The organism is Micromonospora sp. NPDC093277, from assembly GCF_044765245.1.
GTDB lineage: Bacteria > Actinomycetota > Actinomycetes > Mycobacteriales > Micromonosporaceae > Micromonospora.
In genome coordinates this window covers 1-55,276 of record NZ_JBIWJO010000013.1, presented here as the reverse complement: position 1 = coordinate 55,276, position 55,276 = coordinate 1, and the positions used below count along the sequence as shown (strand labels likewise).

At 71.4% G+C, this 55,276-nt stretch carries 52 protein-coding genes, 3 tRNA genes, 1 other RNA gene and 1 pseudogene (1 of these 57 cut by a window edge); 25 read left to right on the top strand and 32 right to left on the bottom strand.

The window, feature by feature from the left end; translation table 11 throughout:
* On the top strand, positions 1–1,393 hold the 3' portion of the coding sequence (locus ACIRG9_RS25495; protein ID WP_402860759.1) for a carboxypeptidase regulatory-like domain-containing protein. It extends 653 nt beyond the left edge of the window; the window shows 1,393 of its 2,046 coding nt (coding positions 654–2,046); its start codon lies beyond the left edge, outside the window; its stop codon occupies positions 1,391–1,393.
* A gap of 65 nt (positions 1,394–1,458) precedes the next feature.
* Here ACIRG9_RS25495 and ACIRG9_RS25490 read toward each other — a convergent pair whose 3' ends face one another.
* Positions 1,459–1,641 (bottom strand): hypothetical protein, encoded by a 183-nt coding sequence (locus tag ACIRG9_RS25490; protein ID WP_402860756.1) that lies wholly within the window; start codon positions 1,639–1,641, stop codon positions 1,459–1,461.
* Positions 1,642–1,763: 122 nt separating this feature from the next.
* Here ACIRG9_RS25490 and ACIRG9_RS25485 point away from each other — a divergent pair, with 122 nt between their 5' ends.
* Complete coding sequence (locus tag ACIRG9_RS25485; protein ID WP_402860753.1) at positions 1,764–2,876, top strand: calcium:proton antiporter; 1,113 nt, start codon at positions 1,764–1,766, stop codon at positions 2,874–2,876.
* Positions 2,877–2,948: 72 nt separating this feature from the next.
* Here ACIRG9_RS25485 and ACIRG9_RS25480 read toward each other — a convergent pair whose 3' ends face one another.
* On the bottom strand, positions 2,949–3,422 hold the full coding sequence (locus ACIRG9_RS25480; RefSeq protein ID WP_402860750.1) for a hypothetical protein: 474 nt from the start codon (positions 3,420–3,422) through the stop codon (positions 2,949–2,951).
* Positions 3,423–3,532: 110 nt separating this feature from the next.
* Here ACIRG9_RS25480 and ACIRG9_RS25475 point away from each other — a divergent pair, with 110 nt between their 5' ends.
* Entirely contained in the window at positions 3,533–4,813 is a 1,281-nt protein-coding gene (locus ACIRG9_RS25475) for an MFS transporter (protein ID WP_402860747.1), read from the top strand.
* Positions 4,814–4,895: 82 nt separating this feature from the next.
* Here ACIRG9_RS25475 and ACIRG9_RS25470 read toward each other — a convergent pair whose 3' ends face one another.
* Positions 4,896–6,638 carry a bifunctional metallophosphatase/5'-nucleotidase gene (locus ACIRG9_RS25470; protein WP_402860744.1) on the bottom strand — a complete coding sequence of 581 codons (1,743 nt, stop codon included), beginning with the start codon at positions 6,636–6,638 and terminating at the stop codon, positions 4,896–4,898.
* Between the two features lie 286 nt (positions 6,639–6,924).
* Between ACIRG9_RS25470 and ACIRG9_RS25465 the strand changes: the two genes are divergently transcribed.
* A complete protein-coding gene (locus ACIRG9_RS25465) occupies positions 6,925–7,728 on the top strand; it encodes an alpha/beta fold hydrolase (RefSeq protein WP_402860741.1) in 804 nt (267 codons plus the stop codon).
* A 58-nt stretch (positions 7,729–7,786) separates the two neighbouring features.
* On the opposite strand, the gene ACIRG9_RS25460 is transcribed toward ACIRG9_RS25465, so the two are convergent.
* Positions 7,787–8,242 carry a lamin tail domain-containing protein gene (locus ACIRG9_RS25460; RefSeq protein ID WP_402860738.1) on the bottom strand — a complete coding sequence of 152 codons (456 nt, stop codon included), beginning with the start codon at positions 8,240–8,242 and terminating at the stop codon, positions 7,787–7,789.
* 348 nt (positions 8,243–8,590) lie between these two features.
* Positions 8,591–9,370 carry a phosphodiesterase gene (locus ACIRG9_RS25455; RefSeq protein WP_402860735.1) on the bottom strand — a complete coding sequence of 260 codons (780 nt, stop codon included), beginning with the start codon at positions 9,368–9,370 and terminating at the stop codon, positions 8,591–8,593.
* Positions 9,371–9,587: 217 nt separating this feature from the next.
* On the opposite strand from ACIRG9_RS25455, the gene ACIRG9_RS25450 reads away from it, so the two are divergent.
* Positions 9,588–11,003, top strand: a complete 1,416-nt coding sequence (locus ACIRG9_RS25450; RefSeq protein ID WP_402861106.1) for a diguanylate cyclase — start codon at positions 9,588–9,590, stop codon at positions 11,001–11,003.
* 123 nt (positions 11,004–11,126) lie between these two features.
* On the opposite strand, the gene ACIRG9_RS25445 is transcribed toward ACIRG9_RS25450, so the two are convergent.
* Together ACIRG9_RS25445 and ACIRG9_RS25440 are read right to left on the bottom strand one after the other, a co-directional pair.
* Positions 11,127–12,185: an aspartate-semialdehyde dehydrogenase gene (locus tag ACIRG9_RS25445; RefSeq protein WP_402860732.1), complete on the bottom strand. Its 1,059-nt coding sequence runs from the start codon at positions 12,183–12,185 to the stop codon at positions 11,127–11,129.
* Positions 12,186–12,191: 6 nt separating this feature from the next.
* Positions 12,192–13,457, bottom strand: a complete 1,266-nt coding sequence (locus tag ACIRG9_RS25440; RefSeq protein ID WP_402860729.1) for an aspartate kinase — start codon at positions 13,455–13,457, stop codon at positions 12,192–12,194.
* Positions 13,458–13,705: 248 nt separating this feature from the next.
* On the opposite strand from ACIRG9_RS25440, the gene ACIRG9_RS25435 reads away from it, so the two are divergent.
* Entirely contained in the window at positions 13,706–14,488 is a 783-nt protein-coding gene (locus ACIRG9_RS25435) for a hypothetical protein (protein ID WP_402860726.1), read from the top strand.
* 83 nt (positions 14,489–14,571) lie between these two features.
* On the top strand, positions 14,572–15,102 hold the full coding sequence (locus ACIRG9_RS25430) for a nitroreductase family protein (RefSeq protein ID WP_402860723.1): 531 nt from the start codon (positions 14,572–14,574) through the stop codon (positions 15,100–15,102).
* A gap of 87 nt (positions 15,103–15,189) precedes the next feature.
* Here ACIRG9_RS25430 and ACIRG9_RS25425 read toward each other — a convergent pair whose 3' ends face one another.
* Entirely contained in the window at positions 15,190–15,327 is a 138-nt protein-coding gene (locus ACIRG9_RS25425; RefSeq protein ID WP_402860720.1) for a hypothetical protein, read from the bottom strand.
* 55 nt (positions 15,328–15,382) lie between these two features.
* On the opposite strand from ACIRG9_RS25425, the gene leuA reads away from it, so the two are divergent.
* Positions 15,383–17,143 carry a 2-isopropylmalate synthase gene (gene leuA / locus ACIRG9_RS25420; protein WP_402860717.1) on the top strand — a complete coding sequence of 587 codons (1,761 nt, stop codon included), beginning with the start codon at positions 15,383–15,385 and terminating at the stop codon, positions 17,141–17,143.
* Between the two features lie 67 nt (positions 17,144–17,210).
* On the opposite strand, the gene ACIRG9_RS25415 is transcribed toward leuA, so the two are convergent.
* Positions 17,211–18,647 (bottom strand): MFS transporter, encoded by a 1,437-nt coding sequence (locus ACIRG9_RS25415; protein ID WP_402860714.1) that lies wholly within the window; start codon positions 18,645–18,647, stop codon positions 17,211–17,213.
* A gap of 109 nt (positions 18,648–18,756) precedes the next feature.
* Here ACIRG9_RS25415 and ACIRG9_RS25410 point away from each other — a divergent pair, with 109 nt between their 5' ends.
* Both ACIRG9_RS25410 and ACIRG9_RS25405 read left to right on the top strand, forming a co-directional pair.
* Entirely contained in the window at positions 18,757–19,401 is a 645-nt protein-coding gene (locus ACIRG9_RS25410) for an HNH endonuclease family protein (protein ID WP_402860711.1), read from the top strand.
* A 157-nt stretch (positions 19,402–19,558) separates the two neighbouring features.
* On the top strand, positions 19,559–19,945 hold the full coding sequence (locus ACIRG9_RS25405; protein ID WP_402860708.1) for a hypothetical protein: 387 nt from the start codon (positions 19,559–19,561) through the stop codon (positions 19,943–19,945).
* A gap of 53 nt (positions 19,946–19,998) precedes the next feature.
* Here the strand turns inward: ACIRG9_RS25405 and ACIRG9_RS25400 are convergent, their stop codons facing one another.
* The 9 genes from ACIRG9_RS25400 to ffs form a co-directional block, all read right to left on the bottom strand.
* The gene (locus ACIRG9_RS25400) at positions 19,999–21,096 is read right to left on the bottom strand and encodes an ABC transporter ATP-binding protein (RefSeq protein ID WP_402860705.1); all 1,098 of its coding nucleotides are present in this window, start codon (positions 21,094–21,096) and stop codon (positions 19,999–20,001) included.
* Complete coding sequence (locus ACIRG9_RS25395; protein ID WP_402860702.1) at positions 21,093–22,079, bottom strand: ABC transporter ATP-binding protein; 987 nt, start codon at positions 22,077–22,079, stop codon at positions 21,093–21,095. The genes ACIRG9_RS25400 and ACIRG9_RS25395 overlap by 4 nt, the downstream gene beginning before the upstream one ends.
* Positions 22,080–22,245: 166 nt before the next feature.
* Complete coding sequence (locus tag ACIRG9_RS25390) at positions 22,246–23,286, bottom strand: ABC transporter permease (RefSeq protein ID WP_402860699.1); 1,041 nt, start codon at positions 23,284–23,286, stop codon at positions 22,246–22,248.
* Positions 23,283–24,290: an ABC transporter permease gene (locus ACIRG9_RS25385; protein WP_402860696.1), complete on the bottom strand. Its 1,008-nt coding sequence runs from the start codon at positions 24,288–24,290 to the stop codon at positions 23,283–23,285. Before ACIRG9_RS25385 ends, ACIRG9_RS25390 begins: the two co-directional genes overlap by 4 nt.
* 92 nt (positions 24,291–24,382) lie before the next feature.
* Entirely contained in the window at positions 24,383–26,050 is a 1,668-nt protein-coding gene (locus tag ACIRG9_RS25380; protein ID WP_402860693.1) for an ABC transporter substrate-binding protein, read from the bottom strand.
* 355 nt (positions 26,051–26,405) lie between these two features.
* Positions 26,406–26,999 (bottom strand): recombination mediator RecR, encoded by a 594-nt coding sequence (gene recR, locus ACIRG9_RS25375; RefSeq protein ID WP_402860690.1) that lies wholly within the window; start codon positions 26,997–26,999, stop codon positions 26,406–26,408.
* A gap of 8 nt (positions 27,000–27,007) precedes the next feature.
* The gene (locus ACIRG9_RS25370; RefSeq protein WP_402861103.1) at positions 27,008–27,316 is read right to left on the bottom strand and encodes a YbaB/EbfC family nucleoid-associated protein; all 309 of its coding nucleotides are present in this window, start codon (positions 27,314–27,316) and stop codon (positions 27,008–27,010) included.
* A 108-nt stretch (positions 27,317–27,424) separates the two neighbouring features.
* Positions 27,425–30,124 (bottom strand): DNA polymerase III subunit gamma and tau, encoded by a 2,700-nt coding sequence (locus tag ACIRG9_RS25365; RefSeq protein WP_402860687.1) that lies wholly within the window; start codon positions 30,122–30,124, stop codon positions 27,425–27,427.
* A 107-nt stretch (positions 30,125–30,231) separates the two neighbouring features.
* An RNA gene (gene ffs / locus ACIRG9_RS25360) (signal recognition particle sRNA small type) lies at positions 30,232–30,321 on the bottom strand.
* An 82-nt stretch (positions 30,322–30,403) separates the two neighbouring features.
* Here ffs and ACIRG9_RS25355 point away from each other — a divergent pair.
* Positions 30,404–30,488: transfer RNA gene (locus tag ACIRG9_RS25355), tRNA-Ser, on the top strand.
* Positions 30,489–30,577: 89 nt separating this feature from the next.
* On the opposite strand, the pseudogene ACIRG9_RS25350 reads toward ACIRG9_RS25355, so the two are convergent.
* Positions 30,578–30,946 (bottom strand): annotated as a pseudogene (locus tag ACIRG9_RS25350) (tyrosine-type recombinase/integrase); the annotation flags it as partial.
* A 237-nt stretch (positions 30,947–31,183) separates the two neighbouring features.
* Positions 31,184–31,260 (bottom strand) — tRNA-Met (locus ACIRG9_RS25345).
* Between the two features lie 332 nt (positions 31,261–31,592).
* Here ACIRG9_RS25345 and ACIRG9_RS25340 point away from each other — a divergent pair.
* The 6 genes from ACIRG9_RS25340 (at position 31,593) to ACIRG9_RS25315 (ending at position 36,901) form a co-directional block, all read left to right on the top strand.
* Positions 31,593–32,048, top strand: coding sequence for a hypothetical protein (locus tag ACIRG9_RS25340; RefSeq protein ID WP_402860684.1), 456 nt, complete (start codon positions 31,593–31,595; stop codon positions 32,046–32,048).
* Positions 32,049–32,899: 851 nt separating this feature from the next.
* A complete protein-coding gene (locus ACIRG9_RS25335; protein ID WP_402860681.1) occupies positions 32,900–33,514 on the top strand; it encodes a hypothetical protein in 615 nt (204 codons plus the stop codon).
* Between the two features lie 32 nt (positions 33,515–33,546).
* Positions 33,547–34,041, top strand: coding sequence for a hypothetical protein (locus ACIRG9_RS25330; protein ID WP_402861100.1), 495 nt, complete (start codon positions 33,547–33,549; stop codon positions 34,039–34,041).
* Positions 34,042–34,155: 114 nt separating this feature from the next.
* On the top strand, positions 34,156–34,941 hold the full coding sequence (locus ACIRG9_RS25325) for a hypothetical protein (protein ID WP_402860678.1): 786 nt from the start codon (positions 34,156–34,158) through the stop codon (positions 34,939–34,941).
* The gene (locus ACIRG9_RS25320; RefSeq protein ID WP_402860675.1) at positions 34,938–35,156 is read left to right on the top strand and encodes an ABC-three component system middle component 6; all 219 of its coding nucleotides are present in this window, start codon (positions 34,938–34,940) and stop codon (positions 35,154–35,156) included. Before ACIRG9_RS25325 ends, ACIRG9_RS25320 begins: the two co-directional genes overlap by 4 nt.
* Positions 35,153–36,901 carry a DUF2326 domain-containing protein gene (locus tag ACIRG9_RS25315; RefSeq protein WP_402860672.1) on the top strand — a complete coding sequence of 583 codons (1,749 nt, stop codon included), beginning with the start codon at positions 35,153–35,155 and terminating at the stop codon, positions 36,899–36,901. The genes ACIRG9_RS25320 and ACIRG9_RS25315 overlap by 4 nt, the downstream gene beginning before the upstream one ends.
* Before the next feature lie 383 nt (positions 36,902–37,284).
* Here the strand turns inward: ACIRG9_RS25315 and ACIRG9_RS25310 are convergent, their stop codons facing one another.
* Positions 37,285–37,845 carry a hypothetical protein gene (locus tag ACIRG9_RS25310; protein WP_402860670.1) on the bottom strand — a complete coding sequence of 187 codons (561 nt, stop codon included), beginning with the start codon at positions 37,843–37,845 and terminating at the stop codon, positions 37,285–37,287.
* Entirely contained in the window at positions 37,845–38,501 is a 657-nt protein-coding gene (locus ACIRG9_RS25305; RefSeq protein ID WP_402860667.1) for a dihydrofolate reductase family protein, read from the bottom strand. The genes ACIRG9_RS25310 and ACIRG9_RS25305 overlap by 1 nt, the downstream gene beginning before the upstream one ends.
* Before the next feature lie 131 nt (positions 38,502–38,632).
* On the opposite strand from ACIRG9_RS25305, the gene ACIRG9_RS25300 reads away from it, so the two are divergent.
* Positions 38,633–39,538: a LysR family transcriptional regulator gene (locus tag ACIRG9_RS25300; protein ID WP_402860664.1), complete on the top strand. Its 906-nt coding sequence runs from the start codon at positions 38,633–38,635 to the stop codon at positions 39,536–39,538.
* Positions 39,539–39,687: 149 nt separating this feature from the next.
* Here ACIRG9_RS25300 and ACIRG9_RS25295 read toward each other — a convergent pair.
* A tRNA-Ser gene (locus ACIRG9_RS25295) sits at positions 39,688–39,774 on the bottom strand.
* Between the two features lie 75 nt (positions 39,775–39,849).
* On the opposite strand from ACIRG9_RS25295, the gene deoD reads away from it, so the two are divergent.
* From deoD to ACIRG9_RS25280, 3 genes are all read left to right on the top strand, one after another.
* Positions 39,850–40,557, top strand: coding sequence for a purine-nucleoside phosphorylase (gene deoD / locus ACIRG9_RS25290; RefSeq protein ID WP_402860661.1), 708 nt, complete (start codon positions 39,850–39,852; stop codon positions 40,555–40,557).
* Positions 40,558–40,667: 110 nt separating this feature from the next.
* Complete coding sequence (locus ACIRG9_RS25285; RefSeq protein ID WP_402860658.1) at positions 40,668–41,306, top strand: TetR/AcrR family transcriptional regulator; 639 nt, start codon at positions 40,668–40,670, stop codon at positions 41,304–41,306.
* Complete coding sequence (locus tag ACIRG9_RS25280) at positions 41,303–41,770, top strand: acyl-CoA thioesterase (RefSeq protein ID WP_402860655.1); 468 nt, start codon at positions 41,303–41,305, stop codon at positions 41,768–41,770. Before ACIRG9_RS25285 ends, ACIRG9_RS25280 begins: the two co-directional genes overlap by 4 nt.
* Positions 41,771–41,835: 65 nt before the next feature.
* On the opposite strand, the gene ACIRG9_RS25275 is transcribed toward ACIRG9_RS25280, so the two are convergent.
* The 4 genes from ACIRG9_RS25275 to ACIRG9_RS25260 all read right to left on the bottom strand — a co-directional run bounded on the left by ACIRG9_RS25275 (position 41,836) and on the right by ACIRG9_RS25260 (position 43,740).
* Entirely contained in the window at positions 41,836–42,288 is a 453-nt protein-coding gene (locus ACIRG9_RS25275) for a nucleoside deaminase (RefSeq protein WP_402861097.1), read from the bottom strand.
* Between the two features lie 178 nt (positions 42,289–42,466).
* Positions 42,467–42,994, bottom strand: coding sequence for a tRNA adenosine deaminase-associated protein (locus tag ACIRG9_RS25270; protein WP_402860652.1), 528 nt, complete (start codon positions 42,992–42,994; stop codon positions 42,467–42,469).
* 118 nt (positions 42,995–43,112) lie between these two features.
* Positions 43,113–43,283 (bottom strand): hypothetical protein, encoded by a 171-nt coding sequence (locus tag ACIRG9_RS25265; RefSeq protein WP_167363597.1) that lies wholly within the window; start codon positions 43,281–43,283, stop codon positions 43,113–43,115.
* Between the two features lie 73 nt (positions 43,284–43,356).
* Positions 43,357–43,740, bottom strand: coding sequence for a hypothetical protein (locus ACIRG9_RS25260; protein WP_402860647.1), 384 nt, complete (start codon positions 43,738–43,740; stop codon positions 43,357–43,359).
* A 125-nt stretch (positions 43,741–43,865) separates the two neighbouring features.
* Here ACIRG9_RS25260 and ACIRG9_RS25255 point away from each other — a divergent pair, with 125 nt between their 5' ends.
* Positions 43,866–44,609, top strand: coding sequence for a M23 family metallopeptidase (locus ACIRG9_RS25255; RefSeq protein WP_402860645.1), 744 nt, complete (start codon positions 43,866–43,868; stop codon positions 44,607–44,609).
* 69 nt (positions 44,610–44,678) lie between these two features.
* Complete coding sequence (locus ACIRG9_RS25250; RefSeq protein WP_402860643.1) at positions 44,679–45,749, top strand: PHP domain-containing protein; 1,071 nt, start codon at positions 44,679–44,681, stop codon at positions 45,747–45,749.
* Between the two features lie 65 nt (positions 45,750–45,814).
* Here ACIRG9_RS25250 and ACIRG9_RS25245 read toward each other — a convergent pair whose 3' ends face one another.
* Positions 45,815–46,792: a DMT family transporter gene (locus tag ACIRG9_RS25245; RefSeq protein WP_402860640.1), complete on the bottom strand. Its 978-nt coding sequence runs from the start codon at positions 46,790–46,792 to the stop codon at positions 45,815–45,817.
* Between the two features lie 166 nt (positions 46,793–46,958).
* Here ACIRG9_RS25245 and ACIRG9_RS25240 point away from each other — a divergent pair, with 166 nt between their 5' ends.
* The gene (locus ACIRG9_RS25240) at positions 46,959–48,629 is read left to right on the top strand and encodes a DUF885 domain-containing protein (protein WP_402860637.1); all 1,671 of its coding nucleotides are present in this window, start codon (positions 46,959–46,961) and stop codon (positions 48,627–48,629) included.
* A 70-nt stretch (positions 48,630–48,699) separates the two neighbouring features.
* On the opposite strand, the gene ACIRG9_RS25235 is transcribed toward ACIRG9_RS25240, so the two are convergent.
* The 3 genes from ACIRG9_RS25235 to nudC all read right to left on the bottom strand — a co-directional run bounded on the left by ACIRG9_RS25235 (position 48,700) and on the right by nudC (position 52,303).
* Entirely contained in the window at positions 48,700–50,274 is a 1,575-nt protein-coding gene (locus ACIRG9_RS25235; RefSeq protein WP_402860634.1) for a DUF6114 domain-containing protein, read from the bottom strand.
* A 95-nt stretch (positions 50,275–50,369) separates the two neighbouring features.
* A complete protein-coding gene (locus tag ACIRG9_RS25230; RefSeq protein WP_402860631.1) occupies positions 50,370–51,128 on the bottom strand; it encodes a DUF6230 family protein in 759 nt (252 codons plus the stop codon).
* Between the two features lie 251 nt (positions 51,129–51,379).
* The gene (gene nudC, locus ACIRG9_RS25225; protein ID WP_402860628.1) at positions 51,380–52,303 is read right to left on the bottom strand and encodes an NAD(+) diphosphatase; all 924 of its coding nucleotides are present in this window, start codon (positions 52,301–52,303) and stop codon (positions 51,380–51,382) included.
* Between the two features lie 198 nt (positions 52,304–52,501).
* Here nudC and ACIRG9_RS25220 point away from each other — a divergent pair, with 198 nt between their 5' ends.
* Entirely contained in the window at positions 52,502–54,319 is a 1,818-nt protein-coding gene (locus tag ACIRG9_RS25220) for a VanW family protein (RefSeq protein ID WP_402860625.1), read from the top strand.
* 71 nt (positions 54,320–54,390) lie between these two features.
* On the opposite strand, the gene ACIRG9_RS25215 is transcribed toward ACIRG9_RS25220, so the two are convergent.
* Entirely contained in the window at positions 54,391–55,017 is a 627-nt protein-coding gene (locus ACIRG9_RS25215; RefSeq protein WP_402860622.1) for an NADPH-dependent F420 reductase, read from the bottom strand.
* Positions 55,018–55,276 lie beyond the last annotated feature (259 nt).

The window sequence follows — 55,276 nt, the reverse complement described above, 5'->3', positions numbered from 1 at the left end:
CGCCATGGCGGGCCGCTTCACCGACGCGTCCGGCGCGCCGATGCCCGGTGTGGACGTCTACGTCAGCAACGGCCAGTTCTTCGGCAGCGCCCAGACCGACCAGGACGGCCGCTACCGGCTCGACCAGGTCCCCGTGGGCACCGGCTACACGGTCCACTTCTACAGCTCGACGCTGCGCATGCAGCAGTACGCCTACGGCGCGGTGAACGAGTCGAAGGCGACCCGGTTCGCCGTCACCGAGGGCGGGACCACCACGGTCGACGACCAGAAGCTGCCGACGGGCAGGGTCCGCCTCACCGCCGTGGATTCGCGTACCGGCCAACCGATCCTGAACTTCAGCTCCAGCATCGGGCTCGACGAGCGCCAGGCCAGAAACGGCGAGGCCGTCTACCCCACCGTCCCCGTCGGCACCCACGAGATCTGGGCCTACGCCTCGGGCTATTCCTTCGACGGCGCGTCGGTGACGGTCGTGGCCGGCGAACAGACCGACGTCAGGCTGGTCATGGAGCCGCTGGCCCGCGTCACCGCCACCGTGGTGGACGCCGCGACCGGCGCTCCGCTGCCCGGCGTGTGCATCGTCCCGGTGCTCGTTGACGAGGTCCGGATGCCGGACGGCTGTGGCGAGGTCACCGACGCAAACGGCAAGATCACCCAGTGGTTCGGGAAGGGTGCGGGCACCTACCAGCTGCTGGCCTGGCCAGACCAGGCCGACGGCTACGGCGCCCAGTGGCTCGGTCCGCGCGGCGGCACGGGCGACCTGCGCCGCGCCACGCAGTTCACCGTGAAGTCCGGCGAGACGGTCACGCCGCCGGTCATCCGGATGGATCGCGCGGGTGTCATCACCGGTCAGGTCTTCGGGCCGGACGGAGCCGCGCTGTCCCGAGGGGGCACCGTGCGGATCGCCGGCGAGCACCCCGGCCTGGGCGGCGGATTCGGCGCCTTCGCCATCGGTGACGAGGGCCGTTACCGGATCGACAAGCTCGGCCCGTACGAGTGGCCGCTCCTGTTCGACGTGTACCAGCACGCCACGCAGTGGAGTGGCGGCGAGGCCAACCGCGACCGGGCCGACCGGATCAAGGTCGTCGCAGGCGGCACCACCACCTACGACTACCGGCTCGCGGCCGGGGTCGCCGTGACGGTGGCGAGCACCACCCCGTTCCAGGGGTACCTGGTCGCCCGCAACTCCGACACCGGCGACATCGTCGGCACGTGGTGGCTCGACAAACCGAACCTCGGCGTCGCCCGCCAGCTCATCGGCGGGCAGCACGTCCGGTTCGAGTACTACCCGAGCGAGAGCGGTCGCAGGTTCGTGGGCGGCGAGAGCTTCGCCACGGCGGCCAACTACAAGATCCACAAGCACAAGGGCGGGGCGTTCGAGCTCACGCTCGGTTGATCACGTCGAAGAAGGCCGGGCACGCTCGCCGTGCCCGGCCTTCGCCTTGCTTGGGCCGCCTCGACTCAGCGGCGGACGGCGCCTCGCTGAGCATCATGGCCCACCCGCCGACGGACCCAGCCGACGATCGCGGTCGCGACGAACAGGATCGCCCCGATCACGAAGAGCCAGAACAGGCCCTTGACCACGAGCCCGACGATCACCAGGACCAACCAGACCAGCAACAACGCGACGATCAGTGCGATCATGGGGCGCCGGGTACCCGGACGTGGGCCGGGCAAACCAGGCGGGCGGGGCTCGAGTCGCTCAGGGTGCGGACCAGCGCCGCCTCCCTTGGGCAGATGATCAAAATTCCTGGCATCGTTGACGAATGGCCGCGCAGATCCGATCCCGCCTGACCGACTGGACCACCCTCGTACCCCTGATCGCGATCTTGATGCTCGTGGCCTCCTGGGGACGCGCGTTGCCCGCCGTGGTGATCGTGGTGGTGGCCGCGCTGCTTGCCGGCGCGGTGCTGGCGGCCGTGCACCACGCCGAGGTGGTGGCCCACAAAGTAGGTGAGCCGCTCGGCTCGCTGCTGCTCGCGGTGGCGGTGACGGTGATCGAGGTCGGACTCATCGTCACGCTCATGATCAGCGGTGGGGACAAGACCCAGTCGCTGGCCCGGGACACCGTCTTCGCCGCCGTGATGATCACCTGCAACGGCATCTTAGGGTTGTCCCTGTTGATCGGCGCGCTACGGCGACGGGTGGCGGTCTTCAATCCGGAGGGCACCGGCGGGGCCCTGGCCACCGTGGCCACCCTCGCCACCCTCAGCCTGGTGGTGCCGAGTTTCACCATCGGCCGGCCCGGTCCGCAGTTCTCCCCCGCGCAGCTCACCTTCGCGGCGGTCGCCTCGCTCGCCCTCTACGTGCTCTTCGTGATGGTGCAGACCGGCCGGCACCGTGACTACTTCCTCCCGGTCACCCAGGAGGGCAGCGTACTGGCCGTCGACGCCGACGGCGACGGGCACGCCGACCCGCCGTCGGCCCGTACCGCGTTGACCAGCCTGGCGCTGCTGGTCGTGGCCCTGGTCGCGGTGGTCGGCAACGCCAAGCTGGTCTCCCCGGCGATCGAGCACGGCGTCTCGGCGGCGAACCTGCCACCGGCCTTCGTCGGGGTGATCATCGCCCTGCTGGTGCTGCTGCCGGAGACCCTCGCCGCCGCCCGGGCCGCCCGGCGGGACCGGGTGCAGATCAGCCTCAATCTGGCGCTCGGCTCGGCGATGGCCAGCATCGGCCTGACCATTCCGGCCATTGCGCTCGCCTCGATCTGGCTGCAGGGCCCGCTGGTCCTCGGCCTCGGCGGCACCCAGTTGACCCTGCTCGCGCTCACCGCGGTGACCGGCGTGCTCACCGTGGTGCCCGGACGGGCGACCGTGCTCCAGGGCGGGGTCCACCTGGTGCTGCTCGCCGCCTTCGTCTTCCTCGCCGCGAGCCCGTGAGCGGGCTCCTCGCCGCGAGCCCCTGAGCGGGCCGCGGACGAGAGCGGAGCGGGGGCCGGGACGCCCGATCCGTCAGTCGTGCAGCTCGGTGCGGGCCACCTCGGCGAAGGCGGCGGTCAGGTAGCCCTCCAGGGGCCGCCCGGCCGCCGCCAGCAGGTCGGCGACGAGCAGCGGGGCGTGCCGGGCGATCCCGGCCGGGTCGGGGGGCGCGTCGTCGTCGCCCGGGTCGTAGACGCCGAGCGCGCCGGCCAGCAGGACCAGCAGCACGTGCGGGTCGACCTCGGGCCGCCACTGCGCGGCCGACCGCACGCAGCGTTCCAGCACCTGGCGTACGTCGTCGCCGTCCAGCCCGTCGGGGTGGGTCTCCTCCAGCAGTAGCCGGACCACCCCGCCGAGCACCAGACCGGCCCGGTCGGCGGCGGTGAGTCGGTCGACCGCTGGCCCGTACGCTCCGGCGTCCCGGTCGCGGGCCGCGGCGACGGCCTCCGTGGCGGCCCCGGCGATCTCCCGGGCTGAGGCGGGTAGGTGGCGCCAGGTCGTGGTCACCGGGCCAGCATGGCAGACGACGTGTGCTTGCTCACGTACCGGCTCTGCTCAACGCAGAACCGGCGGTAATCGGCTCGCGGGTCGTCGTACCCGCCACACAGAATCCAGCCATGCTGCGCCGCGCCCTTCCCGCCCGTCCGGAAGCCCGTCGGATCCTGCTCGGCACCCTCCTGTCGGCCATCGGGCGCGGGTTGACCCTGCCGTTCCTCTTCATCTACCTCACCAACGTGCGCGGCCTGACCGACAACCAGGCCGGCCTGGTGATCGGTTGGTTCGGCGCGGTGACCCTCGCCCTGTCCCCGTTGGGCGGAACGCTGATCGACCGGTTCGGCGCCCGCCGGGTGGTGCTGCCCTGCCTGGTGATCGAGGCGGTCGGCACCGGTTCACTCGCGCTGGTCGACTCGCTCGGTAAGGCGTTCGCGGTCAGCACGCTGATCGCGGTGGGCGGTTCGGCCATCTGGTCCGGGCAGACCACCATCCTCGCCTCGCTCACCGGCGACGGCGAGCGGCAACGGGTCTTCGGCCTCCAGTTCGCCCTGCTCAACCTCGGCATCGGGGTCGGCGGCCTGATCTCCGGCGCGATCGTCGACATCGCCCGTCCGGTCACCTTCCAGGCCATCTACCTGCTGGACGCGCTGAGCTACCTGATGCCGGGCCTGATCCTGCTGACCCTGCCGCACGTCGGGCACCGACCGGCGCGGCCGCCGGCGGCGGCGGGCACCGGCCGGTCCAGTGGGGGCTATCTCACCGTGCTGCGGGACCGGCCGTTCCGGCGGCTGATCATCTTCGGGCTGGTGCTCACCACCTGCGGCTACGCCCAGATCGAGGTGGGTTTCGCCGCGTACTCGATCCGGGTGGTGGAGGTGACGCCGCGGGTCGTGGCCTGGGCGCTCGCCGCCAACACCGTGATGATCGTGCTCTCTCAGCTCCTGGTGATCCGCCGGATGGAGGGGCGCAGCCGGACCCGCGGGCTCGCCGCGGTGGGCGCGATCTTCGCGGTCGCCTGGCTGGTACTCGGCGCGGCCGGCCTGATCGGTACGGGCAACGCGCTGATCGCGGCGCTCGGCGTGGTGGCCTGCTCGGCCATCTTCGGGTTCGGCGAGACGATGCTCTCACCGGTGATGCCGGCGCTGACCAACGCGCTCGCCACCGACGAGCTACGCGGGCGGTACAACGCGATGGGCTCGATGATCTTCGGAATCAGCGGGATCATCGGCCCGGTCACCGCCGGGCCGCTGCTCGGCGTGGCGCACGGCCGGCTCTGGGTGGCGGTCGTGGTGGGCGGCTGCCTGGCCGCATCGGCGCTGGCCCTGTCGCTGCACCGGCTGCTCACCGCCGCCCAGGACGGCCGCTCCACCCCGACCCAGAACCTGGAACCCGTCACCGCCTGAGGCAACCCGTCCCCACGACGGGCGGACAGCGAACGGGGCCCCGGAGCATCAGCTCCGGGGCCCCGTTCGGCGCAGGTCCGCGTCAGGCGGCGGAAACCTCCGCGGTGGTCTGGATCCGGTCCAGCGCCGGCGGCGACACCGGCGACTTCTCGGTCAGGTACGCCACGAAGGCGTCCAGGTCGATCATGCCGGTGACCTGGTTCTTGCCGTCGACGAGGACGCCGAAGCCGTCACCACCGCCGGAGAGGAAGTTGTTCACCGTGACCCGGTAGGTCGCGGTGTCGGTGACCGGGGCACCGTTGATGGTGAGGCTGCCCCGGACCACCCGGGTGCCGCTGCACGGCGCGGTGACGGGCGCAGTGGTGCCGTTGGTGTCGACGACGTAGTGCACGGTCGAGGACGCGTACAGCACGCGGGCGACGGTGAACTGCTGCTCCAGCATGCAGTAGAGCTGCGCGCCGGTCAGGTCCAGCGTCACCAGGTTGTTGGCGAACGGCTGGACGGTGAACGCGTCGGAGTAGGTGACCTTGCCGGCGCCGATGTCGGCGCGGACACCGCCGGGGTTCATGAACGCGGCGACCGCGTTCTGCTCGTTGTCGGTGGCGGCGAGCTGGGCGTCGGCGATCAGGTTGCCGAGCGCCGACTCACCGGTCTGGTACGTCGGCTTGCCGTTGGCGTCGACCCCGGTCTGGAACAGGTTCTCCTGGTTCCGGGTGATCGCGCCGGTGGTCTCGCCGACCACCTTGTCGGCGACCGGGCCGAGGGCGGTCTTGTAGTGGTCGATCAGCTTGGTGCTGGCCGGGTCCTTCGGGACGTCCCGGGTGACCACGACGTTGTTCGCGCTGGCGCTGATCACGTCCTTGGTGCGCCGGTCGAGCTTCAGGTCGATCTGGGTGACCAGGCGGCCGAAGGAGCTGGCGCTGGTGACCAGCTTGCCGTTGATGTTGCAGTTGTACGCGTTGTGGGTGTGCCCGCTGACGATCACGTCGATGGACGGGTCCATCCGGTTGGCGATGTCGACGATCGGGCCGCTGAACCCGGTGCAGTCGTTGATGCCGCCGCCGTTCTGCATCCCGCCCTCGTGCAGCAGCACGACGATGGCCTCGACGTTCTGGGAACGCAGGATGCGGGCGTACTTGTTGGCGGTCTCCGCCTCGTCGGCGAAGGTCAGACCGGCCACGCCCTGCTGGCTGACGATCTGCGGGGTGCCCTCCAGGGTCATCCCGATGAAGCCGATCTTGACCCCGTCGATCGTCTTGGTGCCGTACGGCGGCAGCAGCGGCTGGCCGCTGGCGGTCTTGAAGGCGTTCGCGGAGAGGTACTGGAACTTGGCGCCCTTGAACTTGGTGCCGTCGGCGCAGCCGTCGACCGGGTGGCAGCCGCCGTTCTGGATGCGGAGCAGCTCGGCGGCGCCCTCGTCGAACTCGTGGTTGCCGACGCTGCTGAACTCAAGCCCGGCGAGGTTCATCTCCTCGATCGTCGGCTCGTCGTGGAAGGCCGCGCTGAGCAGCGGGGAGGCGCCGATCAGGTCACCGGCGGCGACCGTGACCGTGTGGTCCTGCTCCTGCTTGGTCTTGCCACGCAGCTTCGCGAGCTGGGTGGCCAGGTACTCCGCGCCACCGGCGGTCTGCCCGTCGATGGTGCCGCTGGACCCGGTCGGCGGCTCCAGGTTGCCGTGGAAGTCGTTGATGGCGAGCAGCTTGACGTCGACCGGCTTCGGGTCGGCCTCGGCCTGCTCGGGCTGGAAGGCGACCGCGGTGAACGCGGTCGCGGCGAGCGCGGCCAGGCCGACAACGGCCCGGCGACGCATCCCAGGGACGGACATGGAACTCCTCATGAGATTCGGCGCGTACGGTCCGGACGATGGTTCGCCCGGCGACCCTGGTCCGTGCCTCGACAGGGGTCAGGTCTCGGGTGGCGGTAGTCGGGGGATGCCACCCGGCGGGGGCTAGCTTCTCATCCACCGGTCGATCAGTCGACCGGGGGCGGCACCTCAGGATGGTGGATACGTACGGCGACCCGCGCTGGTCAGACCGTCGAGTCCGACATGGCGGGCAGGTGAATTTCTGCACCACCGCCCGGTGTCAGGGGGATGCGCTAGGAAGGTAGCCATGACGTCGAACGGGACCATTTGGACAACGGACACGGTGCGGTCCGCCGACGGCACCTCCATCGCGTACGAGACGGCCGGCGACGGGCCACCGATCATCCTCGTCGGCGGGGCCTTCAACGACCGGAGCACCACCCGCCCGCTCGCCGCCGAGCTCGCCGCCGACTTCTCCGTCTACGGCTACGACCGGCGCGGCCGTGGTGACAGCGGGGACACCGCCCCGTACGCGGTGCAGCGGGAGATCGATGACGTGGCGGCCCTGATCGACCGGGCTGGCGGGGCGGCGTACCTCTACGGCCTCTCCTCCGGCGCGATCCTCGCCGCGTATGTGGCGGCCGAGGGGCTGCCGGTGACCGGGCTGGCGCTCTTCGAGCCCCCGTTCCAGGTCGGCCCGCACGGTGGCGCCGAGCCAGGGCTGGCCGGGCAGCTGACCGAGCTGGTCTCGGCGGGCCGGCGCGGCGACGCGGTCGCGCTCTTCCTGACCGCCGCGGTCAGGGTGCCGGCCGAGGCGGTCGCCGGAATGCGCGGCAGGCCGGAGTGGGCCTGGATGGAGGGGCTGGCGCACACCCTGGCGTACGACACCACGGTGACCGGCGAGGGTGGCCTGCCCGCCGCCCGGCTCGCCACGATCGCCGTCCCGACCGTCGTGCTGGACAGCACGGGCAGCCCGGACCGGCTGCGGGACGCGGCCGCCGCGACGGCCGGGGCGATCCCGCGCGCCACCCGGCTGAGCCTGGCGGGCGGGTTCCACGAGGTGCCGCCGGCGGTGCTGGCCCCCGCGCTGCGCGACGCCCTGCTCGGCTGAGCCCGGTCGGTGCCGGCTCCCCGGGGGAGCGGGGAGCCGGCACCGAGACCCCGGTGGGTCAGCAGTACGTGTAGCTGCCCTTGCGGCCCCACGAGCAGGTGTCGATGGAGGTGCCGGCGGCGTTGCGCAGGTACGCGGTGTCGCCGTCGTTGTTCCAGATGTACGCGCCGGAGCCCCAGTACCGGTGCTTCGAGGTGTTGGTGCCCTTCCCGGTGTGCAGATAGACGCTGGCGCCCTTGGCCAGGCGGAAGTCACCGCTGAACCGGTACACGTGCCGGGACTTGTCGCGCACCGTCCAGTTCTTCAGGTTGACGGTGCTGCTGCGCCGGTTGGTCAGCCGGACGTACTCGGCGTTCAGGCTCTTGTTGGAGCGGTTGTCGGTACCCGGCGAGTCGTAGTAGACCAGGGTGATCTCCACCGCCGGGGTGGCGGCCTGGGCGGGGCCGGCGACGGCCAGCGTGCCGCCGACCGCGACCGCGAGTGCCGCCGCGAATCCGACCAACCTCTTCTTCACACGATCCCCCACTCGTTCCGGGCCGGCGGACGGATGCCGGCAGGAATCCCGGCACCATCCACCGGAGGCCCCGACGTTATCGATGTCACGGGGGCGCGTCCGTCCACAAGACCCGGCCCACGGGAAATGCGTCCGCCGGGTGGGCCGACCACGACCGAACGGCGGCGCGCATCCGGCGCTCCGCTCACCGGCGTCGACCATCCGATTTCGACGGTGGTCCGGTGAGCGTGTGACCGCAGCACCACTCGGGCATCCCGGCCCGGCCGGTTGTCCTGCCCGGGTCGGGCGCGGCAGGTCGGGCGGGCAGGCCCGACCCGTACGCCGGGCTGCGGAGTCGGGGCCGTCCGGTCAGAACCAGCAGGTCTGCCCGGCGGCGTGGCTCACCTGAACGGTGTGTGTGACGCAGTTGCCGTCGGCCACCCGGTGCAGCAGGAACGCGGTCGGTTCGGCGACCAGCCCGATCTCCTCGTCCTCGGTCATGGTCAGGCTCGCCTGTATCCAGGTGCTCGGCGCGGTGGTCAGCACCGTGCCGCCGAAGGCGCTGGTCACCGCGCGGTGCAGGTGACCGGCGGCGACGCGTACGACATGGGGGTGGCGCGCGATCACCTCGGCGAACGCGTCGGCGTCGGCGAGCCGGATGGCGTCGGCGGCCGGGACGCCGACCGCGACCGGCGGATGGTGCAGGCACACGACGGCGGGCACGTCCGGCCGGCCGGCGAGCACCCCGTCGAGCCAGCCGAGTTGCTCGTCGCCGAGCCGGCCGCCGTTGCCGCCGGGAGCGAGCGAGTCCAGCACCACGAGTGTCCCGCCCGGGTGATCGACGTGGTAGTACGCCGAGAAGCCGCCGCCCAGGTAGGGGGTGCCGCCGAAGGTGTCCAGCAGTGACTCCCGGTCGTCGTGGTTGCCGGTGGCGAGGTGGACGGGGAGCGGGAACCGTCCGATGATCTCGCGCAACGCGACGTACTCGTCGGTTCGGCCGTTGCTGACCAGGTCGCCGGTGATCACCACGCAGTCGGGGCGGGGGCGCAGCGCCAGGATCCGGCCGAGGGCCCGGTGCAGCCCGGACGCCTGCTCGGCGGCGAGCGGACCGGTGGTCACGTGCGGGTCGCTGAGCTGGGCGATGAGCATCGACGCCTCCTCGGGACCGGGACCCTCACGCTATCGTCGCCGGCCCCGCCGCGCGGTCCGCCGTACCCACAGGCCCCGTCCACACCCTGTGGATAGCACATGTGTACGAAGGTCGCCGGATCACCCGCTGAGTACCCTTGATCGCACCCCGGCCCCTCCCACCAGGAACAACGTGGAACACGAGCAAGTCGTACGAGACGTCACGGCCCGCCTCCCGATGGCGTCGACCGCCCTTGAGGCGTGCCAGTGGACGGTCACCGCGCTCGCCCGGTACACCCCGGCGGCGGCCTCGATCCTGCTCCGGGTCCACGACCGGCTTCGCTGCGTCGCGGCCACCGGCGCCTGGCAGGTCTTCTCCGCCGTGCCGCCGGAGACCGGGTACGACAGTTCCGACGCGGCCCGGCGCGCTCTGGAGCGGTCTGTCGTCGGCCGGGTGTACGCCTCCGGCGAGCCCGCCGTCGTCGCCGACGTGACCGCCGACCCCGACCACCTTCCGGTGCGTCCCGACGTCACCGCCGAGCTGTGCGTGCCGGTGCTGGACCCGGCGGGCCGCCCGATCGGCGTGCTCGACCTGCAGTGGAGCGGCCCGGTCGAGCTGGCCCGGTGGCGGGAGACCGCCGAGCGGCTCGCCCGCCGGCTGGGCGCCCGGATCGTGGCGCTCGGCGGGCCGCCCGCGGAGAGCCGCGGCGAGAAGCTGCTCCGGCACGCTGCCGCGATGACCGCCGCCGCCACCGAGTGGGACCTGATGACCGCCGCGATCGACGCCGCCCGGGACGTGTCGACCCTCCGTGCCGCCGTGCTGATCCTCGCCGAGCGGGAGCCGCGGCTCGGCGCGCCGACCGGCACCCCGGGCGAGTTGGAGTCCCGGATCCGGGCCGAGCTGGCCGAGGCCGGACCCGCCGCGCTGAGCCGGCTGATCGCCCGGGCGCACCGACACGGCTCGGCGTACACCCTCGGCGAGGCCGGGCACCCACCGACCGGGGACTACCTGCCGCTGGCCCGGGCCGGGGCCCGCACCCTGGTGGCGGTGCCGGTCGGGCCGCCGGACACCGGCGGGGTGCTGCTGGTCGCCGACGAGCGACTGCTGCGCCCCGACCCGACCACGGTCAACCTGATGGAGCTGCTGGCCGGGCAGGCGTGGGCCTGCCTGGACCGGCTGCGTACGCTCGCAAGGCTGCGCGAGCAGGCCAGCTCGGACCCGCTCACCGGGCTGCGGCACACCGGGCCGTTCGGGCAGCGGATCGCGAGTGCCACGCCGGGGCGGACCGCCCTGCTGGCCATCGACGTGGACGGCTTCAAGGACGTCAACGACACGTACGGCCACCAGGCCGGGGACCGGCTGCTGGTCGGGCTGGCCCGGGCGCTGGAGGGGGCGCTGCGGCAGGGCGACGAGTTGTACCGGACCGGCGGCGACGAGTTCGTCGCGGTGATCGAGGTGAGCCGCCCCGAGGAGGCGGTCCGGATCGCCGAGCGACTGACCGAGGCGGCCCGGCGTACCGGCCGCACCATCAGCGTCGGTGTCGCCCTGCCCCACCCCGGCGAGTCCGCCGAACGCACCCTGCTCCGCGCCGACCAGGCTCTCTACGCCGTCAAGCGCCACGGCCGCGACGGCGTCCACCTCTCCGCCGCCTGACCCACCCCCACCCACCCGCACCCACCCCACCCGGCCCCCCGTGCCCGACCGCGTGATCAAGGAGTTTGCGTCGGAATTCGCCGTCGCGGCGACGCAAACTCCTTGATCAGCAAGGGTGGATGGTCAGGGGGTGAGGTCGGCGGCCAGGAGTTCGGCGATCTGGGCGGTGTTGAGGGCGGCGCCCTTGCGGAGGTTGTCGCCGGTGACGAAGAGGTCCAGGGCGCGGGGGTCGTCCACGGCCCGACGGATCCGGCCGACCCAGGACGGGTCGGTGCCGACGGCGTCGATCGGCATCGGGAACTCGCCGGCAGCCGGGTCGTCGACCAGGATCACGCCCGGGGCGTTGCGCAGCGCCTCCCGGGCCCCCTCGGCGTCCACCTCGGTGGCGAAGACCGCGTGTACGGCCACCGAGTGACCGGTCACCACCGGCACCCGTACGCAGGTGGCGGAGACCTTGAGGTCGGGCAGCCCGAGGATCTTGCGCGACTCGTTGCGCATCTTCAGTTCCTCGGACGACCAGCCGCCGTCGGCCAGCGAGCCGGCCCAGGGCACCACGTTGAGCGCCAGCGGGGCGGGGAACGGGCCCAGCTCGTCACCGACCGCCTGCCGGACGTCGCCCGCGCGGGAGCCGAGCACCCGGTCTCCGGCGATCTTGCCGAGCTGGGCGTGCAGCGCGTCAACGCCGGCCTGACCCGCCCCGGACACCGCCTGGTACGACGCGAGCACCAACTCGCGGAGACCGTACTCGCGGTGCAGCGGGGCGATCGCCACGATCATCGCCAGGGTGGTGCAGTTGGCGTTGGCGATGATGCCCTTGGGCCGGTTGCGTACCTGCTCGGGGTTGATCTCCGGGACCACCAGCGGGACGTCCCGGTCCATCCGGTACGCGCCGGAATTGTCCACCACCACCGCGCCGCGGCTGACCGCGACCGGTGCCCACTCCGCCGAGACCTCGTCGGGCACGTCGAACATCGCGACGTCCACGCCGTCGAGCGCCTCGGGGGTGAGCGCCCGCACGGTGAGCGGCTCACCGCGGCACTGCACCTGGCGCCCGGCGGAACGCTCGGAGGCGAGCAGTCGGATCTCGCCCCAGACGTTGCGCCGAGAGGAGAGGAGCTGGCACATCACCGTACCGACGGCACCCGTCGCCCCGACCACGGCGAGGGTGGGCAGCGACGACATGTCGCGCTACCGCCCGGTGCCCGCGTAGACCACGGCCTCGGCCTCGCCGCCCAGGTCGAAGGCGTCGTGGATGGCCCGGACCGCCTTGTCGAGGTCGGTGTCCCGGCAGACCACGGAGACCCGGATCTCCGAGGTGGAGATCATCTCGATGTTCACCCCGGCCGCGCCGAGCGCGGCGAAGAAGCCTGCCGCGACACCCGGGTGCGAGCGCATGCCGGCGCCGATCAGGGAGACCTTGCCGACGTGGTCGTCGTAGAGCAGGCCCTTGAACTTGACCGGCTCCTGGATCTTGCTGAGCGCGGCCATGGCGGTCGGGCCGTCGGTCTTGGGCAGGGTGAACGAGATGTCGGTGCGGCCGGTGCCCTCGGTGGACACGTTCTGCACGATCATGTCAATGTTGATCTCAGCCCCGGCCACGGTGTCGAAGATCCGCGCGGCGGCACCCGGCTCGTCGGGCACGCCGACGATGGTGATCTTCGCTTCGCTGCGGTCGTGGGCGACCCCGGTGATCAGTGCCTGTTCCACGGGAAGGTCCTCCATCGATCCGGCGACCATGGTGCCGGTGTTGGTCGAGTATGACGAACGGACGTGGATCGGCAATCCCGCGCGCCGGGCGTACTCGACGCTGCGCAGGTGCAGCACCTTGGCGCCGCAGGCGGCCAACTCCAGCATCTCCTCGTAGGTGATGGTCTTGATGTGCCGGGCATTCGGCACGATCCGCGGGTCGGCGCTGAACACGCCGTCCACGTCGGTGTAGATCTCGCAGACGTCCGCGTCGAGCGCGGCGGCGAGCGCCACGGCGGTGGTGTCCGACCCGCCCCGGCCCAGCGTGGTGACGTCCTTGGTGTCCTGCGAGACGCCCTGGAAGCCGGCCACGATGACCACGGCCCCCTCGTCCAGCGCGCCCTTGAGGCGGCCCGGGGTGACGTCCATGATCCGGGCCCGGCCGTGCACCGAGGTGGTGATCACGCCGGCCTGCGAGCCGGTGAACGAGCGGGCCTCGTACCCGAGGTTGTGGATGGCCATGGCGAGCAGCGCCATCGAGATCCGCTCCCCGGCGGTGAGCAGCATGTCCAGCTCGCGGCCGGGTGGCAGGGGACTGACCTGGTTGGCGAGGTCGAGCAGCTCGTCGGTGGTGTCGCCCATCGCCGAGACCACCACGACCACGTCGTCGCCGGACTTGCGGGCGGCCACGATGCGTTCGGCCACCCGCTTGATCCGCTCGGCGTTGGCGACGGAGGACCCGCCGTACTTCTGCACCACGAGTGCCACGACGGTGCGCTCCCTCCCAGCGATGACCCTGAGCGTGCCGACGCCGCCGGGTTCCGGCCCGGCGGCGCGCGTCAGACCACCCCAGGTTATCCGCCCACCTACATCGCCGGGTCGGGTGATCCCACCATCCGGCCCGGCGGGAGGCGGCCCACCAGGGCCGGACCCGTCGGGCGCGACCCGCGCGACACGCCGGCACAACAGCCGTACGGTGGGCTCCCCGGAGCCTTCGGGCACCGCAGAATGTCCCGGTGCACGCTCACCTCCGCGCGGCCCGGCGGCTGACCGGCGCCCTGGCGATCACCCTGCCGGCGCTGCTGGCCGCCTGCGCCGCCGACCCGCCGCCGCCCGCCCCGGTCAGCACCGCCGACCCGGTACCGGCGGAGGCCGCCGCGGACGCGGCCCGCGACGAACTGGCCGCGCTGGCGGCCGCCGCCCAGGACCGCCACCTCACCGCCACCTACACGCTGGCCACGGCGGACGGCCCGGACCGGAGGATCTCGGTGACCAGCGCGAACGACGGCTCCTGGCGGGTGGACGTGCCCGGTTGGGGTCGGGGCGGCACGGTCGACGTCTCGCTCGTCGCCACCGCCGACGGGCTGTTCCAGTGCGCGCTGCCCTCGGCCGGACGCGCGGAACCGGCGAGCTGCGTGCGCCTCGGCGACTCCGACGACGCCGTACCCGGGAAGCTGGACCCCCGGGTGGAGCACCCGTTCACCGACTGGCTGGAGGTGCTCACCGACCGACGGGCCCCGCTCGCGGTGTCGCCGGCCGCCCCGCCGGACGGGACCGACGGTCAGTGCTACTCGGTGGAATCGACCTCCGCCTCCCTCAACGCCCCGCTGGACGTCGGTATCTACTGCTACCGGCCGGACGGCACGCCGACCGGGGTCCGGGCCGCCTTCGGCACGCTGAAGCTGGCCGGCGAGCCGGCCGCGGCACCGGCCGCGGTGCAGTTGGCCGGGCCGGTCACCGAGGGCGAGCCGGTCGGCCGGGAGGCACTCACGGAGGACGCGAGCCCGGGAACGCAGTGACGCCCTGTCCGTTACGGGTGCTCTTAGCCACATCTGCCCGACCCCGCGAACAGGGCGAAAGGCCCATCCGGGACGCTCTAGCCATGGCTGACCTCACCCCGCTGCTCGCCTTCCGCTGGAGTCCCCGGTCCTTCGACCCGGACGCGGAACTCGCCGGCGACGAGGCGGACTCCCTGCTCGAAGCCGCCCGCTGGGCGCCCTCGGCGGGTAACGCGCAACCGTGGCGGTTCGCGCTGGGCCACCGGCAGGACGAGACCTGGAAGCGGATCCTGGTCAGCCTCACGGAAAGCGACCAGCGCTGGGCGCGGCACGCCTCCGCGCTGGTGGTCGGCGCGCACACCGGCGGCGAGCCGGAGCAGGCGGCCTACGACCTGGGCCAGTCGATCGCCCACCTGACGGTGCAGGCCACCGCGCTCGGCCTGCACGTGCACCAGCTCACCCACTTCGACCGGGCCGGCCTCACCGCCGAGCTGGGCCTGCCGGCCGGGATCCGGCCACTGGTGGTGGCCGCCGTCGGCCGCCTCGGCGACCCGTACTCCCTTCCGGCGGAGCTGCGCACCCGGGAGACCGGCCTGCGCCGCCGCCACCCCCTCGACGCCCTGCTCCTCCACTGACGAACCGGCGTCCCGGCCGCAGCCGGTGACTCGGGTCCCATAATCCGGGCATTCCTTCTCACCCGTCAATTCACGGACGTAGTGTGGCTACGTCATGTGGCAGGCGTACCTTCTCCTTGGCTGCCGCGACGAGGCCTGACCGGCCGGCACCTCGTCGCGGAGTTGAACCGCGCCGTCCAGCAATCCGAACTTCTCCTCGGCCCGCCCGGCAATGTCGCCCGGCATCTCGCCGACACCTTCCGATCTGCTGACGCCACATGTTCCCAGGGAGCACTCCGAGATGGCTCAACCCGTCACTGACGCTGAGACCGATCAAACCGATCCGATCGCCCGGCAGCGCCCCAGCCGGATGCCGGTCCACCGCTACCTGCCCTACCACCAGCAGTTCCGCCTCGACCTGCCGGACCGCACCTGGCCGACCCGCCGGGTCGAGGCCGCCCCGCGCTGGTGCGCAGTGGACCTCCGCGACGGCAACCAGGCGCTGATCGACCCGATGTCGCCGGAGCGCAAGCGCCGGATGTTCCAGCTGCTCGTGCAGCTGGGCTACAAGGAGATCGAGGTCGGCTTCCCCTCGGCCAGCCAGACCGACTACGACTTCGTCCGGCAGCTGATCGAGCAGGACCTGATCCCCGAGGACGTCACCATCCAGGTGCTCACCCAGTGCCGGGAACACCTGATCGACCGGACCTTCGAGTCGCTGCGCGGCGCCCGGCGGGCCATCGTGCACTTCTACAACTCCACCTCGACCCTCCAGCGGCGGGTGGTCTTCGGCCTGGACCGGGACGGCATCACCGACATCGCCGCCCAGGGCGCCCGGCTCTGCCAGAAGTACGCGGAGATCCACACCCCCGACACCGACATCCACTACGAGTACTCGCCGGAGTCGTACACGGGCACCGAGCTGGAGTACGCGCTGGAGGTCTGCGCCAAGGTCATCGAGGTGGTCGACCCGACCCCGGACCGGAAGCTGATCGTGAACCTGCCGGCCACCGTCGAGATGGCCATGCCGAACGTGTACGCCGACTCGATCGAGTGGATGCACCGGCGCCTGCCCCGGCGGGACAGCCTGGTGCTGAGCCTGCACCCGCACAACGACCGGGGCACCGGCGTGGCCGCCGCCGAGCTGGGCCTGCTGGCCGGCGCGGACCGGATCGAGGGCTGCCTGTTCGGCAACGGCGAGCGGACCGGCAACGTCGACCTGGTCACCCTGGGCCTCAACCTCTTCTCCCAGGGCATCGACCCGATGATCGACTTCTCGAACATCGACGAGATCAGGCGGGCGGTCGAATACTGCAACCAGCTCCCGGTGCACGAACGCCACCCGTACGCGGGCGACCTGGTCTACACCGCCTTCTCCGGCTCGCACCAGGACGCGATCAAGAAGGGCTTCGACGCCCTGCACGCCGACGCCGCGGCGGCCGGCGTGCCGGTCGACGACTTCACCTGGGCCGTGCCCTACCTGCCGATCGACCCGAAGGACCTGGGCCGCACCTATGAGGCGGTCATCCGGGTCAACTCGCAGTCCGGCAAGGGCGGCGTCGCGTACATCATGAAGACCGAATACCAGCTCGACCTGCCGCGCCGGCTCCAGATCGAGTTCTCCGGCGTGGTCCAGCAGGTCACCGACCACGACGGCGGCGAGGTCGAGCCGGCGACCATGTGGGAGATCTTCGCCCGCAACTACCTGGCCGACCACCAGGTCGACCCGGCGGTCACGGTGGCCGACTACACCATCGGCACAGCGGACGGCAAGGTCGAGATCGAGGTCCAGGTCGGCTTCGACGGCCGGTCCCACGAGCTGGCCGCGGTCGGCAACGGCCCGATCGACGCGTACGTCAGCGCGCTGCAGGCCCTGGGCGTGTCGGTACGTGTGCTCGACTACCACGAGCACGCGCTCTCCTCCGGCGGCGACGCGCACGCCGCGGCGTACGTCGAGTGCGAGGTGGACGGTCGCACGGTCTGGGGCGCCGGGGTGGACGCGAACATCGTGACCGCCTCGGTGAAGGCGGTCACCAGCGCCGTCAACCGCGCCCGCGCCTGAGCACGTAAGGAAGGGTCCTCTGTTAACGCCTCGGTGTTGACAGGGGACCCTTCCTCTACCGGAGACGTTAAGAAGGGGCCCTTCCTTTCGGGCGGTGTATTAGCGTTGCGGCCAGGGCGGCGCCGACCAGCAGCAGGCCCGCGCACCAGAGCAGCGCTCCGCGGAACGCGTGGCCCAGGGTCGCCTTCTGCTCGTAGCCGGTGCCGGAGAGACCGACCAGCAGCGGCAGCGCGGCGACCGCCAACAGGCCGCCGGCCCGCGAGGCGGCGTTGTTGAAGCCGCTGGCCACCCCGGCGAACCGGTCCGCCACCGCGGACAGCACCGACGTGGTCAGCGGCGCCACCACCAGGGTCAGGCCCGCGCCGAACAGGGCCACCCCGGGTAGCACATCCACCCAGTACGACGCCCCCGGCCCGATCCGGCGCAGCAGCAGCAGGCCACCCGCGGCGATCACCGGCCCGACGGTCAGCGGCAGCCGTGGGCCGATCTTGGCCGACAGCGCCCCGGCCCGGGGCGAGCCGACCAGCAGCAGCAGCGTCATCGGCACGGTGGCCAGCCCGGTGAGCAGCGCCGACCAGCCGATCCCGTTCTGGAGATAGACGGAGAGGAAGAAGGTGAACCCGCCGAGCGCCGCGTACACGACCACGGTGAAGACGTTCAGCACCGAGAAGAGCCGGCTGCCGAACAGCTTGGCGGGTAGCATGGCCGCCTCGCCGCGACGCCGCTCGACCAGCACGAAGGCGACCGTGGCGAGCACCCCGACCAGCACCGACAACAGCACCGCCGGGGACCGCCCGCCGCGCGGCGCGTCGATCAGCGCGTACGTGACCCCGCCGAGGCCCAGCGCGCCGAGCAGCGCACCGACCACGTCGAACCGCCGCTTCGCCCCGGTACGCGAGGCGGCCACGTCCCGGCTCTCCGGCACCCAGCGCAGCGTGGCGAGCACCACCGCGACGGCCAGCGGCAGGTTGATGAAGAAGATCCACCGCCAGGAGAGCGCGTCGATCAGCCACCCGCCGAGGAGCGGGCCGAGGGCGGTGGAGACCCCGGACAGTCCGGACCAGGTGCCGATCGCCTTCCCCCGGTCGTCCCGGTGGAAGCTGGCCTGGAGCACGGAGAGCGAGCCGGGGGTGAGCAGCGCCCCGCCGGCGCCCTGGAGGAACCGGGCCACGATCAGCCAGCCGGTCCCCTGGGACAGTCCGCAGAGCACCGACGCCGCCGCGAACCAGGCCACGCCGAGCAGGAAGATCCGCCGGCGGCCGAACCGGTCGCCGAGCGCGCCGCCGAGCAGCACGAACGCGGCCAGCATCAGCAGGTAGCCGTTCACCGTCCACTGGAGATCGGCAACGTTGGCCTTCAGCTCCGCGCCGAGCCGGGGCAACGCCACGTTGACCACCGTGCTGTCCAGGAACACCATGCCGGAGGCGAGGATCGTGGCGAGCAGGGTGCCCCGACCGGCGGCGGTGCCCAACCGGAGCGCGGGCGGGTGCGCGGGTGCGGTCATGGGTATCAACTCTGCCCGCACTCCACTGCCGACGCCACGAATAACGGAAACCGCCCCGGGGGTACTGTGCGGACTCGCCCGGAGCACGCAAGCTGGAGAGGTGCCGTCTGTGCGTACGAGATCAGGAGTCCGCGCCGGAGTTGTGGCCGCAGTCGCCGCGGCGCTCGCCGTCGGCCTGGCCGGCTGCGCGCCGGTGGTCGACGAGCCGGAGCCGACGACGAGCAACGCCGGAACTGCCACCAAGCAACTCGGCGAACTGACCGTGGCCGCCGCCGCGTCCATGAAGGGCTACAGCCGAAACCACTTTCCGCATTGGCGCAAGACCGGCAAGAACTGCGACGTGCGGGACAGCGTGCTGCAGAAGGACGGCAAGAACATCCAGGTCTCCGGGTGCAACGTGGTCGGCGGCAGCTGGGAGAGCGTGTACGACGGGCAGGTTCTCAACGATCCGGCCCTGGTCGACATCGACCACGTGGTGCCGCTGGCCAACGCCTGGCGCTCCGGCGCGGACCAGTGGGACGACTCGAAGCGCGGCGACTTCGCCAACGACCTGACCCGGCCGCAGCTGGTGGCGGTTTCCGCGCGCTCCAACCGGGCAAAGGGTGATCAGGATCCGTCCAAGTGGAAGCCGGCAAACCGGTCGTACTGGTGCCGGTATGCCACGGACTGGATAACGGTCAAGCACTACTGGCGGCTGACCGTGACCAGTGACGAGAAGGCCGCCCTAACCGACATGTTGGAGAGCTGCCTATGAGCGAGCGTCAGCGAGCGAATCATCAATGCGGTGCGGTGGTGCCCTCGTGCCGGCACGCAGCGAAGCGGAGTGCCGGCATGAGCAGGCGTCAGCGAGCGAATCATCGATGCGGTGCGGTCGTGCCTCATACCGGCACGCAGCGAAGCGGAGTGCCGGCATGAGTGAAGAAGCGGTGCCAGGCCCCACGTCGGCCGGGATGTCGGTCGACGGCACCCCGCCCGCCGTCGCCGAGGTCCCGGGGGCGGGCATGTCCGCCGACACCGCCCCGCCCGGCGGCGCCCCGGCGGGTGCGGGCGCGCAGCAGCGGGTCAGCGACATCACGGCCGGCCCCGGCGGGGTGATGACCGACGAGGTCGGCGTGGTGACCGGCGAGCTGACCCTGTGCACCGGGTACGCGGACGGCCAGGTCACCCTGCGCGTGCAGTACAAGGACGCCGACGAGTGGTACGCGGTGACCGGTGGGCGGGTGCCGCTGGCCGACCCGGTCGGCCTGGACGCCGTACACACCATGGCGGTCGCCCTGCTCAACCGTCCGGAGGGCTGAGACAGGCCGGGGCCCCTGCCCGCGATCTCTGGGCAGGGGCCCCGGGCCGGTGCTCACGGGGTCGGGATCAGCTCACCGGGGTCGACCGGCGGGGCACCCTCGTCCGGCCGGACCAGTTCCGGCTCCACCTCGTGCGGCCGGATCTTGCCGTCGGCGATCTGCTCGGCGTAGTGGCAGGCCACCCGGTGCCCGCCGGTCACCTCGCGCAGCGCCGGACGCTCGTCCGCACAGCGGGTCGGCTGAGCCCAGGGGCAGCGGGTGTGGAACCGGCATCCGGCCGGCGGGTTGCTCGGCGACGGCAGGTCGCCGGCGAGCAGGATCCGTTCCCGGCGGTCCTCGACCGTCGGATCCGGCACCGGCACCGCCGACATCAGCGCCTTGGTGTACGGGTGCATCGGCTCGCGGTAGAGGTCGTCGCTGGACGCCTCCTCCACCAGCCCACCGAGGTACATCACCCCGACCGTGTCGGCGATGTGCCGGACCACCGCCAGGTCGTGCGCGATGATCAGGTACGTCAGGCCCCGCTCGTTCTGCAGATCCTCCAGCAGGTTGAGCACCTGCGCCTGGATCGACACGTCCAGCGCGGACACCGGCTCGTCGGCGACGATGAGGTCCGGGTCGAGCACCAGCGCGCGGGCGATGCCGATCCGCTGCCGCTGGCCGCCGGAGAATTCGTGCGGGTACTTGCTCAGCGCCGAAGCTGGCAGCCCGACCGCCTCCAGGGCCTCCCGGAGTCGCTTGGCGGTGGCCGCCTTGTCGCCGGCCAGCCCGTGCGCCTTCAGCCCCTCGACGAGCAGCGACTCCACGGACTGCCGGGGGTCGAGGCTGGACAGCGGATCCTGAAAGATCATCTGCATCCGGCGGCGGGTCCGGCGCATCGACTCGCCCTTGAGCGAGCGGACGTCGGTGCCGTCGAAGACGATCTCCCCGTCGGTCGGCTCGACGAGTCGCAGCAGGCCCCGACCGAGCGTCGACTTGCCACACCCCGATTCGCCCACCAGGCCGTACGTCTCACCCTTGTTGATCGACAGCGAGACGCCGTCGACGGCGTAGACGTAGCCGACCGTACGGTCGAAGAGCACGCCGCTCTTGATCGGGAAGTGGACCTTTACGTCGCGCAGTTCGACCAGTGGTCCGGTCCGCTCGGTCACGGCACCGCCACCTCCTCGGAAACGGGGTTGTTGCAGCGCAGGTCGCCGCGGGTGGCGGTGGGTTCGAGCGGGGGCGTGCCCTCCAGGCAGGCGTCCACCACCCGGTCGCAGCGCGGTGCGAACGCGCACCCCTCGACCCACGGGATGTTGTCGGCGACCGAGCCGCGGATGGCGTGCAGCCGCTCGCCCCGGGGCGCGTCCAGTCGCGGCACGGAACTGAGCAGCCCGTGGGTGTACGGGTGCCGCGGCCGGGCGAACAACTCGTGTCGGGCGGCCCGCTCGACCACCTTGCCGCCGTAGAGCACGTTGACCGTGTCGCAGAGGCCGGCCACCACGCCCAGGTCGTGCGTGATCATGATCAGCGCGGTGCCGGTCTCGTCGACGAGTTGCTTGAGCAGGGTGAGGATCTGCGCCTGGATGGTCACGTCCAGCGCGGTGGTCGGCTCGTCGGCGATCAGCAACCGCGGCTTGCAGGCCAGCGCGATGGCGATCAGCGCCCGCTGTCGCATGCCGCCGGAGATCTGGTGCGGGTACTCCTTCAGCCGCCGGCCCGGGTCCGGGATGCCGACCGCGTCGAGCAGTTCCCGGGCCTCCTTCAGCGCCGCCTTGCGCTCCATGCCCCGGTGCCGCTCCAGCACCTCGGCCACCTGCAGGCCGATCGGCACGACCGGGTTCAGCGAGGAGAGCGGGTCCTGGAAGATCATGCCGATGTCCCGGCCGCGCCGGTCCCGCATGTCGTTCGAGCGAAGCCGGAGCAGGTCGGTGCCGTCGAACATCACCTCGCCGGTGACCTTGTTGCCCCGCTTGGGCAGCAGGCCCATGATCGCCAGGCTGGTGACGCTCTTGCCGCAGCCGGACTCGCCGACCAGGCCCACGGTCTGCCCCGGTTCCACGCTGAAGCTGACCTTGTCGACCGCGGTGAACGACCGTTCACCGCGACGCTGGAACACCACGCTCAGATCGCGTACGTCGAGCAGGCTCATCGGGTCACTTCCTCACGGTGCTGATCCTTCGCTCGCGACTGCGGGGCTCGCAAGCTCACTCCTCGCGCTCGCCGATGCTGATCCTTCGCTCGCGACTGCGGGGCTCGCAAGCTCACTCCTCGCGCTCGCCGGTCCTTGCTGGTCGCGTCGCTCCGCCGCATCGCCGTCACCGCCGGTTCTTCGGGTCGATCGCCTCGCGCATCCCCTCACCCAGCAGGGTGAAGCCGAGCGCGACCACGATGATCGCCAACGCCGGGTAGTAGGCCAGCTCGGGCCGCACCTCGAAGTAGCGGACGCCGTCCACACCGAGCATCAGGCCCCACTCGGCCCGGTTGATGTCCGCGTCGCCGAGACCGAGGAAGGAGAGCGAGGCGGCCTCCAGGATGGCGGTGGAGAGGGTCAGCGTGGCCTGCACGATCACCGCGGTCATCGCGTTGGGCAGCATGTGCCGCAGCACGATGGACCCCTGCTTCACCCCGAGCGCACGGGCGGCCAGCACGTGGTCGCTTTCCCGCTGCGCCAGCATCGAGCCGCGCAGCAGCCGGGCGAAGATCGGCACGTTGACGATGGCCACCGCCAGGATCACCGTCCACTGGCTCGACCTGCTGGCCATGGCGACCAGGCTGATCGCCAGCAGCAGGGCCGGCAGGGCCAGCATCACGTCGGTCACCCGCATCAGGATGTTGTCGACCCAGCCGCCGAAGGCACCGGCGAGCGCACCGATCAGTGCCCCCAGGGACAGCCCGATCAGCGTGGCGAGTACGCCGACGAAGAGGGTCTGCCGGCTGCCGTAGATCAGGCGGGACATGAAGTCCCGGCCGAGCGGATCCGAGCCGAGCGGGAACCCGTCCGTGGCTCCGGGAATGTTGTCGACGGTGAGATTCTTGGTCAGCTCGGCGAAGCGCTGCGCCGGATCGTGCGGCGCGAGCAGCGGCGCGAAGATCGCCACCAGGATGAACACCGCGACGATGGCCGCGCCGAACATGGCCACCGGGTTGCGCCGCAGCCGGCGGATCGCGTCCCGGATGAGGCTCACGCCGCCCTGGTCGGCGCTGGCCCGGGCCAGCTCGTCCAGCCGCGCCTTCTTCCGGTCGCCGAGCCGGCCGATGCCGCGCTCGGTCGCGCCCGCAGGCCGTTCTCCGGTGGTGGGTGTGTCCGCGCCGTCGCGCGGGGTGGCCACTCCGGGCCGGGTGATCGGGTCGCTCATCGCACACGCACCCTCGGGTCGATGACGGCGTAGGAGAGGTCGACCAGCAGGTTGACCACCACGAAGACCATCGCGGCCAGCAGAATCAGCGCCTGGAGCACCGGGTAGTCGCGGCCGCCGCTGATCGAGTTGGTGATCAGCGTGCCCAGGCCGCCCCAGTTGTAGACCTTCTCGGTCAGCACCGCGCCGGAGAGCAGCGCGCCGGTCTGCAGGCCGATGGTGGTGACCACCGGCAGGAGGGCGTTGCGCAGGATGTGACGGCCCCGGATGGTCTTGTGCCGCAGGCCCTTCGCCTCGGCCGTGCGCACGTAGTCCTCGTTGAGCACGTCCAGCACGCTGGCCCGGGTCATCCGGACGATCACCGCCAGCGGGATGGTGGCCAGGGTGAGCGCCGGCAGGATCAGGTGCCACAGCGCGTCGGCGGTGGCGTCGAACTCCCGGGTGAGCAGGCCGTCGAGCACGAAGAAACCGGTGACGTTGGTGTTCTCCAGGCCGGTGCTGAGTCGCCCGGAGGGCGGGAACCAGTGGATGTTCTGGGTGAAGACGTCCTTGAGCAGGTAGCCCAGGAAGAAGATCGGGATCGAGATGCCGAGCAGGGTGCCGGCGATGCTCAGGTTGTCCAGCAGGCGGCCCTTGTACCGGGCGGCGAGGTAGCCGAGCGGGACGCCGAGGCCGATCGCGATGATCATGGCGGCCAGGGCCAGCTCGATGGTGGCCGGGAAGGCCCGTCCGATCACCTCGGTGACCGGGTCACCGGTCCGGATGGAGTTGCCGAAGTCGCCGGTGATAACCCGCTGCATGAACTTGCCGTACTGCACCAGGATCGGCTGGTCATAACCGAGCGCCTTGGTCAGCAGCACTCGGCGCTCCGGGGTGGCCCGCTCACCGAGCAGCGCCTCGACCGGGCCGCCGGGCAGATTCCGCAGCCAGATGAAGATCAGCGCCGACAGCGCCATCAGGGTCACCACCAACTGAAGCAGGCGGCGGACTATGACTCGCAACATCTCTCACACACCAGATTCTCGGTAACTGCGGGTCGGCCCGGGCCGGGGAAGCCCGGCCCGGGCCGATTCCACGTACGGCGTCAGTTGCGGTGTCAGCCGACGCTGACCGTGTCGAAGCGCTCGTCGGTCAGCGGGCTGGCCACCAGGCCCTTGACGTCCTTGGTGACCACGATGGCCGGCGGGGCGTGCCAGATCGGCACGGCCGGCAGCCACTTGGCGGCGATGTCGCGGTTGACCTGCTCCCAGGCGGCCTTCTTGCCGGCCTCGTCGACCGTGCCGTCGGCCTTGGTGATGGCGTCGAACATGTCGGTCATCGCCGCGTCACCGAACTCGGTCTTGGCCCGACCGAAGAACGTGCCCACGAAGTTGCCCGGGTCGTTGTAGTCACCGGTCCAGCCGAGGATGTGCAGGTCGTGCTTGCCGAACTGCTGCACGTCGTCCTTGTAGCCACCGTTCCACGGGCGGGCCACACCGTTGACCTTGATGCCGACGGCCTGCAGGTCGTTGGCGAGGACGGTGAAGATCTCCTGCGGGTTCGGCATGTACGGCCGGGAGACATCGGTCGGGTAGTAGAAGTTGAGGGTCAGCCCCTCGGCGCCGGCCTCCTTGAGCAGCTGCTTGGCCTTGTCCGGGTTGTACTCGTACTTCTGCACGTCCGGGGCGTAGCCGAGCACGGTGTCCGGCATCAGCTCGTCGGCGACCTTGGTGCCGCCCGGGCCCTTGGTCTGGACGAGCTGCTCGCGGTTGAGGGCGTAGGCGATCGCCTGGCGCACCCGCAGGTCCTTCAGCTTCGGGTTCTTCTGGTTGATGCCGAGGTAGAGGATGTTGAACGCCGGGCGGTTGATGACGTTGAAGCCCTCACTCTCCAGCGCTCTCCGGTCCGCCGGGGCCGGGAAGTCGATGCCCTGGACGGTGCCCGCCCGCAGCTCCTGCTTGCGGGTGTTCTCGTCCTCGATGACCTTGATGATCACCTTGTCGACCTTGGCCTTCTCGCCCCAGTAGTCGGCGTTCCGGTTCAGGGTGATCTCGTTCTTCGCCTTGTCCCAGCCACCGAAGGTGAACGGGCCGGTGCCGACCGGGTGCTCGTTGGCGAACGCGCTGTACTCGAAGGAGTCGCCGTTCTGCTTGACCGTGTCGGCGTCGTACTTCTTCAGCGCGTCCGGGCTGGCGATCGACAGCGAGGTCAGCGCGAAGGCGCCGGGGAAGGCACCCTTGTACTCGTTCATGGTGATGACGGCGGTGTTCTCGTCCGACGCGTCGCACTTGTTGTAGAGCGCCTTACCGGCGTCCGGGCTCTCGTTGTTCGCGAAGCCGCCGAAGACGTCCATGTAGTAGAGCATCTGCGACTGCGCCGCAGCGCCCTTCATGTTGTACCAGCGGTCGAAGTTGAAGCAGACCGCGGCGGCGTTGAAGGCGCTGCCGTCGTGGAACTTGACGCCCTTGCGGAGGTGGAAGGTCCACACCTTGCCCTCGGCGTCGTGCTCCCAGCTCTCGGCCAGGGCGCCTTCCAGGTCGGCCGTGCCCGGCTTGTTCTGGATGAGGGTTTCGTACATCTGCCGGACCGGACGGAATGTCTCGCCGTCGTCGTTGAAGATCGGGTCGAAGTTCTTCGGATCACCGGCACCCGCAAAGACGAAGGTGCCGCCGGTCTTGGCTTCACCGCTCCCGTCGCGCTCGCTCTTGGCGCAGCCGGACGCCCCGACCGCCAGAGCGGCTGCGGCCGTCAGGGCCACCGCCGCTTTAAGCCTGCTCGCCTGCATCTCTCACCTCTGTCATGCGCATGACCGCGCCGAGTTGTGACTCGGTCCGTGTGCGGGAGGCTATGACACGACACACAGAAGCGGAACGTCCGTTAGGCAATCGCTATCAAGCCGACACCAAGCCGCGGGTCTGACAGGGACTGATCTCGCGACAAACAGGACTGTCACAGCAATGAGCGGGTGCGAGGATCGGACAAATCACGCAGAACGCGCCACCCTCGGCCGATCTGCCGAGCCCGTGGCGAACGGCACTCGTCTCACATTCCGGTTACGGGATCGTCGCCGTCCCCGGCACGGAGGAGGCGTCGCGGGACGGACGACCCCGTCGCCGCCTCCCCGTGCCCGGTACGGGCGCTCAGACCGCCCGGCGGCCCTCGAACGCCCGGCCCAGGGTGATCTCGTCGGCGTACTCGAGGTCGCCGCCGACCGGCAGGCCGCTGGCCAGTCGGGTCACCGCGATCCCCATCGGCTTGACCATCAGGGCCAGGTACGTCGCGGTCGCCTCGCCCTCCGTGTTCGGGTCGGTGGCGAGGATCAGCTCACGGACCGCGCCACCGCCCAGCCGGGTCATCAGCTCCCGGATCCGCAGGTTGTCCGGCCCGATCCCCTCCAGCGGGTTGATCGCGCCACCGAGCACGTGGTAGCGGCCGCGGAACTCACCGGTCCGCTCGATCGCCACCACGTCCTTCGGCTCCTCGACCACGCAGAGCACCTCGTCGGTACGCCTCGGGTCGCGGCAGATCCGGCACTGCTCCGACTCGGCCACGTTGAAGCAGCTGGTACAGAACCGCACCAGCTCCTTGACCTTGCGCAGCGCACCCGCCAGCCGGTTCACGTCGGCCGGATCCGCCGACAGGACGTGGAAGGCGATCCGCTGGGCGCTCTTTGGGCCAACGCCGGGCAGCCGGCCCAGCTCGTCGATCAGATCCTGGATGGCACCCTCGTACATCTGCCGGCTCAGAACCCGGGCAGGCCGAGGCCGCCCATCCCACCCGTGACCGGGCCCATCGTCTTCTCGGTCAGCTCCCGCGCCGCCTCGGCGGCGTTGTGCACGGCCGCGACGACCAGGTCCTCCAGGGTCTCCACGTCCTCCGGGTCGACCGCCTTCGGGTCGATCTTGATCGCCTTCAGCTCACCGGTGCCGGCGACGGTGGCGGTGACCAGTCCACCGCCCGCGGTGCCGGTCAGCTCCGCCTCGGCCAGCTCGGCCTGAGCCTTGGCGATCTGCTGCTGCATCTTCTGCGCCTGCTTCAGCATCTGCTGCATGTTCGGCTGTCCACCTGGGCGCACGGATGGCTCCTTCTCACACTCGTCTGATCGGCCGCGCCCAGCCTAGTCGGGCGGCGGCACAGGTCCTCCGCGGTCGGTGCGCGCTCAGCGCGCGTCCACCTCGTCGATCTTCTCCGCTCCGAACGCCTCCCGGAGCAGCCGCACCGCCTGCTCCTCGCTGGACTGCCGGGCGGTCCGCTCGTCGATCACGTCGTCCAGCGGCTCGTCGCCCGGGTCGAAGCCCTCGTAGACGGGGGTCGCCTTCGCGGCGCCGGCCGGGACCGGCCCGTCGTAGTCCGGGTCGTAGGGCGGCTCGCCGGCCCACTCGGCGTCAGCGGTCTGCCGCGCCTGGGCCGCGCGCGGCCCCTTGCCCGGCCCACCGGCCGTGGCGGCCGCCGCGGCCGCCCGGGCCGCCGCGATCGCGCTGCTCACCGGCGCGCCGCCGGTCCCGCCCGCCGCGGGGCGCGGCGCCGCCGCCGTCGACCCGGCGGTCGAGCTCGGCGAGGGGGGACCAGCCGGACCGGGTACGGCGGGAGCCGCCGTCACGGTCGCCGTGGCCCCGCCCGGCCGGGCCGGCTCCGGCCAGTCGTTCGAGCCGGTCGCGTCGTTCGAGCCGGTCGCGGCACCGCCGGGGCGGGCCGGCTCCGGCCAGTCCCCACCCCCGTCGGCGCTGCCACCCGGTCGGGCCGGTTCGGGCCACTCCTCGTCGTCGGCCGGGGCGTCGGCCCCACCGCCTCCCGCCGCCCGGGCGGCGGGACCGCTCGTCCGCGCCGAACCGTTCGGGGCACCACCGGCATCCGTCCGGGCGTGACCGGGCGCGACGGGGCGGGCCGAGGCACCGCCACGACTAGCGCCACCCCCGCCGCCCTGGCCCGCCGAATCACCGGTCGAGCCGGCCGGGCCGTTCGACGGACCGGTTGCGGCCGGTCGGGGCGGGGCGGCGGAACGGGCCGGGCCACCGAGGGTCGCGGCACCCCGCTCGCCGGCCACTTCGCAACGGATCTGCCAGCGGCCGCCCAGTTCCTCGTAGAGCGCGTCGGTCAGCACCGCGGCGTGGTCGGCCATCATCTTGGCCAGCACCGTCGACTTCACGGTCAGCACCAGGGTGTCGCCGTCCAGGTCGCGGACCACCGCGTCGCGCATCAACGCCGCGATCCGCTTGTTGGTGCGGTTGACCTTGCCGACCACCTCGGGCCAGACCCGGCGTACGGCGACGGCGTCCAGCGCGCCGGCCGGGGCCGAGCCGGGACGCGGCGGCTCCGGGGTGGCCGGATCGGGCATCACCGCCGACGGCGGCACGGGACGGCGGGCCGGGGCACCGGGCACCGGGCCGGCCGCGGCGTCGACCGACACCGGGGCGGCCGGGGCTGGACGGGAATCAGCGGCCGGGCTCGGGACAGCCGGCGCGGACCCGGAACCCGTGGCCGGGCCCGAGCCGGCCGGGGCGGGACGGGAACCGGCGGCCGCGGCAGCGGCGCGCGCGGCGGCCATGCCGGTCGGGGCACCGGCAGCCGCCGGCGTGCCGGCGGTCTCCGGGTGAGGCGCGGCGGCAGCCGCGGCCGGGGCGGGAGACTCCTGGCGTACCTCGGGGGCGGGGGCGACCGGCGCGGGGCCGGCGGCGGCCGACGGCAGCTCGGCACCGCCCACGGTGAGCCGGCGTTCCATCCGTTCCAGGCGCTGGAGCAGGCCGCCGGACGAATCGTCCACGCCGGGCAGCAGCATCCGGGCGCAGATCAGCTCCAGCAGCAGCCGCGGGGCGGTGGTGCCACGCATCTCCACCAGGCCGTTGTGCACGATGTCCGCGCAGCGGGACAGGGTGGCCGGGCCGAGCCGCTGGGCCTGGGCGGCCATCCGCTCGATCTGGTCGTCCGGGCCGTCGATCAGGCCCTTGGCGGCGGCGTCCGGCACCTGCTGCATGACAATCAGGTCACGGAGCCGTTCCAGCAGGTCGGAGGCGAACCGGCGGGGGTCGTGGCCGGCCTCGGCGACCCGGTCCACGGTGGCGTACGCGGCGGCGCCGTCCCCGGCGGCGATGGCGTCGCACATCTCGTCGATCAACGCGGAGTCGGTGACGCCGAGCAGTGCGGCGGCCCGGCCGTAGCTGACCCCCTCCGGGCCGGCGCCCGCGATGAGCTGGTCGAGCACGGAGAGGCTGTCCCGGGCGCTGCCGCCGCCAGCGCGCACCACCAGCGGGAAGACCGCCGGCTCGACCCTGGCCCCCTCGGCCTCACAGAGCTGCTCGAGGTACGGCCGGAGCACCTTCGGCGGGATCAGCCGGAACGGGTAGTGGTGGGTCCGTGACTTGATCGTGCCGAGGACCTTCTCCGGCTCGGTGGTGGCGAAGATGAACTTGACGAACTCCGGGGGCTCCTCGACCAGCTTGAGCAGGGCGTTGAAGCCGGCCGACGAGACCATGTGCGCCTCGTCGATCACATAGATCTTGAAGCGGCTGCGGGCCGGCGCGAAGAACGCCTTCTCCCGGAGCTCCCGGGCGTCGTCGACGCCGCCGTGGCTGGCCGCGTCGATCTCGATGACGTCGATCGAGCCGGAGCCGTCGGTCGCCAGCGAGCGGCAGGACTCACACTGCCCGCAGGGTTCGGGGGTCGGACCCTGCTCGCAGTTGAGCGAGCGGGCCAGGATCCGGGCGCTGGAGGTCTTGCCGCAGCCCCGGGGGCCGGAGAAGAGGTACGCGTGGTTCAACCGCCCGCTGCGCAGCGCCTGAGACAGCGGCTCGGTGACGTGCTCCTGACCGATGACCTCGGCAAACGTACGGGGCCGGTACTTGCGGTAAAGGGCCAGTGCCACCCGTACCGCCTCCTCTCGACCGAGCCATTCTGCGCCGGTCGGGCTCGGGTGACCACCCACCACCCCGTGACCTGACCCGCAGGGACGTTACCGGCACCCGGAGACAGAAAGGCCTCCCGTGCACCCGGCAGAGCTCGCTTATCCTTGCTGCCTTCCGGCCCTGGGGAGGTTCACGAGATACCGCCGCACGGGAGGTGACGCCAAGCCTACCCGACCCCGCGTCGATCTTCAGGGGGTGGTGGGGTGGCCCACCCGACGGAGACCTGTATCCTGGCTCGCGGAGGATTCGCCTAGAGGCCTAGGGCGCACGCTTGGAAAGCGTGTTGGGTTCACACCCTCACGAGTTCGAATCTCGTATCCTCCGCTCTTCTGAGCAGGAAATACGACAGGGCCGGCCCCCACGGGGACCGGCCCTGAGTCGTCTATACGGTCGCTCTGGTCTCATTCCTGGTCTCAGTTGCCCTGCTCCGGCTGCTCGGCCGGCGGCCCGCCGCTGCTCTCGCCCGGCCGGCGAGGCGGGTCGCCCCAGAGCAGTCCGCCAAGCTGCTGCGCGATGTCGCGGCGCACATGATCGGTCATGTGCTGGTTGCAGGCAGCCATCGCCGAGTTCGACCAGCCCATGATGCCCATCACGGCACGGCCCGGGACGCCGAGGACCAGGAGGACGGTGGCGGCGGTATGCCGGGCGTCGTGCAGCCGGCCGTCCCGCACACCGGCCAGCTTGAGCAGCCGCTTCCACTCGTCGTAGTCCGTCGCCTGGTGGATTGCGTCACCGGTCGGCGAGGCGAACACCCATCCTTCATCGCGCCAGAGGGTCGCAGACCTCGAAAGCGTGTGCGGGTTTACGCCCCCTGCGGGGTCAAATCCCGTTGCCACCGCTCGTGATATGCGAGAACGTCTGGCCGATCCTCACGGATCGGCCGGGTGTTCAGCTTCTGGCGGGGCCCGGGACACCGCTGAGATTCCCGGTCGTGTCCGCGGACGGAGGCACGGCCAAAGCCCAGTTCCTGCCCAGAAACGCGGAACGGCCCCGAGGATTCCCTCAGGGCCGTTCCGATGTGGTAGCGGGGACAGGACTTGAACCTGCGACCTCTGGGTTATGAGCCCAGCGAGCTACCGAGCTGCTCCACCCCGCGTCGGTTCGCACACCGTATCTCACCACCCCCCGGCCGCCGCAGAACGCCCCCCGACCGGGGCGGTCCGGGCCGCGCGCCAGGTCACACCTGTGGCGCCCGTTTCGTGCTGGCCGGCGGCTTGGGCGTGGAGTTCTTACAGCCTCTCCGCCGAGTACACGCCCCCGCCGAGCAGCGGCTGCGCGGGTGGCTCGCGGCCACCGCAAGATCGATTTCGTGTAGTTTCCACATCGCACAGTCGATCATGTGTGGTGGTCGTCTCGGGTCCACCCCGGTTCACCAGCACGATTTCAGACGGCGGCCCCCCGCGGCCGTCCGGCAGGGAGCAGGAGAGCATGAATCTCACCCGTAAGGTGCTGGCGTCGGTCGCCGCGCTGGCCGCGTCGTTCGCCACGGTGCAGGTGATCGCCGAGGCGCCGTCGCAGGCCGCCGTTTCGTGTTCGGGGTCGGTCACTTACAGCAAGGCGGTCCCGGCAAGCAACCCGGTGGCGGAACTGATCATCTACTACAACAGCACGAACGGTGGCACCAACAGCGCCTGCCTCTACCGCCGTGGCGCGGCGTACGGACAGCCTGGCTGGACCGAGGTGCAGATCGTCAGGTGCCGCGAGACCTCAAAGGGCGGCGCCTGCACGAGGACCGCGGAGTCCGGTGTTGACGGCAACATTTACTCGTACTATGCCGGCCCCCGAGGCGTCACCGGCACCGTCAACAACTGCGTGTCGGCGTGGGGCGAGGTGCAGTGGAACGGCACCAGGTACCCCGTCGCCAGCGGCCCCGTGGGCTGCTGAGCGGCAGCGGTGACCGCGAAGGGCGGGCACCGCGCGCCGGTGCAGGCGGATGACCCACAGGGCGTCCGCCCGCACCCGGCAGCTATTCCCGAACGCTGAAGGGCGCCCGCCGGAAGGGCTACACCTACCTGCGGCGTGCGGCGCCTGCGGCAGCGATCCGTGCGTAAATAGCGGTCTCAGTTGTGGTCTCGTTTGTACTCGTTCACCGGCGTCCGCGGCTAATCCCCGGAGTCCGTTTCCCGAGGCCACGAACCGTGCTGAGCGGGCCTGAACAGCGTTGAGCAGACTTGGAAAGCGTGTTGGGTTCACACCCTCACGAGTTCGGATCTCGTATCCTCCGCCACTGACACAAGGGCCGGCCCCCGCTCGGGCTGGCCCTTCGTCGTCTCCACGGCCACTCCCAGCTGCCCTCCCGCCCGGGGCGACGCGTGCCCCTCCCACCCGGGGCGACGCATCTCCTCCCGGCGGAGGGCGACACGACATGCGGCATATTGCGGTCTTCCGGAGCTTGGATACACCCATATGCCGCACCTGGAGTGGATCTGGACGGCATCGCGCCGCACGGATGCCGGACGGCTGCGCGGCGGTCCGAGCCACGCCCTACGTGGATGGGAGTCGCGCCGACCTGACCGCCCCTGAATGATGCGCCAGCGCTCCTCCGCCCGTACGTTTGGCACCGGCACCGGACCGACTCCAGCACCGGCACCGACTCCAGCACCGGCACCGGCACGCGGTCGAGGCCGACCGGGACGGCTCCCCGCGAGCGCTGCGGGACGGCTCGGCCTGCGCCTCAAGCACACAACCGTCGTACACATGTTCCATCCACAGCCTGTGGACGCCGAGAGGATCGGATGAGTTACCAGCTCAGCGCGGTCGTCGCCGACGTCGAACTGCTTCGTGAGCAGATCGCCGACCTGGACCACGCGGTCCTCGCCGCGCTCCGCCAGGACTTCGCGCTGCTGCCGGTCACCCCGCAGCTCGTCGAGGAACTGACCGGCGGGCTGCCCGATTTCGCCACCGGTGAGCCGTCCATCGAGCACCCGTTCCAGCTTGTCCTCTCGCCAGCCCTGTCGGACCTGCTGGCCCGCTGGTCGCGGCGGGGGCCGGTGGCGTACCTGGAGGCTGAGTTCGCCGGCGGGCTGGGCCACCAGTCGGCGGCGGTCTGGCTGGGCGGCCAGGTGACCTGGGGGCCGTGCTTCGACGCCACTCTCGACCGACCCCGCGCCGAGTGGCCGATCAACGCGGCGCTCGCCCGACTGGGTGTCGAGCCGGGGCCCTGGATCGACCCGTTCGCCGAGTTGGGCCTGCACCTGGAACGTGACACTGCCGGATGGCTGGCACACGGCCGCCGCGGCCTCTCCGCCGACTACTGGGACGAGCTGGCCGAGGAATGGGAACTGCGACAATCCATCCTGCACCAGCAACCTCCTCGTCCCGATCCCGTTGTGGACTGGGGGAGCGAATGAGACTGCGACAATTCGGATTCATCGCCACGCTGATGGCGGCCGCCTCGATCGCCGGCAGCGGCGTCCGTCCACAGGGGCCGGACGTGCCAGGGCGGCCCGTCGGGGCCGCCGAGGTGGTCGGGCTCGACGGGCTGCGCAACGCCGAGTTCGGCGCCACTGAGGCGGAACTGACCCGGCGCGGGGTGCTGCGTACCGAGCAGGACGCGTGCGGCCCGACGCTGGCCGGGCACGGGTCGGTCAGCCCGATCTTCGTCGACGAGCGCCTCGTCCTGCTCTGGTTCGACGACCCGATGACAACGCCCGAGGGGATCAGCGTGGGCACCCCGCTCACGGCGGTACGCGACGCGTACCCGTCGGTGGTCGACCTGACCGCTCCACAGGGGACGCACCGGTTCGACGGGCTGCTCGCCCGCGACGGCGACCGGGCGTACCTCTTCCTGCACGACCGGACCGCGGTCCGGAAGATCATCGCCGGGTACGCGGAGTGGGCCCGCCGCCTCTTCGACGAGGGCTACGGCCCCTGCTGACACGGTGACGCCAAAGCCACCTTCAGAAAGCGAACGCGGGAAGCATCGGTGAACTCTCCGTCGACGAGATCACCGGGACGCCACGCATCGTAGTTGCCCGCCTACTTTTGACCCATGGCGAGCGGTCAGACCGTCGGCACGCGGCGCAATTACTCGATCCGGACACTCAAGGTGCTCTTCGCCCTGTCGGGCGGGTGCTGCGCGTTCCCGGGATGCCGCCTGCTGCTCGTCGACCGCGGACACGACGTGACGGACCCCGTCAACCTGACCAACATCGCCCACATCCGGGGGGCCGCCGATGACGGACCTCGCGCCGACCCGGCCCTCAGCGTGGCGGCGCGCAACGCGTACCCGAACCTCATGCTGCTCTGCCCGACCCATCACAAGCTCGTGGACGACCATCCCGACCGCTACCCGGTGGAGGTGCTGGTCGCCTACAAGGCGCAGCTGGAGAAGTGGGTCCACGACCGGCTCACCGCGGCGGTCATCCAGGTCACCAGTGCCGAACTCGACGTGGTGTGCCGGCATCTGGTGCACGGCCACCCGATGCCGTCGTCCGCGCTGCGAGCCGTCCCGGCCGAGGAGAAGCTGCGCCGCAACGGCCTCGGGGCCCCCTCCCGCCTGCGGCTGACCATCGGTATGGCGCAGAGTCCGCTCGTCGCCGACTACCTCCAGCGCATGGCGGCCAACGTCGACCACCGCTTTCCGGGCAACCTCCGGCGGGCCTTCGTCACCGAGTACGAGCGGCTCTGGAACGAGGGCCTGCGTGGTGACAGCCTGTTCGTGGCGCTCAGCGAGTTCGCCGGAGGCGAGGCGGGTGACCTGCTCCGCCAGGCGGCCGGGCTCGCCGTCCTCGCCCACCTGTTCGGCGTCTGCGATGTGTTCGAGGAGGCGGCGTGATTCTTCCCGACAAGTACGTCGGACTGGAGCACTCGTTGCTCGGGCAGGCGGCCACCCTGATCCGGGTACGCGGCTCCGCCACGACGGTCGCCGACCTGTGGGCGGCCGCGCAGGCCGACATGGCGTACGAGAGGTTCGTGCTCGCCCTCGACCTGCTCTTCATGATCGGCGTGGTGGACGGCGACGGCGGCGGCGTGCTCCGGTGGTCGCGATGAGGATCCGCCGCATCTCGGGCAACCAACCCGGCTTCCGTGAGGTACGCCTCAACGCCGGCTTCAACCTGGTCGTCGCCGACCGGGCCACCCGGTCCACAACGGATGACCTCCGGCAGGGCCTGGGCAAGACCAGCCTCGTGGAGATCATCAACTACTGCCTGGGCGCGAGTCTTGGCATCGGGCAAAACCTGATGCACGTCAAGGCGCTGGACGACGCGTGGGCCTTCACCGTTGACCTGGAGCTCGACGGCCAGGAGCTGCAGGTGACCCGCGGCCTGCGCCGCCCCAACGAGATCCGGGTCCACGGCGACCTCGGCGACGAGCGGATCGGAGTCCTGGACCCCGACGGTTCCCGGCTGTTACGGCTCAGCGAGTGGCGAGCGCACCTAGGGGACCGCTGCTACGGCCTCGCCGCCGACCAGCCACACAAGTACGTTCCCGGGTTCCGGTCGTTGTTCGCGTACTCGGCCCGGACCGGGCCGGGCGCGTTCACCGACCCGTTCCGCGTCGCAGCCGAGCAGAAGGCGTGGCAGGTACAGCTCAACAACGCCTTCCTGCTCGGGCTGAACTGGCGGACGGTGGCAAGCTGGCAGCAGCTCAAGACCGACGAGTCCGCCCTGCGGATGCTCACCGAACACTCCGAGCAGTCCGTCGAGCGGATGGAGGGCGGACTCGGCGAACTGGAGTCGGAACGGATCCGGGTGGCGGCGGAGCTCGCCGAGCTGCGCGGCTCGATCGCCGACTTCCGGGTCCTGCCGCAGTATCGCGAGGCGCAGCAGCGCCTCGACGCCGTCACAGCCCGGATCAAGGAGCTGATCTCCGAGCTCACCGTCAACGAGAACCTGCTCGCCCTGTACGCCGAACGCGTCTCCGCCGAGCCCGACGTGGACGCAGCCGAGGTCGCCGCCCTCTACGCCGAGGTGGGGGTGACCCTGCCCGACACCACCCGGCGGTCGCTGGAGGAGGTGCTGGAGTTCCACCGGACCATCACGCGCAACCGGCGCGACTACCTCCAGGTGGAGATGACCCGCCTGCGCACGATGAACGCCGCGGCGCAGGCCCAGCTCCGGCAGCTGGAGGAGGAGCAGCGTCAGGCCCTGCGCCTGCTCAGCTCGGGTGGCGCCCTCGACGACCTCGCCGAACTGCAGGCGCGGTTCGGGCAGCTGAGCAGCCGGCTGGAGACCCTGGACCGGCGGGCGGAGGACATCCGCCGGCTCCGCACCGATCTGGAGAAGCTGCGGACCCAGCGGCAGATTCTGCGGCAGCAGACCTTCATCGATCACTACGAGCGGCGCGAGCAGTGGACCGGCGCCGTGGCGTCATTCGCCCGGATCACCCTGGCCCTCTTCGGCGAGCCGGGGGACCTGGTGATCGATGTCACGGACGCGGGGTACGCGTTCCGGACCCGCAGCAGGCCGGAGGCCGGACCGGGCAGCGACCGGCTGCACGTGTTCGCGTACGACCTCACGCTGGCCACGATCTGGGCGGACCGGCCGCACACGCCGGGCCTGCTCGTCCACGACAGCGCCGTCTTCGAGCGGGCCGACGACCGGCAGGTGGCGCGAGCGCTCTCCGTCGCCGCCGAGCAGAGCGCCGCTCGGAACTTCCAGTACGTCGCGATGATCAACTCCGACGTGCTGCCGGAGGAGGAGTTGAACGCGCTCGGCGTCGATCTCGACAACCGGATCGTGTTGAGGCTCACCGACTCCGACCCGAGCGGGGCGCTCTTCGGCCAGTCGTTCTGAACGGGCCAGGGATGGACGGCGGAGTGGCGTGCGGGCAGAGGACGACCGAGACGAGCAAACGGAACGCCCGATCGGTCCTGACGGACCGACCGGGCGTTCTCGCAATTTGCGAGCGGTGGCGGCGGCGGCGCCTCCTCGAGCGACACCTCCCCGCCGCTGAACGCCGCCTGGACGGACACCTCCCCCGCGGCTGAACGTCACCCCGGTGAAGGGCAGCCGACCGCCGCTGAACGTCGCTCTGTTGAAGGACACCTGACCGTCGCTGAACGTCGCCCCGCCGAAGGACACATGTCCCTCCGCCGCTGAACGTCGTCCCGGCGAAGGACACCCGGCCGTCGCTACAGGAAATACTCTTCCCCCAATCGATCAGAAGGCGGGGCACCCTACGGGGCTGGTGGGGAGTCCCAGTCTGAGGTGAACCATTGGACCGTGCCGGTGGCGGGTTCGTAGGACCGTCGCTGCAGTGCGCCGAGGTCGGCACCGTAGACGTGGAGTCCGATGGCGGGCTCGTCGCCGATGGCGATGACGGAGTGGACGTCGTCGTCGGTGGTGCAGCAGATGGTGACCTGTCCGCGGTGCCATTCGTGTTCGCCGAGCGGTGTCATGGGGCCGGTCGAGTCCGGTGCCGGTTTGAGATACCGCAGTTCTCGTTCGATTCCGGAGTAGATGCCGGCCACGCCCCAGGTCTCGTGCGAGTGCACCGGCGTCTGCTGGCCTGTGTTCCAAACCACGCAGGCAAACGACCAGCTGCGGTCCGGGGCGATGTAGAGCGGGTGGTTGAGATGCCGTCGTGGTGATGGCCGGGTGAGGGCCTGGGGCAGTCGGTAGTCGCTGGCCAGGAGGGTCGATAGTCGGTCGGCGACCAGGCCGGTGAGTTCGTGTTCGTCGCGGGTGCTGTCGACGAATCCGGTCACGTCGGCGACGAAGGCGTCCAGGGTGGTCATCATTCGGCCTGTTCGACCGGTCGTGGCCGGCGCTTGGTGAGGGTCAGGTGGGTGACGCCGCTGGCCGTCGACGTCGTCTCGATGTCGTAGGTCTCCTCCAACGCCTCCAGTCCGTCCCACACCCTCGAGCCGCGGCCGAGCAGGATCGGCACCTGCACGATGTGCAGATGGTCGACCAGCCCGGCTGCGACGAAGTCGCGGATGATGCTGGCTCCGCCGCCGATGCGCACGTCGCGGTCGCCGGCGGCTTCGCGTGCTTGCTCGAGTGCTTCCTGTGGAGCCGCGTTGAGGAAGTGGTAGGTGGTGCCGCCGTCCATGTCGATCGAGGGCCTTGGCCGGTGGGTGAGGACGTAGGTCGGGGTGTGGAACGGCGGGTTCGGTCCCCACCAGCCCTTCCAGTCGGGGTCGTCCTGCCAGCCGGGTGGGCCGAACTTGTTGGCACCCATGATCTCGGCTCCGATGCCCTGCTCGTTCCGGGCCGCGAAGGCGTGGTCTGGGCCTTCGGAACCGCCTGGTCCCTGCCACGCTCGGGTCTTGAACATCCACTCGTGCAGGCGTTCGCCTGCGTGCCCGAACGGAGTCTCCCGAGTTTGTGGCTCGCCGGTGCCGAATCCGTCCAGGGAGATGGCGAAGTTGTGGACGCGTACCTCAGACATTGTGTGGTCTCCTTTGCGCGGTGGCCTGCGGTGGCGATCTGCCGTGGTGATCTGTCATCACCCAGCATCGGGACATGCACTCATAACGTCCAATGCCATTCTTCATGTGTTCTGATAGATATTGTTTATCTATGGTCAGCCTGATCCAGCTCAAGGTGCTGTCGGTGGTCGCCCGGCTCGGGTCCGTGACCGAGGCGGCGAAAGAACTGCACTACACGCAGCCGTCGGTCAGCCATCACCTCGCCCGACTGGAGACGGCCACCGGAGCCAAGCTCGTGCAGCGGGTCGGCCGCGGGATCCGCCTAACACCCGAGGGAAGATTGCTCGCAGCCCGAGCCGCGGAGATCGTCGGGCGGGTCGAATCCGCGACCAGCGAACTGGCCGCCCAGATCGGCCTGCAGACCGGTCGGGTGCGCCTGGCCGCCAACGCGTCAGCGTTGAGCACGATCGTCCCGCGCACAGCCGCGACGCTGTCCGAGACCCATCCAGGCATGGAGCTGCGCGTCATCGACGCCCATCCGGTCGAGGCGCTCCAGCTGCTGCGCCGCGGCGAGATCGAGATCGCCGTCGGGCCTCGGTTCGCCGACGCCCCGGTCGAGGGGGACGGCTTCCGCCGGATCCACGTCGCGAACGACCCGATCTATCTGCTCAGCCGACAGGCCGATGACACGGTCGCGAACCATCGCGACTCCGGCTGGATCGGCGGCTGCCAATGGTGCACCAGCGAACTGACCCGGGTCTGCCGCGCCGCTGGCTTCACTCCGCGGATAACCTCGACCAGCGATGACATCGTCGTAGTCCAGTCGCTGGTCGCCGCCGGTGTCGGGGTCGCGACGATGCCGGGGCTGTCGCTACGAGCGCACCGCCATCCCGACATCGAGGCCACCCGGCTCACCGGCTTCGACCGCGAGCTCGATGCGGTCACCTACGGCGATCCGCCCGACCCGCCGGGCGTCACCGCCGTACTCGAAGCTCTGACTAGCGGTCAGGGCAGTCGGCTGGGGGACGGTTGGCGGTCTGCTCTGGTCGACTGGTGACCAGTCGCCCGGCGACGACCACGGCGCGGCAGGTGGCCCCGGTGGCCGTCCGATGAGTGAATGAGACGAGAACGAGACTAGCGATCTTGAGATAGGGAAACGCCCGGCCGATCCGTCAGGATCGACCGGGCGTTTCCCCTGTTCAGCGGCGGTGGCGGCGGGATTTGAACCCGCGGAGGGCGTAAACCCTCACACGCTTTCGAGGCGTGCTCCTTAGGCCACTCGGACACGCCACCGCCGAGAAGGGTACAGGACCATCGGTCCGGACGCCGAACCGGTATCCCGCCGGCCGACCTGGCAGGATCTTTGCCATGAGTACGCACATCGGCGCTGAGCCGGGAGAGATCGCCGAGCGGGTCCTGATGCCGGGCGACCCGCTGCGGGCCAAGTGGATCGCGGAGACCTACCTCGAGGATCCCCGCTGCTACACGACGGTTCGCGGCATGCTGGGCTTCACCGGCCGCTGGAACGGCGTCGAGGTCTCCATCCAGGGCTCCGGCATGGGCATGCCCTCCGCCTCCATCTACGCCCACGAACTGATCAACGAGTACGGCGTGAAGACCCTGATCCGGGTCGGCTCCTGCGGCGCTCTCCGCGAGGACCTCCAACTGCGGGACGTGATCGCCGCGATCGGCTCGTCCACCGACTCGAACATGAACCGGATGCGCTTCGACGGGCTGATCGACTACGCCCCGGTCGCCGACTTCGGGCTGCTGCGCACGTCGGTCGAGATCGCCGAGCGGCGCGGCATCACCATGCACGTCGGCCCGATCCTGGCGGCGGACGCCTTCTACACCGACCGCCCCGACCTCTACGACACCCTGGCCGACTACGGCGTGCTCGCGGTGGAGATGGAGTCGGCGGCGCTCTACACGATCGCGGCCCGGTTCAAGGCGCGCGCGCTGACCATCCTGACCGTCAGCGACCACATCAAGACCGGCGAGAAGACGACCGCCGCCGAGCGCGAGCAGACCTTCAGCCAGATGGTCGAGGTCGCCCTCGACACCGCCATCGCCTGACCGTTCCGCACCTTCGCCGCCCCGCCACCGCCACCGGTGGTGGGGCGGCGGCGTTTCAGGTCACATAAAACAATACGACCGGTCGTGCTTTTCTCCGTTACGCTCCTCGCATGTCCTCCGACGGCCGCGTCGCCCGTGGCGAGCGCACCCGCACCGCGGCGCTGGACGCCGCCGTGGCCCTGGCCACCGAGGCAGGCCTGCACGGGCTCTCCCTGGCGCAGCTCGCCGACACCCTCGGGGTCAGCAAGTCCGGCCTGTTCGCACACTGGCGTTCCAAGGAGGCCCTCCAGCTGGCCACCGTCGACCGGGCCGCGGCCCAGTGGCAGGAGCTGATCGTCCACCCCGCCCTGCGCGCCCCCCGGGGCGTACGGCGGCTGCGGGCCGTGCACGAGGCCCGGATCGACTTCTACGCCGCCCGGGTGCTCCCCGGCGGCTGCTTCTTCGCGAACACCGAGTTCGAGTACAACGCCCGTCCCGGCCCGGTCCGGGACCGGCTCGCCGAGGTGCTCAGCCAGTGGGCGGCCTTCCTCGAACGCCTCGTCCAGGAGGCCGTCGACCTCGGCGAACTCCCCGCCGACCTGGACGTCCCGCAACTGGCGTACGAGGTCGACGCGCTCGGGATCAGCGCCGTGATGCGTTCCCGGCTGCTCGACCCGGACGCCGCCTATCGGCACGCCCGCCAGGGCCTGCTCAACCGCCTACGGGCGCTGTTCCCCGATCCGAACCTGCTACCGGAAGGTCCGTCATGAGCCGCACCACCGTCGACCGCACCACCGTCGAGTTCGGTCACGTCGAGCACGTCCCGGTGCACTTCGACGACCTCGACGCCATGGGCATCCTGCACAACGCCCGGTACGCGGTGTTGCTGGAACGGGCCCTGACGCCGTACTGGGCCGAGCGTGGCATCGCCTTCCAGGCCGGCCGGCACAGCGCACCCGACGTGTTCCACGCGGTACGCGAGTTCACCATCACCTACCGTGCGCCGGTCACCGGCACCGGGCCGGTGGCCGTGCACTTCTGGCTCGACCACTTCGGCACCAGCAGTGCCCGGTACGCCTTCGAGTTCCGCTCCGTGGACGGCGAGACCCTGCACGCCGACGGCACCCGCTCCATCGTCCGGCTCGACCCGTCGACCATGCGCCCCACCGCGTGGACCGAGGCCGCCCGCACGGTCGCCGCCACCCTGCTGCGCCCCGCCCCGGTGCCCGCCTGAGCGACCCCGACGTGTGTTAGCAAAGGGCCCCTGCCCTACCGGAGGCGTTAACCGGGGGCCCCTCCTTACCTGAAGAAGGCGCGGAGCAGGGCGGCGCTCTCCGCCTCCAGGACGCCGGCGTAGACCTCGGGGCGGTGGGTGAGGCGGCGGTCCCGCAGCACGTCCCAGAGCGACCCCACCGCACCAGTCTTCGGCTCCCACGCGCCGAAGACGACGGTGGAGATCCGGGCCAGGGATATCGCGCCCGCGCACATCGTGCACGGCTCCAGCGTCACCACCAGGGTGCAGTCCGCCAGCCGCCAGCGTCCCAGGCGCTCGGCGGCCCGGCGTAGCGCCAGCACCTCCGCGTGTGCGGTCGGGTCCCCGGACAGCTCCCGCTCGTTGCGCCCGATGGCCAGTTCGGCGCCGTCCGGACCGTAGACGACCGCACCGACCGGGACGTCCTCCACCGCAGCCTCGCCGTCCGCCGCCGGGGCGCTGTCCGGGCCGGTCACCGCGACCTCCAGCGCCCGGCGCATCCACAGCTCATGCCGCTGCCGGCGGCCCAGGTCGCCGGGGTCGGCGAGCCCCTCGTCGGCGCCCGGACCGACCCGCCCCACCGCGCCCGGAGTGGGCTGCCCGGGGCGTACGGTCTCCAGCGCCGGGTCGGTGACGTCGGCCGGTTCCCCACCGCCGGACGGCACCGCTCCGGGCGGCTCAGACCCCACGCAGTTCCTCGACCTCGTCCACGCAGCCGAGCACCTCGCAGATCTCGGCGATGACGTCGGCCGGCATCATCCCCTCGTGGGCGCAGAGGGCCAGCAGCTTCTGCGGCGAGATGCCCAGGTCGGCGAGCAGGTCCGCGTCGCCCACCGGGTCGGCCTCCGGGTCCACCGCCGGCTGCTCGGTCTCGTCGTCGCCACCGGCGGCCGGCTGCGGCTCGTCGGTGTCCTCCAGGCCGGTGACCGGGGCCTTCAGATCGCCGACCAGCAACGCGCCCAGCCGCGACTCGTCCGCGTACGCCGAGTCGGAGCCGAAGACCCGCAGGTTCTCCCCCTCGTCCAAGCGCAGGATCACCAGGTACGTGTCGTCGGCCTCGACGAAGAGCAGGGACAGGTCGGCATCCTGCTCGACGTCGCGCAACCGGTCGGCGACCTCGTCGACGTCGGTGGCGCCCCGCAGGTTCACCTCGTCCGCGGTCCAGCCGCCGTCGACGCGCGCCACGGCAGCAGCGAAGTACGACACGGTCCCCCCAAGTTGGCCTCGGCAGCACGCCGACTCGTTACGCGTGCACGTTAACCGGTCGGGTCGGCAGGCGACCGGTCAACGCCCCGAAGGGCCGGCCGTTCCTGGAGAAAGTCGGTCAGCCGGCGACGCGCCGGCGGGTGGCGATGAGCTGGCGCAGCCGCTCGGTGCGGGCCCGCTGTGGCCGCTCGCGCTGACGTACCGCGCGGGCACCGGCCAACTCGGCGAGGAGTTGCAGGCGGCGGCGGCTCCGCTCGGGGTCGAGCCGCGGCGGGGTGGTCCAGGCCATACCGCCGAGCGTGACCCGTCACCGCGCGTACGTCAAGCCGGTCTTCGCTGTGCGGTGGAACAGTCACGCAAGGTCACCAGAGCGGCCAGTCCCCGCTCTGCGCCCAGCGGAGCGCGACGACGGCCGCGGCGATGCTCCAGCCACCGGCGGTGACGATCGCGACCCCGGTGGCCACCCCCCGGTCGCCGTACCGGACCAGCACGCCGGCGGCCAGCCAGGCCAGCCCGCCGGCGAGCAGCGTCCACCACGCGTAGCTACGCACGTCGTGGCCGAGCAGGCCGAACAGGAGCAGCCAGACGAAGGCGACCGCGGCGCCGGCCGCGACGCCGGCACCGGTGATCCGGTACGGCTCGCGCCAGGTCGGCCGGGGCGGCGCCCCGGCGGGGAAGAGCCCCGACGGGGTGTACGGCAGCGACCGCGGACCGGACTCGCCGGGCCCGGCGTACCACCCGTTCATGGCCCCTGCTCCCTTCACGGAGAGTGGATGTAACCGAGATCACGCAGAGCCACCGTGCCCGACCCCGGACCGGCGGGAGGATCTCGGCGTTCGTCCCTACGGTAGTGGTCTGCCAGGATGACCGGATGCGCTCGCGATCGATCGGACGCCGCCCGCGCGCGTCGTACCCGGTCCTGCTGCTGCTCCTGCCGGCCCTGGCCGCCGGATGCGCCCCGACCGACCCGCGCAGGGCCGCCTCGGGCAACGTGTGGGAGAGCCCGAGCGCCACGGCCGCCCCCGAGCAGCCCACCGGGCCGGGCACGCCCTCGCCGTCCCCCTCCCCGACACCGCCGACCTCGCAGCACGTTTTCCCGGTACGCGCGGACAACGTCGCGTACCACCCGACGCACTCGGCGTACCCGGGGACGGACATCTTCGCCAACTGCGGCACCCCGTTCGTCGCGGTCACCGACGGCCGGATCCTCGAGGTGAGCCGGGTGGACCGGTTCGACAAGCACGGCCCGCTCGGGCCGTACAACGGGGGCCTGTCCGTCTCCCTGCTCGGCGACGACGGGGTCCGCTACTACGGGTCGCACCTGAGCGTCGTCGCCACCGGCATCGACCCGGACGTACGCGTCCACGCCGGCCAACCGCTCGGCGAGGTCGGCCGCACCGGCAACGCCAACAACGTGTGTCACCTGCACTTCGGCATCTCCCCGAAGTGCCAGGGCCACGACGACTGGTGGATCCGCCGGGGCGTGATCTGGCCGGCGAGATATCTGGACTCGTGGCGGAAGCAGGGCAACCGTGAACCGGCCGCCGAGGTGGCCGCCTGGCAGCGGGAGAACGGCTGCCCGAAGGCGCCGGCCAAGGCCGGCAGCGCCGGCTGACGGGCGTCCACTCCCGACCTCCGGCGCGACAACCGGCGGCCGGCGGCGGGTACGCGTAGGTTGCAGGGCATGAGTGCCCGGGATCCCCTCGCCGACCTGCGCCGGATCGCGTTCCTGTTGGAGCGGGCGAACGAGGCCACCTACCGGGTCCGGGCCTTCCGGTCGGCGGCCAACGCGCTCGCCGCGCTGCCCGCCGGGGAGGTGGCCGAGCGGGCGCGCACCGGCAAGCTGACCGAGCTGGCCGGGGTCGGCGACGTCACCGCCCGCTGCGTGGTCGAGTCGCTGGCCGACGAGGAGCCGGTCTATCTGCGGCGGCTCGTCGCCACCGAGGGCACCGACCTGGACGCGGCCGCCGCGGCGCTGCGGGACGCGCTGCGCGGCGACTGCCACACCCACTCCGACTGGTCGGACGGCGGCTCACCGATCGAGGAGATGGCCCTGGCGGCGGTCGAACTGGGACACGAGTACCTGGTGCTGACCGACCACTCGCCCCGGCTGAAGGTGGCCCGGGGGCTGACCGCGGAGCGGCTGCGCAAGCAGCTCGACCACGTGGCCGCGGTGAACGACGCGCTGCCGAAGGGCTTCCGCATCCTCACCGGAATCGAGGTGGACATCCTCGCCGACGGGTCGCTGGACCAGGACGAGGAGCTGCTGGCCCGCCTCGACGTGGTGGTCGGCTCGGTGCACAGCGGCCTGAACGACGACCGGGCGAAGATGACCCGGCGGATGCTCACCGCCGTCGCCAACCCGCACCTGGACATCCTCGGCCACTGCACGGGCCGGATGGTGTCGTCCCGGCCGGCCGGGGTGACGGGGCCGGGCGACCGAGGGCACCGGACGCGTACCCGCGCCGAGAGCGACTTCGACGCGGACGCCGTCTTCGCGGCCTGCGCCGAACACGGCGTGGCGGTCGAGATCAACTCCCGCCCGGAGCGGCAGGACCCGCCGAAGCGGCTGATCCGCCGCGCCCTGGAGGCCGGCTGCCGGTTCGCCGTCAACACCGACGCGCACGCCCCCGGCCAGCTGGACTGGCAGCGGTTCGGCTGCCAGCGCGCGGCGCTCTGCGGCGTACCGGCGAACCGGGTAGTGAACACCTGGAAGGCCGATCGCCTGGTCAGGTGGGCCCGCACCCGCGGCTGAGCCGCACCTGACCCGGCCACCACCGCGTCCCGAACGCCGCCGCCGACGTTGTCGAGCCGGCCGGCTCAGCCCTGTGCGGCCGGCTCCGTGGCCGGCACGGCGGGGGCGCCGAGCACGGGACGCGACCGGCGCCGGCCGAGCACCCCTTGCGCGACCGCCACGCCGAGCAGCACGATCAGGGCGCCCACCGGCTGGTGCCAGTTCATCCGCTCGCCGAGCACTACCGCGCCGACCAGGACCGCGAAGACCGGGATCAGGTACGTGACGGTGGAGGCCGTGCTCGCCCCGGCCACCCGGATGTTGCGCAGGTTGATCACGAAGGCCAGCCCGGTGCCGAGCGCGCCGAGCGCCAGCACGCTGGCGACCACGCGCCCGGAGAGGCCGGTCGGCACCGGCGGCGCCCCGGCCACCAGCGGCGCGACGACCGCGAGCTGTGCCGTCGCGACCAGCAGCTGCGCCGCCGACAGCGACAGGCCGGAGTGGGCGCTGCCCGCGATGAACTTCTTCTGGTACGGAATGGCGACGCCATAGCAGGCCGCCGCCCCCAGGCACATCAGCTGGCCGGTGAAGTGCGATCCGCCGACGCCCTCCCAGACGCCGAGCACCACCAGCACGCCGGCGAAGCCCAGCCCCAACCCGACCGCCCGCCGCACGGTCAGCCGCTCGGTACGGAACACCAGCACCGCCAGTGGCAGCACGATCAGCGGGGTGGTGGCGTTCCAGATGCCGGCGAGCATCGACTCCACCCGCTGCTCGCCGAAGCCGAAGAGGGTGAACGGCAGGGCCACGCCGAAGGCGGCGACCACCAGCAGGTGCGCCCAGATCCGGGGCTCGCGGGGCAGCCGGTCACGCAGCACGGCCAGCACCACCAGCAAGGTCGCCGCACCGGTCGCGACCCGGTAGAGGGTGAGGTGCAGCGGGTGCAGCTCGGCCACCCCGACCTTGATGAAGAGGAAGCTGGAGCCCCAGATCACGCCAAGCGCGAGGAAACCGGGCAACCAGCTGCGCAGCGCCGACCGGTCAGGAGTGAAGTCCGTTGTCACCCCTGACACTCTGCCGCAGGGGTCTGACGATGTCCCGCGAAAATTGGACGTGGTGTCGACCACCACAACGCCGGGAATTTTGATCGACGCCGATCCGGTCGGAGCGGTGCCTGAACACGGCAAACACGGTCGACGGCGGGGTGGCCGGGTCGCGTAGGGTCGCATCGTGGGACGAATCGATGACCTCGCCAACCGGTATGTGGCCGACTGGGCCGCGCTGAGCCCGACCGGTGCCACCTACGTCGGCATCGCCGGCTACGACAACCAGCTCGACGACCTTTCCCCAGAGGGCTACGCGGCCCGCGCCGAGCTGGTCCGCCGCGCCCTCGCCGACCTCGACGTGACCGAGCCCGACTCGGAGGCCGAGCGGACCGCCAAGGAGGCGATGCAGGAGCGCCTCGGCCTGGAGCTCGCCCGGCACGACGCCGGCGAGACCACCAGCGAGGTCAACGTCATCGCCAGCGCGCTGCACGACATCCGCATGGTCTTCGATCTCATGCCGACCGAGGGCGACGACGCCAGGGCCAACATCGCCGCTCGGCTCAACCGCTTCGCCGGCGCCCTGGAGGGCTACAAGCGCACCCTGCGCGAATCGGCCGCGGCCGGGAACATCAGCTCGCAGGTGCAGCTCGTCGAGGTCGCCAAACAGTGCGACATCTGGACCGACCCGAACGGCGACAACTTCTTCCACGGCATGGCCGAGCGGCTCGGGGCCGACGGCGCGCTCGGCGCCGAGCTGCGCAAGGGCGCCGCCGCCGCGACCGCGGCCACCGCCGAGTTCGGGCAGTTCCTCCGGACCGAACTGGCCCCGCGGGGCCGGCAGAAGCAGGCCGCCGGGCGGGAGCGGTACGAGCTGGCCTCGCAGTACTTCCTCGGCGCCAAGGTCGACCTCGACGAGACGTACGCCTGGGGTTTCGCTGAGCTGGCTCGCCTGGAGGGCGAGATGGGCGCGGTGGCCGCCCGGATCGTCGGCCCCGGCGCGACCATCGACGACGCCGTGCGGGCGCTGGACGGCGACCCGGCCCGCACCATTCAGGGCAAGGAGGCGTTCCGGGACTGGATGCAGGCGCTCGCCGAGAGGGCGATCAGCGAGTTGCACGGCACCCACTTCGACATTCCGGAGCAGGTTCGCCGGATCGAGTGCTGTCTCGCCCCGACCAGTGACGGGGCGATCTACTACACCGGCCCGAGCGAGGACTTCTCCCGGCCGGGCCGGATGTGGTGGGCGGTGCCGCAGGGCGTCACCGACTTCTCCACCTGGCGCGAGGTGACCACGGTCTACCACGAGGGCGTGCCGGGCCACCACCTCCAGGTCGCCCAGACCGCGGTCCGCGCCGACCTGCTCAACCGCTGGCAGCGGCTGCTCTGCTGGGTCTCCGGGCACGGGGAGGGTTGGGCGCTCTACTCCGAACGGCTGATGGACGAGCTGGGCTACCTGGAGGACCCGGGCGACAAGCTCGGCATGCTCGACGGGCAGGCTTTCCGCGCCGCCCGGGTGATCGTCGACATCGGCATGCACCTGGAGCTGGAGATTCCCCGGGACAACCCGTTCGGATTCCACCCGGGCGAGCGCTGGACGCCGGAGCTGGGCTGGGAGTTCATGCGGGCGCACTGCCGGGTGCCGGACGAGAACCTGCGCTTCGAGCTGAACCGCTACCTGGGTTGGCCGGGCCAGGCCCCGTCGTACAAGGTGGGCGAGCGGATCTGGTTGCAGGCACGGGAGGAGGCGAAGGCCCGCAAGGGCGCCGACTTCGACCTCAAGGAGTTCCACCGCCAGGCGCTCGACCTGGGCTCGTTGGGGCTCGACCCGCTGCGTCGGGCGCTGGGCCGGCTGTAGTGACGACGGACGGCCGGGAGTCGGAGGTGGTCTTCTCCGGCTCCCGGCCGTTTCGCATGTCCGGTGCTGGTCAGCCCAGGTCGACCTTGAGTGCCGGCTCGGCGGTGAGCTTGTTGGAGTCGACGAACGCCAGGTCGATCACCGGGTCGGTGAAGGTGACGGGCACCGGCGAGGTGATCGGGATGCCGTGCGGTAGCGGCAGGTCCGGGGTCAGCGTGAGCTTGACGCCCGCGAGCCGCGCGACGAATCGGGTGGTGTAGAAGGCGACGTCACCCTCGACGGTGAGCTGGTCGGTGGCGTACCGCAGGGTCCGTACGGGGCCGTTGGCCTGCAGGACGAAGTCGTCCGTCACGCCCTTCGCCATGGTGAACTTCAGGCACTTGAGCGTGCCGCCCTCGACGGGCAGCTCGACGATGCCCTCGAACCGAAGCCCGGTCATGGTCACCTTGGAGCCGGTGAGCTTGGCGGGCTTCACGGCGACCCGGGGCTGGTCCGGGTCGGCGGCGATCCGGGGCAACGGTTCCCCCGGCTCGACCGGCTTCGTCGGCGCCGGGCTGTCGCACGGGTCGGCGTCCGCCTGGCCCGGCGCGGTGGGCTCCGCCGAGGAACTGCCGCTCGACTCCGGCGCCGCGCTGGCCGGGGTGCTCGCGGTCGCCGTCGGCTCGGCGGCGACCGCCGCGGGTGCGGCCGAGCCGTGCGGCGCGGGCGACGGCGGGGTGCCATCACCGGAGGCGCCCCCGGTGAGCAGGCCGGTGATCCCGTCGACGATGCCGGTCAGCAGGTTGCCGTCCGAGCCCGTCTCCACCGGCTTCGGACTCGGGCTGGACGAGTCGGAGGCGGTCGGGTTCGGGCCGGCCGGGCTCGGGGTGGCCGGATCCGGGCTGGCCGAGCCGGGGGTCGGGCAGGTCGCTGGTGCGGCGAGCGCGCGTTCCTCGCCGCGGAGGGCGAACAGACCGGCCAGGGACATGGCGGCCACCAGCAGGATCGCGTACGACTTCGGGTCGCGGTGCCGGGCGCGGTGGCCCGGTTCCGGATCGACGGGCGCCAGGCCCTGGGTGTCGGCGGCTTCCGCCGGGGGCGGCTCCCGCAGCGGGTTGCGCGGCTCGGGCAGCGTGTCGGTGAGGACGCCGGTCGTTTCCTCCTCGCGCTGCCGGGGCAACAGCTCGTCGACGAGGGTCAGCTCCTGCTCGGCCTCGTCACCCTGCTGCGACCCGTCGTCGACGGCCGGTGCCGGCGCCTCGCCGGTGCTCGCCGGTCGGCTGGGCATCCAGGCGAAGCCGAGCCCCGCGCCCACGATGCCCAGCAGCATGCCGAGGAAGAAGCCGCCGAGGTTGACCCCGATCAGCGAGTAGACCGCCGTCACCGCCGCGACGACCGAGTAGAAGATCCGCTGCTGCGGGCTGAGCCACAGCAGCAGACCGCAGACCACCAGGATGGTGGGGATCAGCCAGGCGAGGAAGCCGGTCGGACCCATCTTCAGCGTGAGGCCGGCCAGGGTCGCCTGGGTGGAGCCGAAGATCTCCGTTCCGGCGAGCACGGTGAAGAGGCCGCCCCAGAATGGCCGGCTTCGCCGCCAGCGCCGAAAGCCGCGCCAGGCCCGGGTCATCCCTCCCGGTCGGGCGTGCTGTGCGTCCGCGGTCGTCACGGACTCCTCCTACGAAGGGTGCGGTGATGGTGAGGGGATTGCCGAACACGACGGGAGGTCCGCGAAGGGCACCCTCCGCGGACCTCCCGGTCAGCTCAGAAGCACTGCTTGCCCGCGGCGTTGCCGAACGCGTGCACCTTCAGCTTCAGGCCCTTCAGGTTGAAGGTGCCGGCCGTGGTGTAGCGGGCGACCTGCTGGAGCCCGGTGATGGTCACGTGGTCCGCACTCTGGCCGAACGTGCCTTCCTTCGCCGCGGCGCTCAGGTCGCTGGCGTCCTGGCCGATCTTGATGTTGGTGAACTTCGCGTCGCCCTCGAGCGACTCCATCGCGATCAGCATGCCGTCCGCGGTGGCGGGCTCCTTGCCACCGCCGGCCTCGATCCGGAGCACCACCGGCATGCCGGGCAGGCTCGCGTCGACCGACTGGCAGAGTTTGTAGAGGTCCGCGTGGCCGATCTCGGAAATCGCGATCGGTATCGGCGTCGGGTTGTCCTTCTCGTACACGACGCCGCCGTACTGCTTGAACTTGTCGCCCTCAAGCCGTTCGGCACCCACCTTGAACGCGGTGCCGGAGACGGTGATGTTGGCGGCGATGGCGCCGTTGGCCACGCCGAACAGGATGCCGCCGGCGACGGCCGCGGCGGGAATCGCCATCGCGGCGAAGCGACGCCAGCTTGTGCCGCCACGCAGCTGGCGGTCTTCCGATTCACTCACGAGGTCCTCCTCGAAGGGGGTGTCAACACCGATCGCGGGACGCGACTCGGGAAAGGGAGAGCGCGGGGCGCTTGCTGGTGCCGTTGTGCCGACGGGACGCAGTACGCGGATTGGATGTTCTCGCGATGCGACACAGCTCACAAGCCCCGAGCTACTGGCCGGTAATAGGCTCGCCTTATCAAGATCGCCAATGGTTACCAACAGTTAACAACCAGGCAACCAGAAGCCCCGGGCAAATCCGCCCCGATCACGACAGGAAGGCAGGCAGCCCTCACCTGCGGTAGGCGCGGCCCACTTTTGTCACAGTTCGGTAACGGACAGCTGACAAACCGCTGAGGACGACGACGCGGTCACCCGTCCGGCGGAGACGACCGGCCGTCCGGCGTGACGATTCAGATCGCCCGATCCAGCCACGACCCCAACAGATGGTGGTCGATCGAGTCGATCCGGCCCAACGGGCGCCCGTCGGCCACCCGCGCCCGCAACTCCTGCCGGGTGAACCAGCGCGCGTCCACGACCTCCTCGCCGTCCACCCGCACCTCCATCGACGCCGCCGTCGCCCGGAAACCGACCATCAGCCCCGCCGGGAAAGGCCACGCCTGCGACCCCTGGTACGACACCTCGGCGACGGTCACCCCGGCCTCCTCGGCCAACTCCCGGCGTACCGCGTCCTCCAGGCTCTCGCCGACCTCGACGAAACCGGCCAGCGTCGACCACGACCCCTCCGGCGCGCCCCGGTGCCGGGCCAGCAGGCAGCGCTCCGGCTCGCCCGGTGCCTCGACCAGCACGATGATCGCCGGTTCGATCCGGGGAAACAGCAGCCGCCCGCAGTCGGCGCCGGTGCACGAGCGGGTGTGCCCGCCGTCCCCCGCCGCCGTGAGCGCCCCACAGCCACCGCAATACCGCTGCCCCCGGTGCCAGTGCAGCAGCCCCTTGGCGTACGCCTGCACGGCCGCCTCGGCCGGCGTCAGCCCGCCCACCAGGGCCCGTACGTCCACCGGCTCGGTCGCGCCGGCCAGCGCAAGCGCCTCCCGCTCGGGCCGGCCGGAGAGATCCGCGGCGAAGACCGCCCGCCCCGCGTCCAGCCCGAGGAAGATCGTCTCGTCGGCGGCGGCGAGCAGCTCCGCAGCGTCGACGGCGGCCGGCCGCACCAGTACCCGGTCGGCCGAGACCAGGCAACGGTCGCGCCAGAGCGGCAGCACCACGCTCTCCCGGTCGGTCAGCCGCGCGGCGATCCACCCCGGGTCGGTGCGCAGCCCGGCCGCCCGATCCAGCCACCCGCCGCCGTACGCCAGGCCCTGCTCATCCGTCCGCACCCGAACACCGTCGCACGGTCACCACCTGCGTGGGAGGCCCGGCCCGGGTGATCGTCGCGACACCCGCGCCGGGCGGGCGACACGCTGCTCCCGGCGGTCGCCCACCGGAGACTCCCGGCCGGCTCCGCCGTTGGTTACCGTAGGTGTCTTCCGGGTGGGGAAAGCGATCCCCCCGTGGTACTCCCGATCGAGGTTGCTGTGACGCTGTACGGCGATAAGGTGCCGCCCACCGACGACCGGCCCACCGTGCAAGTGACGGCGGTGAGCTGGCCGGACGATGACCCGGCGGGCGCCGTCACACCAACACCCGCCCCGCCGGGCCCGGCATGGTTCAAGCGCCGGCGGCTGCTGCTCGCTGGCGGGATCGCCGCGGCGGTGCTCGCCGCGGCCGCCGGGGCCGGCAGCTACGCGTACGCGGGGGACGTGCCCCGGGGCACCAGCGTGCTCGGCGCCGAGCTGGGCGGCCGGAGCCGGGCCGATGCCGCCCACGCGTTACGAACCGAACTGGACCGGCGGGCGGAGACGCTGAACGCCCCGATCGCCGTCACTGTGGGCGACAAGCGTGTCGAGGTGAAGCCGGCCGACGTCGGCCTCGTGATCGACGTGGACGCCACCGTGGCGGCTGCGGCCGCCGCCCAGGCGCACCCGGTGAGCCGCCTCGTCGGCTCCCGTACGGTCCACCCGGTCGTCACCGTCGACAGCGCCCGGCTGGACGCCACACTCGCCGCGGCACTCGGCGACCAGGGCCGGGAGATGACCATGCCGGCCATCATCTTCACCGGCACCACCCCGAAGCCCGTCTACCCGAAGCCGGCCCTGACGGTGGACCCGACCGGCGCGGCCGACGCGGTCAAGGCGGCCTGGCTCGCCGGCCAGCCGGTCACCGTACCGCTGGTCGAGAAGTGGCCGGCGACCAGCCAGGCGGACGTTGACCGGCTCGTCGCTGAGCTGGCCAAGCCGGCGGTGGCGGCGCCCGTCACCCTCTCCACCGACCAGGGGTCGGTCACGATCCCACCCGCCGCGATCGCCCGCGGGCTGCGCTTCTCCGTCGACGACGCGGGCACGCTCACCCCCCGGGTGGACGTGAAGCGGCTGCGCGCCGCCCTCGGCGACCGGCTGGCGAAGATCGAGGTCGAGCCGAAGGACGCGGGCCTGACCATCACCGGCGGCAAGCCGAAGATGGTGCCCGGCCGGGCCGGGCGGCAGGTCGACGCGACCGCGCTGAGCCGCGACCTGCTCGCCGTGCTGCCGAAGGCGGACGGCCGGACGGTGACCGCCACGCTGAAAGCGGCCGAGCCGGAGCTGACCGAGGAGAAGCTGACCACGCTGGGCATCAAGGAGCAGGTCTCCACCTTCACCACCCGCTTCCCCGGCGGCCTCTCCTCGCCCCGCAGCCAGAACATCGTCCAGGCCGCCAAGGACGTGGACGGCACGATCGTGAAGCCGGGCGAGACGTTCTCGCTCAACGCCCACACCGGTGAGCGCGGCTACGACCAGGGCTACCAGGACGCGCCGACCATCGTGAACGGCAAGCTGGTGCCGGGGGTGGGCGGCGGCGTCTCGCAGTTCACCACGACGCTGTTCAACGCGACCTACTACGCCGGGCTGGAGGACGTCGAGCACAAGCCGCACTCGTTCTACTTCAGCCGCTACCCCGCGGTGATCGAGTCGACGATCTACTGGCCGCAGCTGGACTTCAAGTTCCGGAACAACACCCCGTACGGCGTCCTGATCGACACGTCCTACACGTCCAGCACCATCACCGTGTCGATCTGGAGCACCAAGATCTACGACAGCGTCAAGACCGAATACGGCCCCCGTAAGAACATCACCCAGCCGAAGACGATGTACCTGGAACCCGGCCCCAAGTGCATCTCCGCCGAGGGCAGCGTGGGCTTCGCCCAGGACGCCTTCCGGGTCATCACCAAGGGCGGCAAGGTGGTCAAGCGGGAGAAGTTCAGCTGGCGCTACGACGCCGAACCACGCTTCATCTGCGCCCCCGAGCCGGCCGGCTGACGTTCGTCGAGGTCAGACACGGAAAGCCCCGCCAGCTGGTCGCCGGCGGGGCTTTCTCGTCTGGTACGCCCTCAGGGCCGCGCCTCGGTCAACCCGTGCCGTACGCCGTCCGCGTCGCGGTCGGCGGTGTAGACCGGGGTGCCCGGCTGCTGCCGCCAGCTCCCGTCGAGCGTTCCACCGTCCACCGGGTCGAAGCCCATCTCGTCCACGAGTTCCATCACCACCCGCTTGGCGGCGGTATCGTCGCCGGCCACGGGCAAGGCGATCCGGTCGGGTGCGCCGGCGGGCCGGCCATTGTCCATCAGGTGCGGTGCGCGGATGGTGTTGAAGGCCTTGACCACCTGGGCGCCCTTGAGGTGCTCGGCCGTCCAGCGGCTGGAGCTGAGGCTGCGATCGGTCAGCTCGGGGATGTCGCCGTCCCGCTCGGGGTAGTAGTTGCCCGCGTCGACGACCAGCTTGCCGTCGAACAGCGCCGCCGGCAGGTCCGGCACCGCCCCGACCGGGACGGCGACGACCACCAGCTCCGCCCCCTGCACCGTCTCCTCCAGCGTGCCAGCCTCTGCGCCGGTCTCCGCCGCGAGGTCGGTCAGGCTCTGCGGCCCGCGCGAGTTGGACACGGTCACCTCGTGGCCCAGTGCGCGCAGCCGACGGGTGAGGGTGCCACCGATGTGGCCCGACCCGATGATTCCGATCTTCATGACCACTCCTGCCTCTGCCAGCACGGCCGGGACGCCCCAGGCGGCCCCGCACCGACGGTACGAGGACCCGGCAGGCGGTGGGCGGGGATTCCCGAAGCTCGCCCCGCGGGGGCGTCAGGAAAGGTCTGCGTAAACGCAGTCAGGGTCACCCCGAAGGGTGACCCTGACTGGAAAGATTGTCCGGCGGTGTCCTACTCTCCCACACCCTCCCGAGTGCAGTACCATCGGCGCTGGAGGGCTTAGCTTCCGGGTTCGGAAT

Excerpts from the sequence above, each read along its gene's own strand:
- leuA (WP_402860717.1), top strand. The coding sequence starts at position 15,383 with ATGGCTCAACCCGTCACTGACGCTGAGACCGATCAAACCGATCCGATC.
- ACIRG9_RS25470 (WP_402860744.1), bottom strand. The coding sequence starts at position 6,638 with ATGTCCGTCCCTGGGATGCGTCGCCGGGCCGTTGTCGGCCTGGCCGCG.
- ACIRG9_RS25280 (WP_402860655.1), top strand. The coding sequence starts at position 41,303 with ATGAGCCGCACCACCGTCGACCGCACCACCGTCGAGTTCGGTCACGTC.
- ACIRG9_RS25265 (WP_167363597.1), bottom strand. The coding sequence starts at position 43,283 with ATGGCCTGGACCACCCCGCCGCGGCTCGACCCCGAGCGGAGCCGCCGC.
- ACIRG9_RS25285 (WP_402860658.1), top strand. The coding sequence starts at position 40,668 with ATGTCCTCCGACGGCCGCGTCGCCCGTGGCGAGCGCACCCGCACCGCG.
- ACIRG9_RS25490 (WP_402860756.1), bottom strand. The coding sequence starts at position 1,641 with ATGATCGCACTGATCGTCGCGTTGTTGCTGGTCTGGTTGGTCCTGGTG.
- ACIRG9_RS25380 (WP_402860693.1), bottom strand. The coding sequence starts at position 26,050 with ATGCAGGCGAGCAGGCTTAAAGCGGCGGTGGCCCTGACGGCCGCAGCC.
- ACIRG9_RS25340 (WP_402860684.1), top strand. The coding sequence starts at position 31,593 with ATGAATCTCACCCGTAAGGTGCTGGCGTCGGTCGCCGCGCTGGCCGCG.
- ACIRG9_RS25275 (WP_402861097.1), bottom strand. The coding sequence starts at position 42,288 with ATGCGCCGGGCGCTGGAGGTCGCGGTGACCGGCCCGGACAGCGCCCCG.
- ACIRG9_RS25385 (WP_402860696.1), bottom strand. The coding sequence starts at position 24,290 with ATGTTGCGAGTCATAGTCCGCCGCCTGCTTCAGTTGGTGGTGACCCTG.
- ACIRG9_RS25255 (WP_402860645.1), top strand. The coding sequence starts at position 43,866 with ATGCGCTCGCGATCGATCGGACGCCGCCCGCGCGCGTCGTACCCGGTC.
- ACIRG9_RS25465 (WP_402860741.1), top strand. The coding sequence starts at position 6,925 with ATGACGTCGAACGGGACCATTTGGACAACGGACACGGTGCGGTCCGCC.
- ACIRG9_RS25415 (WP_402860714.1), bottom strand. The coding sequence starts at position 18,647 with ATGACCGCACCCGCGCACCCGCCCGCGCTCCGGTTGGGCACCGCCGCC.
- ACIRG9_RS25315 (WP_402860672.1), top strand. The coding sequence starts at position 35,153 with ATGAGGATCCGCCGCATCTCGGGCAACCAACCCGGCTTCCGTGAGGTA.
- ACIRG9_RS25330 (WP_402861100.1), top strand. The coding sequence starts at position 33,547 with ATGGCGGCCGCCTCGATCGCCGGCAGCGGCGTCCGTCCACAGGGGCCG.
- ACIRG9_RS25335 (WP_402860681.1), top strand. The coding sequence starts at position 32,900 with ATGAGTTACCAGCTCAGCGCGGTCGTCGCCGACGTCGAACTGCTTCGT.
- ACIRG9_RS25215 (WP_402860622.1), bottom strand. The coding sequence starts at position 55,017 with ATGAAGATCGGAATCATCGGGTCGGGCCACATCGGTGGCACCCTCACC.
- ACIRG9_RS25430 (WP_402860723.1), top strand. The coding sequence starts at position 14,572 with ATGGCTGACCTCACCCCGCTGCTCGCCTTCCGCTGGAGTCCCCGGTCC.
- recR (WP_402860690.1), bottom strand. The coding sequence starts at position 26,999 with ATGTACGAGGGTGCCATCCAGGATCTGATCGACGAGCTGGGCCGGCTG.
- ACIRG9_RS25395 (WP_402860702.1), bottom strand. The coding sequence starts at position 22,079 with ATGAGCCTGCTCGACGTACGCGATCTGAGCGTGGTGTTCCAGCGTCGC.
- ACIRG9_RS25305 (WP_402860667.1), bottom strand. The coding sequence starts at position 38,501 with ATGTCTGAGGTACGCGTCCACAACTTCGCCATCTCCCTGGACGGATTC.
- ACIRG9_RS25475 (WP_402860747.1), top strand. The coding sequence starts at position 3,533 with ATGCTGCGCCGCGCCCTTCCCGCCCGTCCGGAAGCCCGTCGGATCCTG.
- ACIRG9_RS25250 (WP_402860643.1), top strand. The coding sequence starts at position 44,679 with ATGAGTGCCCGGGATCCCCTCGCCGACCTGCGCCGGATCGCGTTCCTG.
- ACIRG9_RS25325 (WP_402860678.1), top strand. The coding sequence starts at position 34,156 with ATGGCGAGCGGTCAGACCGTCGGCACGCGGCGCAATTACTCGATCCGG.
- ACIRG9_RS25370 (WP_402861103.1), bottom strand. The coding sequence starts at position 27,316 with ATGCAGCAGATGCTGAAGCAGGCGCAGAAGATGCAGCAGCAGATCGCC.
- ACIRG9_RS25300 (WP_402860664.1), top strand. The coding sequence starts at position 38,633 with ATGGTCAGCCTGATCCAGCTCAAGGTGCTGTCGGTGGTCGCCCGGCTC.
- ACIRG9_RS25405 (WP_402860708.1), top strand. The coding sequence starts at position 19,559 with ATGAGTGAAGAAGCGGTGCCAGGCCCCACGTCGGCCGGGATGTCGGTC.
- ACIRG9_RS25485 (WP_402860753.1), top strand. The coding sequence starts at position 1,764 with ATGGCCGCGCAGATCCGATCCCGCCTGACCGACTGGACCACCCTCGTA.
- deoD (WP_402860661.1), top strand. The coding sequence starts at position 39,850 with ATGAGTACGCACATCGGCGCTGAGCCGGGAGAGATCGCCGAGCGGGTC.
- ACIRG9_RS25425 (WP_402860720.1), bottom strand. The coding sequence starts at position 15,327 with ATGCCGGGCGACATTGCCGGGCGGGCCGAGGAGAAGTTCGGATTGCTG.
- ACIRG9_RS25445 (WP_402860732.1), bottom strand. The coding sequence starts at position 12,185 with ATGTCGTCGCTGCCCACCCTCGCCGTGGTCGGGGCGACGGGTGCCGTC.
- ACIRG9_RS25260 (WP_402860647.1), bottom strand. The coding sequence starts at position 43,740 with ATGAACGGGTGGTACGCCGGGCCCGGCGAGTCCGGTCCGCGGTCGCTG.
- ACIRG9_RS25450 (WP_402861106.1), top strand. The coding sequence starts at position 9,588 with ATGGCGTCGACCGCCCTTGAGGCGTGCCAGTGGACGGTCACCGCGCTC.
- ACIRG9_RS25455 (WP_402860735.1), bottom strand. The coding sequence starts at position 9,370 with ATGCTCATCGCCCAGCTCAGCGACCCGCACGTGACCACCGGTCCGCTC.
- ACIRG9_RS25310 (WP_402860670.1), bottom strand. The coding sequence starts at position 37,845 with ATGACCACCCTGGACGCCTTCGTCGCCGACGTGACCGGATTCGTCGAC.
- ACIRG9_RS25390 (WP_402860699.1), bottom strand. The coding sequence starts at position 23,286 with ATGAGCGACCCGATCACCCGGCCCGGAGTGGCCACCCCGCGCGACGGC.